Below are 57,671 nucleotides of genomic sequence, written 5' to 3' on the forward strand. Positions count from 1 at the left end.
TGTATTTTTTGTGGAATCTGTGTTAATTTGTGGGATTTTTCCTTGTGGTAATTTTGGTGGTAATTGCAATGCTTGTGTTGTTTGTGTATTCTGTGTGCTTAGATTAGGATTAATGGTAGTATCTTGTGATTGTTTTAAAAGGTTTGTAGTCTTTAAGCTTTCAAGTGTATTGTTAATGAGATTATTATCATTTTCTCTTTGTGTTGGTGTGAGTATGTATCCCATGCAATGCCTTTTTTAAGTATTTGCATGAGAATAGCAAAGCTTATAAATTAAGTATATGTCGGTTATATGTGTTCGTTTCATACCACTTACAACAAAGCCATAAGGCTTTGCCTTGCATTTGCAAGTATTCTAAGGTTATTTATTATAATCTTATTTCAGCAAAGCTAACATTAAGCTTAAAAAAGATATAATAAACCCAAGAATTGTAAGCAGCAATTCGAGCTTCATTAAAACTCCTTTTTACAAGGCTGTTTAAATTTACCCGAAAGGTTGCAGCCTTTTGGGTAGCAACCTCAATGTAATTATATCTACTATTTGCTTAACTTCTTTTGAATTCTTAATATCTATTCTAGCTTGTCGTGTTGAGCGATAGCGTTACATCTCTACTTACATAAAAGCTAGATTTTTCGACTTTTTCAAAGTCTCGTGCAATCCGCAAGGATTTTACCCATACTTGCAAAAATAACAAAGTAAGCAAACAAAACCAAATTCCAATATTTGCGTATTTGCTTTTAAATCTTTATGTGAAAAAATAGCTAGGAGTTACCTAGAGGTCAATGACTAGCTATTTTTTTATATAATCTTTGAAATGAAACGCCAAAGATGAATTTCACTATAAAGACACACTATTAAGGCATAGGGTCTCCAAGCCTTGTCCTTGTTATAACCCCTTGTGCTTCTTTAATCCATACTTCTAAATTATCTGCATATTGCACCACAACAAGAAAATGTGAGTCAAGAGATTTTTTAAAAATAATAATGTAAAAATATTCTACATTATTATTTTTTCATAATTAAAATATTAACTATAAAAAATGTTCTTATTATTATAGTAATTATGTGCAGGGAGTTATGAAAGCTGCAGGAATAACAAAATTTTACAGTTAAAATAACTAGACTATGACAAAAAAATATGTGTGATTTGTATTTTTTTAATGTATAATTTCTGCCATTTAAAAATAAGGAAAGCTTTATAAGCTGGTTATTAATGCGTATTTATAAGAGATTTATGTTTATATAAATATAACTTATTGTAATACTCATTAAAATATTACATTATGTTGCTAAAAGAAGCATGGTTTTGTGTTTCAAAGAAATATTTGTGGTATTTTCGTAACACTTAACTTTGAATATTTTTAGTAATATGTTTATTTAGTTTTCATATTTTTAATGTTTGATTTTTGCCTAATGTTAGGCTAACACAAAGTAGTTGATGGAAAAATTAAGGAGTGAGATTCTATGTCAAGGAAAATGTCATTAAGTATCGTTATTGTGCTTGTGTTGTGTTTTACCTTTTTTGGTGTAGTGGAGTATGTAAAGCAACGCAATATGTTTATTGGGAATAGTATTGCTGAAAATAATAATCGCGTAAAAGTCATGACAACTTATGTTGATATCCTTATGAAAAGACAATTTGATTTTGCAGAAAAAGTAGCAAAGGATCTCTCGCGTAATCACGAACAATTCTTCACAAGAAGTAGTTTGCCTGCATATTTACATAGCATAGCTATGGTGTCTGGTGTATTGCAGGTTTATGTGTCTTGGAGTAATGATGGATTCACATATACCGCGGCAAAGGCTGAAGAATACAAAGTAAGGACCATGAAATATAGCGATGGTAGGGTATATGATGCAAGGGAGCGTCCATGGTTTCAGCAAGCATTGCAAACACAATCGGTAGGCAATACAGAGCCATATAAAGATGTAGCAACGGGAAATGGCGTTATTACCATATTTGCACCCATTAAGATAGATAATAATGTCGTTGGGGCGGTTGGCGTTGATGTAGATTTAGTTGAGTTTGCTGCAGATATACGCGCAATAAAAACGGATAAAAGAGAAGTTTCTATCTTTAGAGATGTTTTCTATGTGCATCCAAATCAAAGCTTTGTTATGGCAGAGGGTAATCCAGATGCAAAGCATTCACTCTCTGTTGGAAAAGCTGCTGCTAAAAGTGGAGCGCCATTTGACTTTCACCGCATGGGAGAGAGTGATAAGAAGCATGGAATCTGTCAGCAGTCTTCACTGGATTGGTCTGTATGTATTGTGAGTAGTGAGAACGAATATAAACCGCATTTAATTGGATTATTTTTATCAAATGTTGTGTGGTTTGTGGGTATTATTATCGTTGCTGGGGCAGTTGTCGTCTTGGTTGTGCGTAGAAATTTGCAGCCATTAAATGTTATAGAATCTGATTTAAGTGCATTCTTTAAATTCCTAAGCTATCAAAGCAAAACACCACCAAAGACAACGCTTATAAAAAATAAAGATGAGTTTGGCAAAATGTCGCATAGAATCAATAAAGAAATTGAAGAAATTGTCGCATTAAGACATGATGAACAAAGTCTTTTACAAAGTATAAATGATCTTATTGCAGAAGCAAAAGATGGTAGGTTTGGATCTCAAATTGATATTGTAAGTAATAATCCAAACTTGCAAGGCGTTGTTGATGCACTTAATACAATGAGCGGTATTTTAAAGAAAAATATTTGTGCAGATATTGCGCGTATTAATATTGTGCTTGATGCAGTTTCTAAGGAAGACTATTCGCAACAGATTAATGAGCCAGTTGGTATTGAAACAGGTATTAATATCGCAATAGCACAATTTGCAAATATGCTAAAAATGAATGCGGGACTAATTGACAAACTTGCAAGTTATAGCAAAAGCTTAGATGATAATACGCGAAACCTACATAAAAGCAGTATGCAGCAAGCACAAGGTGTAGAGGATACAGCTGGTTCGATCGCACATATTACAGAATCTATTGGCAATATCAATGAGCAAAGTAAATCTATTATCAAGCAAAGTGAAGATATTAAAAGTGTAATTGGCATTATTAGAGATATTGCCGATCAAACCAACCTTTTAGCATTGAATGCAGCGATTGAAGCAGCAAGGGCAGGAGAGCATGGCAGAGGCTTTGCAGTTGTAGCTGATGAAGTGAGAAAACTCGCAGAGAGAACGCAAAAAAGTTTGGGTGAGATAGAAGCGAATACGACAATATTAACACAGGGTATTATGGATATTTCAAGCCTTATTTCCGAGCAAAACGATAAGATATTGCATATTAATGATAATATTTCTGCAATATCAGAGGCAACACAAGAAAACGCTGATATAGCTGATAGCACACATGAAGTCGGCGCTAAGATTTATGAGATTGTAGAGAGTGTAAGCACACAATTGGCAAGTAAGAAGTTTTAGTGATACGAATTTATGCTAGATTGATTAATCTAACATCTCTAATATATCTTAAGAACTCTTTAAGATATATCGCCTTAAAAGATAGCCAAAGCCATAAATAAATCATTGAAAAAATAAATTTTTTATTTCACTACATTATACTTATGCTACATATGGGTTATCTCACCCAAAACTAGCTACAATATCATTTTAGAAACATTAAAGAAGGATAAAATGGCAAGATTCACAGAGGCAAGTTTAGCCCATTTATATGAATCAATTGATATTGTAGATGTTATCACACAATACATTGATGTGCGAAAAGTTGGTGCAAACTTTATGGCATTATGCCCTTTCCATGATGATAAGACACCTAGCATGTCAATCAGTGCAATAAAGGGCTTATATCATTGCCATGCGTGTGGTGCAAGTGGAAATGCAATCCGCTTTGTCATGGAGTATGAGCGATTATCTTTCCATGATGCCGCACAAAAGATTGCCGCCCTTTTTAATGTGGTATTAGCATATGAGAAAGGTTATGTCGAAACAAAAAAAACTAATCTCTTACCATCTCTTGCCCTATTTTATCACAACAATCTTTTCAAGCATAATGATATGTTGCAGTATCTTTTTTCACGCGCTATTAATGAAGATTCTATAAATGAGTTTGAGATAGGGTATAGTGGCAATAGTTATGATACCTTGCGTTTTCTTGATGAGCAAAAGCTAAGTCGCAAGGAAGCGGTTGAATATGGTGTTTTAACACAGGGAAATGACAGAGATTATGCGCGTTTTGCAAATCGCATTATTTTCCCTATACATTCAAGCACAGGCGTTGTTGTGGGTTTTGGTGGCAGGACTTTGAGTGCTGATAAAAATGTGGCAAAATATCTTAATTCCCCACAAAGCAAGGTGTTTAATAAATCAAAGATTCTATATGGCTATCATTTAGCAAAGCAGATGATCTACAAACAAAAAAGCATTATTGTATGTGAGGGCTATCTTGATGTGATTATGCTGCATCAAGCAGGATTTAAGAATGCGGTAGCCACACTTGGGACAGCCTTAAACGAGGGACATTTATATCTATTAAATAAGGATAATCCGCGAATATATATGTGTTATGATGGTGATAATGCAGGGATTAATGCCGCATTTAAAGCAGCAAAATTTCTCTCACAAAATAGTAAAGATGGTGGTGTCGTCATACTAAAAGATGGGCTAGATCCAGCAGATATGATCGCACAAAATAAAATCGAGCTTTTTAAAGATGCTCTCAACAATGCAATGCCTTTTGTGGAATTTGTGCTTAGACATATCATTAAAGATTTTGATATAAATAATCCCATGCAAAAGCAAAATGCACTAAAAGCTTGCAAGGAATATTTGCATACCCTTACACCCTTTTTGCAAGATGAGTATAAGCAAAAATGTGCGTCATTATTACAGATTAGTCCCATTTATTTAGATACAAAAAATCAAAAGACAAATCATATAGAAATGCCAAAAGATAGCACAAATAATTTTGCTGAAGAAAGCATTTTATATAATATGCTAGAACATAAAGAGCATTTCTATCTTGCAATCAACTTTTTAACAAAAGAGCATTTCCAAACATATCGCCATGAATTTCAACTCATTTGCAATCAGGATTATGATAACGACAGAATCTATGCTTTGCGATTTAAAACTAAAGCAAAGATTCTAAATGATGAAGAGTTTAAAGAACAATTGCGTATATTCTTACTCCAATACGCACAAGATATGCTACCAAAAATTGCTATTTCACCCATTGAATCTAGTCTAAAATTCCAGCAAATAAAAGCCCTGCATGAAAATATCGCAAAGCTAAAAAGGGGAGAGCTTGTGTCGGTTGGTATGGTGTGATAGGAATATATGCGTTTTTATGCAATATAGTGTCACCTTTTATAAAATTACGCTTTTTGCATGTGAGAGCGCATCTAAAATCTTAGTCATTTATATTGTTGATAATATATGAGTTAATCTATATAGCCGCATAAAGAACACATGGCAACATACGACCTAGGTTTTGGACATTGATAGATTATTACAAGATTGCTGTCCTACACACCCCACATAAATTTTGGCATGGCAAACATTTGTGCTTTTGTCGCTATGCTATCTGTAAGTTTATCAAGCAATACTTCCATTTTATCTTTTTTTAGCCATACAATCTCTTCTACACCACTTAGATTCTGTAATATTTTCTCTACTTTACTCATGCTATTTACACCATCTATTAAGCCAAGTTTTAGGGCATTACTTGCACTAAAAATCTTGCCTTCAGCAAAATCTAGATGATTTTTAGTCTTTAGTCTTTCACCCCTTGCGGCGATCACATCAGTATAAAACATTTTGTATTGTTCTTGTGTGAGATTGTTTATAAACTCTTTTTCTGTGTTTTTCCATTTACGCGTGATTGAGCCTATCTCTTTATATTCACCAGCACTAACCCCTTGCATTTTTATGCCTATTTTATCCATTGCTTCTTCAAAGTTTGGCGCACTAAAGATTACACCGATAGACCCTATTAATGCACCACGATTTGCATAAATGCTATGTGCATACATTCCTGCATAATAGCTACCACTTGCCATAAGCGATTGTGTATAGGCTACAACGGGGATTTTTTCATTGAGTTCTTTTATCATATCTGCTATTTCAATACTCGCTCCCACAGCCCCGCCCGGTGAATCTATAAGCAGTAAAACCCCTTTAATATCATCATTTTTCTTAATAGCTTCTATTTGTGCGGCAAAGCTTTCACTCTCATAAATAGGGAAGTTTAGATAAAGTTTTGCTAGATTTGGTTTAGATTCTATCTCTTCATCACTTGCAAGAGTGGCTAAAAAAAGCACAATAAGAAGTAATACCACAACCTTAAAATAAGTATTAATAAAATCAAAAATACCCTTAATGCCCTTCCATAACACATGAAATATTTGCATAATAATCCTTTGCGTAAATATAGGGCTAGTATTATACTCTATTTTCAATAATGGCTTTGTTGGGTGCTGCTTGAAGTATTTGTGTATAATTGCAAAAAGTAGATATACAAGGAATAGTATGCAGGTTTATACAAATCTTAGTAAGATATATCGCGTATGGATAAGCCTTTTTATCGGCGTGATTGTAGGGAGTATTGGGAGTGTTGTAAGGATTGGCTGGGAGGTGCTATTCCCCCTGTCTTTACAAATGCCCTTAGATTCTAACGCAGAGTATATATTGCAGTTATTATGTATTGATTTGAATCTACTTAGTTTGAAATATGTGTTTAGTGATGGCTACGAGTGGAGTGTAGTCTATCTTGTATGGCAGTTTTTATTTTCGATTTTTTTTAGTTTGTTTTATATTTTATTTGCGGAATTTTGGCAAAAGCTAAAATTTGCACATGGAATCTTTTATGGCATTATGTTGTGGCTATGTGTGTATGTTTTATTTCTGCCTTTGTGCGGATTTGTAAGAGTAGATTCTATGTTTAGCTATTATGTATGCAGCTTTATAGAATCTTTACTTTGGATATGGATTATCGAGCTTACAAGAAGGGATTTGCGTAATAGAATCACACACGAAAGAGATCCATTCTAGTGGCTAAATGGGGGGGGGGGGTGTTTGCGTGGGAATAGCGATGGGATTTATCGTAGCGATTTCTGCACAAGCACTGCAGCGATAGGTGTAGAAAGGCGTTTGCGTATTGCATGAATTGCAACTATAAGTAAAGCTAATATCTGCCTTTATATGTGAGTATAATAATAAAAGCTGCAATACTTCAAGCGTAAAATCTTCACTCTTTTGATATCCACTCACAAAGCCCTTGGCATGATAAATTGCCATTAAATCACTTCTATTCGCAATAAAATCAAAAGGCACTTCATGTTTTTGAAAATGCCATAAAATATCAATATAGGGCATAATATCTTGCAGTAATAGAATCTTTTGCCAAAATAGCCCGACATTATAAAGCCGAAAATGCCGCAGGATAATATTTCTTAGCGTAGGGTCTTTTTCATAAAACATGAGTAGCTTTTCTTGCTGGTCTGCTAGAGAAATATGATGACTACTGCATAGCTGCATAACTTTTAGATAATTTTTAGTATGCCATATTTTTTTCATGGAGGATTTAGAATCAGCATTTGCACTCACAATCTCTTCTAAGCTATTTAATGCTTCTATGGCTTCATCATAATGTTTTAGATTCTCACAGGTTCGCATATAGTATTCAAGAATGCGGATATTATGCGGATAATAACGCAAAATTTCCAAAAAGATATTTTTACTTCTCTCTAAAAAACCAGCCCTATAATAACTATCACCGAGTAACTCTAGAATCTCTAGCTTTTCGTGCATCTCAAGTGGCTTTTCACTCAAGGTTTTATAAATGGCAATGGCTTGTTCATAATCCCCTGCTTTTGCATAGGTCTGTGCGATTAATATGAGTGTTTGCGTAGCATTTTTAGCGTGAGCGATAAACTCATCGATATTTTGCTGCAAACCAATACTATCAAACTGCTTACCTAAATTATCGATTAAATCTTGCTTTCGCTTATGTGCTCTAGTCCGCTTTAAAGAATCTAAAAAAAATACAAATGCTACCATAAATAGCAACGCAAGTATGCCAAATATCGGGTTTCTATACGCATTTAATATTTCAATCATGTTATGCCTTATTGGAATCTAATTTTTGTATTATAGCTTAGAATGTTTTTAAGATGGTGTTTGTGTGTTTAGAAACAAGTTTGTTAAATGGGACTAATGTATAGTGTAGAAACACACTTTATCAAACTTGAAAGCATACAAGTTTTTGCTTGCGTAAGAAAAAATCAAGGACATCGTGACACCATGTCAGATACTTTGCTATACTCAACACAACAGCTATTAGATTCTAGAATAAACACAATGAAATATTGGGTATAAATCCAAAGTTTTTTCATTTAATACTTAAAATGAAATTGTAGCCAAAATCCAAATTCTACATTTCTAGGGGAGGGGGATGCAAAATCGCACGATTACAGATGCCAAAAATTATGCCCCACCCGGATATTTGACACAGAAACCAGAAACTATTTCTGTGCATCTTCCACAATGTTAATAATCGTATTTGCTACGCGTCTAGCGGTTTTATCCAAAAACTCAACAGGGGAAGTAAAGCCCACACAAGAGCAGTTAATCTCGCCTAGCACATACTTATCCTTACCATTTTCATCAGTATCAAGGATAAAATCCGCCGTCCAAATCAAAGGCAAATCATAATTACCAAGCTTTGTTTTAATCTCTGGCAAGTTAGATAAGAAGTAGCTTACCAACTCATTCCATTGCTCTGGCTTATCATAGCGGTATTTTGCCCCGCTAAAGAGTGTTGCAGAAAACGCATCTGCACCTTCAGCTGGTTTTTTATGCACGACATAAATAGGGTCTTTATACAGCATTAAGATTCTAATCTCGCCCTCTTTAATACGCGGTAAGAAAGTCATATCCACAAGCATACCATTATCGCCTGTCAAATACTTTTCACAGAAATTCATAAAATCGCCTAGTTTATGCTCTTCCACGTGGTTATCCACCGCTTCTGTGCATCGCACGATAGTATCAAGTGGGATAGAATCAAACTTGCCATATTGACTTTGATCTTTTAGCTGCACACGCCAGATTCCTTCCCCTGTGCTGCCGCGATTTTGCTTTAGCACTCTTTCACCTTTTGCTAGAGTTTTTGGGAAGTTTGCTTTAAAGTCGTGCTCTTCTCCAGCTACCCAATTCACACCAATGCGTTTTGCTTCAGCGGGATCATAATAGGCTAGAGTATCTGTTGGCACAAGCTCTGTATTGCGAAGTTTTGTAAGCGCATCTTTTGCCTCATAGCCAATCATCGCATCAGGGTGAGGCATACCAATCACACCACTATCACAAAGCTTACGCAACACATCAAAGTAAAGCTTCTCTTCTTTCAAATTGCCCGGATTCACACGCGATACATACGCATCAGCCGCACCTTTGACATATTCAAAAATCTCATTTGTTTTCGCAGAATCTTTTAGAATCTCATCTGTGAAAAACACAACTTCCGCACTCCAACCAAGCTTTTTGAGATAGTCCATCATCGGCACGGTATCTTTTCTGTGTCCATCTCTGCCTTTATCACTGCCACCTACTGCTTCAAAAAAAACGATATGCTTTTTCATGAATCGCTCCTTAAAAATGAAATTCCGTAATTCTAGCATATTTTCAAGCAAAATGTGCTTTTTATGACTGCTTAGTAACACTTTAGAGAGGCACTTTTTGGAATAATCTATAATTTTTTAGGTTTTTTCCATACGCCACTGCGGAATACAAGGTAAAAAATAAGTGCTCGAATATAAGTCTCAATAAAAATGATAACAAAAAGCATATAGATTGAAAAGCCAAAATGTGTGCAAAGCCACATAGGCAAAAGGCGAAATATGGATATGCTAACAATATTAATGAATAAAGGTATCTGTGTGAATCCAGCCCCGCGTAATGCCCCATCATACACAAAAGATAAGATTAATGGAATCTGCGATAAACCAACGGCGATAAGATAATATACAGAGATTTCTATCCCAAGTATATCATCGCGTATGAAAATCGCTGACAAAGGCTTTGCAAAGATTACTAAAAGAAGTCCGCAAATTCCTAGCATAATGCTTGATAAAATCACACAAAGCTTTGTGTATTCACTAGCCCTTATATAGTTTTTTGCCCCAATGCTTTGTCCCATAAGACTCATAATCGCTACCATAAAGCCAAAGCCCGGCACAAATGAAAAGCCCTCAATGGTAGTCCCAGCTTGGAATCCAGACATAGCACTATCTTTATAAATTGCTGCATAAGAGCCAACAAAAATTAGCACAACATTGAGTGAAGCAATGGTAAATATACGCTCTAATCCTGTTGGAATGCCAACTTTAAAAGCATTGAGTAAAAAAGTCTTATTAAAATAGAGTGAGAAAGAAAGCTTTGTTTGGACAAATTTTGGCAATAATAATAAAATAAACATTTCAAGATATGAGATAAAAAGGCTCACATAAGCAGCACCAATAAGCCCTAAAGATGGGAAGCCAAATCGCCCTTCAATGAATAAGTAATAGCCAAGTATACTAAGAAGTGTTAAAAAAATCTTAATAAAAAATGGTCGCTTTGTATCACCGGTCGCTGCAAAACCAGAGATAAGCACATTTTTAATAATAATGGAAGGCAGGGCAAAAATAGTTAAAGAAACATAGCTATATGTAAGAGTGTATAACTCATTACTTAGATTAAAAAGATTTAAATAATAAGGGATTCCAAGATAGATTAAATAAAGCATGGGAAGAGATATAAAGCAAGCACTAAGTATGATTGTAGCATACACTCTATTCATCTCTACATAATTTTTTGCACCAAAACGCCTTGACATTAACACATTTGTGCCAATACCAAAAATCGCACTGATAGGATAAAAAACAATAATATATTTCGCTCCCGTGTTTAAAGCAGTAAAATGCAGTGAAGAGATACCGCCTAAATAAAAAAGGGCTAAAGATACGCTAAGCATATCAAGACCAGACTGCAAACCGCTAGGAATGGCGATATTTAGAATCCGCTTTATCTGAATCTTTTTTGTCCGCCCTAAGCTAAACATATAATGCCTTTATATGCTTTAAGCTTCATTCATGCCATTCAAAAATTCATCATTATTTTTTGTGCCAGCAAGCTTTGAGTAAAGGAAATTGAGTGCTTCAATATCATCCATTTGACTGATAACATTTCGTAGCATCCACACCTTACGCAGCTTTTCATCACCAAGCAATAAGTCATCTTTTCTTGTGCCAGATTTTAGAATGTCAAATGCGGGATAGATTCTACGATCGGCAATACTTCGTGCTAATACGATTTCAGCATTACCTGTGCCTTTAAACTCTTCAAAAATGACTTCATCCATTCTAGAGCCTGTCTCAATCAATGCGGTAGCGATAATGGTTAAACTGCCACCATGCTCAATATTTCTTGCCGCACCAAAGAATCTTTTAGGCTTATGCAAAGCATTTGCATCAACACCACCGCTTAAAACCTTGCCGCTTGAAGGCGTTGTAGCATTATAAGCGCGTGCTAAACGAGTGATAGAATCTAGTAAGATAACAACATCTTTGCCGACTTCAATGCGTCTTTTCGCTCTCTCTAGCACGAGTTCTGCTACGCGTATATGATTTGTCGATGGTAAGTCAAAGGTGCTTGAGAATACTTGTCCTTTTACACTTCGCTCCATATCTGTTACTTCTTCTGGTCGCTCATCAATGAGTAGCACCATGAGTTCTACTTCGGGGTGATTCTCACTTATACCATGTGCTAATTCTTTCATGAGTTCTGTTTTACCCGTTCTTGGTGGGGCTACGATTAATGCCCTTTGTCCTTTACCAATGGGGCTAAAAAGATCTAGCATTCTGCCTGTAATTTTTTGTCTATTATATTCTAGCTTTAGTTGCTCTGCGGGGAAAAGCGGGGTGAGATTCTCAAATAAAGGACGATTTTTAATCTCTTCTAATCCTAAGTAATTCACCGCTTCAATCTTTAAAAGCGCATAATATCTCTCTTGGTCTTTTGGCGGACGCACCTGCCCTGTAATAATATCCCCATTACGCAAAGCAAATCGCTGAATCTGACTTTGTGAAACATAGGTATCATGCTGTGTATCAGAAAACTTCTCATCAATCGAGCGTAAAAAGCCATAGCCCTCACTTGTAATCTCTAAAATACCAGAGATAAGTATGAAGCCACCTTGACTGACTTGATTTTTTAGAATCTCAAAAATCAAATCCTGCCTTAAAAGGTCTTGTGGATTTTGGACTCCAAGCGTTTTTGCAATCTCTAGTAATTTTTGCAAAGGTGTAATCCGCAAATCCTCCATCTTAAAGCCCTCAACTGGCGTGTGAGTCCTTTTTCCTATATCTTTGCCTTTATTTTTTTCATCATAATCATTTTTTTGCTCTCTATCATATCTATCTTGACGCGTGTTTTCATAACGCGTTGTCTTTGTGCCTTTATATGATGGCTTTTTTGTTTTTAATGCCTCATCTTTTTGATAATGTTCATTTGACATTACATGCCTCCAAAATATTGTTAAATAGAATGCTATTAAGCGTAAAATACAAAATCATAATGTTCCTTTAAATGTTTAAAAGTGATTCCATAGTTTATAGATTGTTCTTTTGTAATCAACATATTATAAAAAAGCAATCTATAAAATAAATGTAGTATAAAAATATTCGGGGATTTTTACCTATTTAGATTCTAAAACCTATAAGAAAGCTTAAGAGATTCTAAAACTCTAGAATCTAGTTTAGAATCTAACAAGTAAAAAGATGTATTTGCTCCAAAACTAAATCAAACTATTTTATTTTCTCAACAAGACTAGCAAATGCACTTGGATTGCTATATGCCATATCCGCAAGTATCTTTCTATCAAGCTCAATGTTTGCCTTTTTCAATGCAAACATAAACTTTGAATAACTCATGCCATGCAAACGACACGCCGCATTAATACGCACAATCCACAACTTTCTAAAGTCTCTTTTCTTCTGCTTTCTATCTCTAAAAGCATAGCACATACTTCTTTCAAGCTGCTCTTTTGCTTTTCTAAAATGCTTGCGTCTGCCGCTATAAAAGCCACGCGCAAGTTTTAGAATCTTTTTATGTCTTCGTCTTCTTACAATACCTGTTTTAACTCTCATGGTTTCTCCTGTAACTTTACCTTAAATTTTAAGGTGCAAACATATTGTTTAAACTTTCCCTTATCTCTCTTCAATCTTTAAGGACTAAATAGAATCTAAGGGGACAATCCTTTATCCATAAATGGATACACATAGCATACTTAAATAAGTAGCCAACCTAACTCATACACAATAAACTTTTGACAGAATCTAAGTTTGTGTCATGCACATAATGTGGCGAATTGAGTCTTGCTTTGCGTTTTGGCGACTTTTTTGTCAAAATATGGCTTTTAAAAGCACTGCCTCTTTTGACTGCATTTTTTTTCACCTTGAAACGCTTTGCAGCACCACGATTAGTCTTCATCTTTGGCATTATTTCTCCTTTCGTAAAATAAAGCTAGAATTGTAGCATAAAAATCTAGCTTTTTGGCTTATTGTTTGGCATCATCAGGATACTTGCGTATTTTCCCTCGATTTTTGCCTCTTTGTCAGCATGGGCTATATCATCTACCATAGCAATGACTCGCTTTAGCATTTCAAAGCCACCTGCTGGATTTTGCATCTCTCTGCCACGCAGATAAACGCGGAATTTTACATGCTTACCCTCTTCAAAAAACTCTCTAGCATGTTTCACTTTGTAATTTATATCATTTTGGGCAATTTGAGTTGATAGCTTGATTTCTTTAACTTCAACTTGCTTTTGCTTCTTTTTTGCTTCTTTTTGCTTCTTTTCTAATTGATAGCGATACTTGCCATATTCTACTATTTTGCAAACAGGTGGCTTTGCATTTGGCGATATACACACTAGGTCAAGCCCCTCATTATAAGCAAGATTCTGTGCTTCTTTTGCACTCATAATACCTAGCTGCTCACCATCTTCGCTAATGCACCTTACTTCATCAAAGCGAATTTTTCCATTTACTAATGTTTCTTCTTTACTCAAAAGCTAACCTCTCTATGTAGATTTGAAGTTTTTTCTAAGAATTCTTGCATACTCATTTCATACTGCATATTTTCTCCAGAATCCATCTTCATGCGTCTATCGCGTATAGATACACTATTGTTATTAAGCTCTTTATCACCAATAAGTGCAATCATAGGCACTTTTTGTTTCTCTGCTGTGCGTATTTTTTTATTGAGTGACTCATTTTTCAAGCTTAACTCTGCATAAATACCCCGCAATCGTAACTCATTCTGCAAATTCTGTGCCATACTCACATGAGACTCATTAATAGGGATAATAATCACCTGCGTTGGGGCAATGAAAAATGGAAATTCCCCGCCAAAATGCTCTGTTAAAATCGCTACAAACCGCTCAAAGCTACCTAAAATCGCCCTATGAATCATAACAGGCATAGCATGTTCGTTGTTCTCATCAATATAGCTTAGATTGAATCTCTCTGGTAAATTCATATCAATTTGGATTGTGCCACACTGCCATTTTCTACCTATTGCATCAGTGATTTTTATATCAATCTTTGGTCCATAAAATGCACCACCGCCTTCATCTACTTGATAGCTAATATTATTACCTGCAAGGGCATTTTGCAAGGCTAAAGTAGCACTCTCCCACACAGAATCTTCGCCGATTGACTGCTCTGGTCTAGTGGATAGCTCCATTTCATAGCTAAATCCAAAGGCATTCATAATCTTATGCGTAAAACGCAAGATATTATTCACCTCATTTTCTATTTGCTCTGGACGACAAAAGATATGTGCATCATCTTGTGTAAATTCTCTCACACGAAGCAATCCGTGCAAAACGCCACTCTTTTCATGCCTATGCACCACGCCATATTCATAGAATCTTAATGGCAATTCTCTATAACTTCTAATGCTATTTTGATACACCTTTATATGTCCTACGCAATTCATAGGTTTAATGCCATATTCCACTTCATCAATGGTAGTAAAATACATATTTTCTTTGTAATGCGTATAATGTCCGCTAATCTTCCATACATCACTTTTTAGAATCTCAGGACATCTTACAGGTTCATATTCATTGAGTATTAAAGCCCTTGTTAAAAGCTCTTCTATGCGTCTTCTAAGCCTTGCACCTTTTGGTAACCATATCGGCAGACCAGCCCCCACATCTTCTTCAAATGTGAAAAGCTCCATTTCTACACCAAGCTTTCTGTGATCTCTTTTCTTTGCTTCTTCTAACTGAAAAAGATATTGCTTTAGATTCTCTTTCTCCGCAAAAGCAATGCCATAAATCCTTGTTAAAACTTCAGAATCTTCATCGCCACCTAAATACGCCCCAGAAATCTTTGTAAGCTTAAAAGCCTGTAACAACTTTAAATGCGGTAAATGCGGACCACGACATAAATCCTCAAAATCCCCTTGCTGATATATGCTAAAATCATCGCCTTCTATCTTACTCATCACCGCTTGTTTTAATTCATCTCCACTGAAACGCTCTATTGCTTCCTTGCGACTTAAATGAATTTTTGTGAGTTTATGTCCCTTTTTTGCGATTTCTTTCATCTTGCTTTCTATTGTAGCTAAGTCATCAACCCCGATTTTAGAATCCACCTTAAAATCATAGTAAAACCCCTCATCTACAACAGGACCGACAAAAAACTTTGCCTCTGGATAAAGGGCTTTAATCGCTTCAGCAAGTAAATGCGCACAAGTATGACGGATAATTTCATGTGCGTTTGGTGTGTCAGTAAAATAGATAGGTTCAAGTGATTGCGTATTGAGATTGTTTTCTGCTGCTGTCTGTGTGTCGATAATGCTATTATTATGTATATAGCCAATAATTTGTTGCAATGTCTGTATTCCTTAATATCAGTTAATGTATTGTGCTTTACAATACACAAAAAATCTAGTAATTATACAAATGATAACTGAATCTATGCTTAAAATTTGATGAATAACTTCATGCAATACAAGCATTTATATGGTGTTTTAGCGACTAAAATTTAAACACTTTAACCCTAGTCATCTTTAAACACTGCTGAAAAACCGCCAATTTTGTAATTCCATTTAGATTCTATAAACCACTTTGTCATATTCGCAATATATCCGCTTACTTCTTTTGTGCCAATGACACCTATTGCATATCCAGCACCAATAGAGCAAATACTTCCACGCAGGATAAATTCAAATTGTGGAATAAGCTCTTTTTGTAACACTTCCCCTTTTTGTTCTGCATACAAAAGTGTTTCTAGTGTTTGTGCTAGATACTCGCCTTGCTGCTGTGCTAATTGTGCTGTTGGCGGATAGAATCTACCCGTCTTTTCATCTTTTAATGCCGCACAATCTCCAAGCACAAAAATATTATTCATTTCATTTTCTTGATTTATGGGCTGCAAGTGAGAATCTACCTCAACTTTGCTTCTCCCACTTTTAAAAAAGCTAGAGTTTGCTATAACTTCATTGCCCTTTACCCCTGCTGTCCAAATAATTGTATTTGCTAGAATCTCTTCATTCTTACCATCTCTCTCAATCACAACAGCCCCCATTTTGCATTCAAGAATCTTTGAGCTTGTAAGGACTATAATGCCTAATTCTTTAAGCTTTGTTAAGCCAAGCTGCATGAGATTTTCACTAAACATAGGCAGAATCTTTGGCATTGCTTCAATACAATAGATTTTAACAAGACTAAAATCAATGCCCCGCGTTTCGCATTGCTTTTTTATTTCTTGTGCGAGAGAGCCGGCAAACTCAATGCCAGTGAAGCCACCACCGCACACAACAAATGCTAGATTCTTAGAATCTTTATCATTTATGTAGGCTTGTAATTTCTCTTCAATATTTTTATAAATATTTTTTGCACTATCATAGCTGACTATGCTTTGTGTATATACGCCAACTCCGGGTATCCCAAAGCTATCAGAGCTAAATCCAAGCCCAACGACTAGATAATCATACTCATATGTAGCATTCACGCATTTTACACTTTTAGAATCTATTGATACAACGCTATCTTGTATAAGATTTACTCTCTCGTCAAGAATCTCTTGCAAAGGAAATAGCACGCTTTTATCATGCTTACCACTTGCGACATCATGCAGGGCGATTGTCTTATAATGATAAGAGGTGTTATTAATAAGGCTAAATTCCGCTTGAGAGAATACATCTCTGTTTATAGTTGTAAGTAAAGCAATGTTGCCATAACCAGCACCAAGCATTAAAACTTTTTTCATCTCTATGTCCTTTCAAGTAATAAAAAAATCATTGTAACGGACAGAGTTTAACAAGCATATAAAATTCTAGCATTTTACTCACTAAATTGCTTTAAGAATTTTTTTAGATTCTTTGCGGCTTGTCTGATACGCTTTTCATTCTCAATTAATGCGATACGCACATAACCTTCCCCCGCTTTGCCAAACCCAGCCCCCGGACTTACTGCAATCTTTGCTTCAACTAAAAGTCTTTTTGCAAACTCTAAACTGCCTAAATGACTGCATTGCTCTGGAATCTTCGCCCAGATAAACATACTAGCCTGTGGTTTTTGCAATTCCCACCCTGCTTTTTTAAAGCTTTCAATCATGACTTCCATTCGCTTTTCATAAGTTTTTCTAATCTTTATGACATCATCATCGCATTTATTTAAAGCAATTGTAGCAGCAACTTGAATGGGCGTATAGATTCCATAATCAATCCAGCCTTTAATCTTTTGCAACGCTTCAATAATCTTTTTATTCCCTGCTACAAAGCCTATACGCCAACCCGCCATATTATAGCTTTTACTTAGAGTGTAAGTCTCCACTGCAACATCTTTTGCACCTTTGACTTCAAAAATGCTAGGTGTTTTAAAGTCGCCAAAATAAAGCTCTGCATACGCAATATCACTAATAATATAGAATCTCTCTTTTTTTGCTAGTTTCACAAGCTTTTCATAGAATCCTTTTTTTACAATCGTTGTTGTGGGATTATGTGGAAAATTTACAACTACAAACTTTGGCTTTGGAAAACTCTCATAAAGTGCTTTTTGTAAAGATTCAAAAAATGCCCTTTCATCAAGCTCATAATAATCATTATAAGTGATTCCAAAAGTGCTGACATTTGCACCATTGATAATAAAGGCATGATAATGTATAGGATACGCAGGCTCTGGCACAATCGCACAATCGCCAACATTAGTAATCGCTTGGACTAAATGCACAAATCCTTCCTTACTTCCCATGCCAACGCATGCTTCAAGGTTTGGATCAAGATCTACATTAAACCGCCTTTTATACCATTCACAAAGTGCTAATCGTAATTTATAGATACCCTTGCTGACAGAATAGCCTTGATTCTTCGGCTTTTTCGCACTCTCACAAAGCTTATCTATAACTACTTTTGGTGGCATACCATCAGGATTCCCCATAGAAAAGTCAATGACATCTTCATTGTTATGCCGCATTTGCATTTTTATTTCATTTATCGCACTGAAAAGATATTTTGGCAAACGATTAATTTTCCCAAATTGTATTTCATCAAACATGGCTTACTCCTACAATAGAATGTAAATATTGTAGCGTTTTGTTAGCATTAGCGCAAGTTTTAGAATCTATTTTTCTAAAATTTCTATAAAGAAACTCTGCAAATTATCAAAGTTTTAGAATCTTTTATATATTATCCCAACTTTCATATATACGCGATTGTCGCACGGCTTCATATAGCACTGCCCCAGCACTTGTAGCAAGATTAATACTACGCACACCCTTTTGCATGGGAATCTTATAGATTTGATTTTTAAAAGATTCTAAAATGTGTAAGGGAAGTCCTGCATCTTCTCTACCAAAATATAAAAATGCTCCGTGTTTTAAATCCGCTTCAAAATATAGCTTTTTTGCCTTTGTGCTAAAGAAAAAATGTGTAGCATCTGGTGTATATGTTTGCCAAAAAGATTCTAAATTCGCCCATTCATACACTTTTAAGTGTTGCCAGTAATCAAGTCCAGCCCGTTTTAAGTCTTTTTCTTTTGTGCTAAATCCTAAAGGGTGGATTAAATGCAGCATTGCATTTGCTGCGACACAAAGTCTGCCTATATTGCCTGTATTTTGTGGAATCTGTGGTTCTACAAGCACGATGTGAAATAAAGATTGCATAACTATCCTAAAATATTGATTTTATGTAATGTTGAAATATGTGAAATGTATTTTACATTTTTTACAGATAAAAGGCAATTTAATTTTTAATTACTAAGCCTTAAATATTTTTAGATAGAGTGTAGCATTTTGATTAAGAGAGGATAAGACATGAAACGCGTATTGGTCCCATTAGCACAAGGTTTTGAAGAGGCTGAATTTATAGGCATTGTTGATGTATTGCGAAGGGCTGGAGTGGAAGTTTTAGTCGCTGGATTAGAATCTAGTGGTAATATTAAGGGTGCAAATGGCATTGAGATTAAAGCGGAGTTAGCACTATCTAGCATAGATATAAACTCACTTGATGGCATAGCTCTTGCAGGTGGTTTCGAAGGTATGCAGAATCTATCCAATAATGCTAAGATTCTAGAAATCATACAAAGGCTACATAAAGATAAAAAGATTGTAGCAGCCATCTGTGCTTCACCGATTGTGCTTAATAAAGCGGGTGTATTATCAAGTGAATTTACTTGTTACCCAGGTTGTGAAGAGGGCATAAATGCAAAAAGGCTGAATGAAGCAGTGGTAATAAGAGATAATGTCATCACTTCTGCTGGTCCTGCGACTGCTATCTTATTTGGTCTTGCTATTACAAAAGCCTTAATGGGTGAAGATGTGTATAAAGGCTTATATGAAGGATTGCAAGTGCCTTTAACAAGGGCTTAGAGTTACGGAATCTCAAACTAAGTAGATAATATGACAAGAGCAATGCTTGATAAGTTTTTGCTTAGTGGAGTGCCACGGGCAATTTTGCTATATGGCGATAGTGATTTTTTGATTTCATATTATTCTAATATGATTCTAAAAAAGCTAAATAGTGAATGTCGGCGTATGTATTTTGAGGAATACGATCATCAAGAAGTGTTAAATTGCTTAGGTGTAAATAGCCTTTTTGGCGGGGTAAATATTCTCGCCTTAAAGCTTTATGCAACCTTAAATAAAAAGCAAATACAAGATATACTCTATATGCTAGAGCATAATGCTAATAGCTTTTTAATTGTGGAATTTTTGAAATCACCAACAATCACAGACGCAGAATATGCAAAAAGATTCAAAGCTATGGCGGCACTTTTTAAGCCGACTGCAAAGCTAAAAGATATATTTGAAGTAAGGCTTTATCCGCCATTTCGCGATGATATGGTAAAGATTCTATACAATCGGGCGTGTGAGCTTGGATTAAAGGTAGATTCTTCCTTGCTTAATTTCTTGCTTGATGTGCAGCATGATGATTTAGCTATCGCGCATAATGAGCTTACTAAATTTATCTATTATGAGACAATCACACCGCAGTTAATAGAAGAGTTAAGTTATAGTCTCGGTGATGTAAAGTTAGAATCTTTACTGAACTGCTTATTTGATAAACAAGGGCATTTGGGCTTAATACTTCAAACATTGCATGATGAGGGTATGGATAATATGGAGCTTTTGCGTGAGATTACACGATATTTTTATATTCTCTTTAAGCTTTATGGACATTCAAAAACGCATGGCAATATGGATTCTAAAGAAGTGCTAGGCTATAAAGCCCCGCCACAGCTTTTTAATGTGTGGCAAAGGCGAAGTCTCAAAATCACAACAGAAAAATATCTCATGCTTTTTGACATTATAAATACATGGCGTGTGCAACAACTACAAGGAAAAGATGTAGTTATGCAACATTTAATAGCAATTCAGCAAATTTTATGATATAATCCCATTTCCAAAAAAACCTTGCTCCAAGCATATCGTGTTTGGGGCGGAAACCATAAGGAGAATGTATGCGTCATTATGAAACGGCGTTTGTTTTAAAACCGACACTTGTCGAAGAGGAAATTAAGGCAAAGATAGACTTTTTTAAAGAAGTTATCTTAAAAAATGGTGGTCATATTGAGACTTGTTTGGATATGGGTATGCGTAATCTAGCATATCAAATAAAGAAGAATAGCAGGGGTTACTACTTTTGCATTTACTTTAAAGCAGACCCAACTTTGATTGCAGAGCTTGAGCGGTTGTATGGCATTAATGAAGAGGTATTGCGATTTATTGTCATTAAATATGAGAGCAAGAAAGAGCAAGAAGCATGGAAAACACTTGTTGAGAGAGCAAAGAAGCCAGAAAAGCCTAGAACTCTCAAAAAAGATGAAGATAGGGCAGAGAGAACACCTAAAAAAGAGAATGTCCAAAACGAAGAGCAATCTTCTCAGGCAGGACTTTAAGGTATAGGTAAGGCTTGTTGTTATGTTTAATAAGGTGATTATGGTAGGCAATCTCACAAGAGATGTTGAGCTGCGTTATCTTAACACAGGATCTGCACTTGCAACATTTGGATTAGCTTCTAATCGCAGATACAAGAAAGCCGATGGTATGCAGGTTGATGATACTTGCTTTGTTGATGTAACACTTTTTGGACGCACGGCGGAAGTGGCTAATCAGTATCTAAGAAAAGGTTCTAAGGTGCTTATAGAAGGTCGCCTTAACTTTGAAACATGGACTGATCAGCAAGGTGGAAAAAGAAGCAAGCATACAATCATTGCGGAAAGTATGCAAATGCTTGACACAAAGCAACAAAGCGAGTATGGGCAGAATGCTTATGGGCAAACAAATGGCTATGCAAATGGTTATGGTAGCAACTATGATTCTAACTATAATCAACAGCAAAACTATCAGCCGCAGTCCTACGACAGAAATGTTGGCAATCCGTATTCACAAAACACACAGCAAAATAACAATATGGGAATGCAAGGTGGCAATGTAGAACCGCCAGTCATTAATGTTGATGATGAAGAGATTCCATTTTAAATGTTGAGAAATTTTATACGAAAGGAAACACATGGAAAGAAAAAAATATTCAAAAAGGTATTGTAAATATACAGAGGCAAAGATTGATTTTATTGATTATAAAGATGTTGAGCTTTTAAAGCATTCACTTTCAGAGCGTTATAAAATCATGCCTCGTCGTCTTACAGGAAACTCTAAGAAATGGCAAGAAAGAGTTGAGGTAGCTATCAAAAGAGCAAGACACATGGCACTTATACCTTATGTTGTAGATAGAAAAAAAGTTGTTGAGAATCCTTTTAAATTGTAATTTAGATTCAGCACATTTATTTAGAGCTTATCTATTAATTATAGTATATTCTAATATCGCTTCGCTAAAGTTAAACTCGCTACATGAGAAGTAGTAATTGCAGTTTATACTTTGTTAAAGGCGTTTTTATTCTCTATTGTCTTATCCTTTAGATTCTTGTCGTGTTAAGCCTTTGAAAAAAGGCGAAATATTTTAAGGATTAAGGGGATTTTTTTGCTACACTCAAAATGATAGTTTTTATCTCATACCTACTTGTTATTATTGCGTTTTTGTCGCGAGAAATATTTGGCGTTGATAAAAAGTGAGCCATAGAAGCTGTTGAAATAGTTTGTACATACTTTGAATAGCTAAATATGTAACTTTTCTAGTTTATTGTCTGCATTTTCATTCATAAGCTATTAAGGCAAACCTTTGCTAGTCAAGATACAAGAGAATATGCCATATAGATTCTATACTTTCTTCAAAAAGCAAGTTTTTAAGACCACAACACCACATTTATCCACTTTCGCTTCGATTTCATCATCTTTATCTGTTAAGCGTATATTTTTTATTGTCGTTCCTCGCTTGATTGTATTTTGTGCGCCTTTTACTTTTAAGTCTTTAATAACACTGACACTATCACCAGCATTTAGCATTGTTCCATTTGAATCTTTTGCCATGTTTTTCCTTTTTCAAATATTGTAAATCCCAAATACTCATTACTAGCAATCTTAATTACAATAAGATCTCTTGTCAATAATGAATTTATGTTGAGAAAACATTATAGCAAAACAATATCCGTTTTTAAATTTTATATTCTCAAAGGTAAGCAAACACACAAAAGCATTATGTAGCCCATCACATTTGTTGCAGTATCTGTAATGTGAGTTTTGCGGCGGCTTGTTGGGCTGCTTTCTTGCTTACACCATTTGCACTCGCATATATTTTATTTTGAATCTTTACTTGCATGGTAAAAATCTTTTTATGATCTGGTCCTTCTTGTGAGAGCATTTCATAGCTTGGGATACAGCCAAATCGCTCTTGTGTGTATTCCTGCAAGCTTGACTTATAATCACTTGTTAGTAACTCCTCATTAATGCGAAACTCATTGTGCAGAATAGGATAAAACACGCGTTTTACAGAATCCAGCCCAGATTCAAGATAGATTACCGCCATAATTGCCTCAAAAGCATTACTCAAAATACTTGCTTTTAATCGCCCTCCATTATTAATTTCTGAAGTAGATAGATTAAGATATTCACCTAAATTAATGGATTGAGCGAGCTTACAAAATGAAGCTTCATTCACCAAAGATGCACGCATTTTTGATAATGAACCTTCATTTTTTTGCGTAAATGTCTCAAAAAGATACTCCCCTACAACTAAATCAAGCACAGCATCACCTAAAAACTCCAAACGCTCGTTATTATAAGGCTTTTTGAAAGATTTATGCGCTAATGCCTCTGCTAATTTTTTTTTATTCTTAAATGTGTAGTTTAGCTTCTGCTCCAATATATGGATATGTGGTGAGAGTGTCGTTTCCAAAATAACCCCTTAAAATAAATATTAAGCTAGAATTCTAGCAAAAAATATCAACAAACTCATATTCATGCGTTATGTAGGTAAGGCAAATTTTCTAGAATACGACCTAATTTACTACATGTATGTCAAGCAAAATAAAACTTTTGTGAATCTTAAACTAGATTCTATATAGTCCAACATATAATATACTAGTCTCTAGAATCTCGCTAAGTATTTCTTACAAGATATATAGCAAATAAAAGCATATCGTATTATTGATTTTTCAGCAATTTTAAGTTATAGTTAAAGATTTAAAATAACTTAATAAATACAAGAATAAAGCTTATTAGATTATATTGAAAGTGCAGTTTCTCATGGAAAGATTAAAAAAGCAATTACAGACCTTAGGCGAACTGGTAATGTTTGAGCATACCATTTTTAGTGCAAGTTTTATTGTGATTGCTATGATTGTATCATCAAACGCATTTTATGATAGCGGATTTTTTGGGTTTAAAACGCTTTTTTTATGTGCTTTTGCCCTAATCACTGCGCGTAATTTTGCTATGGCTTTTAATCGACTTTGTGATAGAGATATAGATTCTACAAATGAGCGGACAAAAAATCGCCCAAGTGTTGATGGTCGCTTGAGTCTTCCTGCTTTACTTCTTTTTTGTGTGATAAATGCGGTGCTATTTGTCTTTGTAAGCTATCTTATTAATGATTTAGCTTTTAAGCTATCTTTTCCATTTTTATTTATACTTGGCGTTTATAGTGTGATGAAAAGATTCTCATGTCTTGCACATTTAGTGCTTGGCTTATCGCTTGGACTAGCCCCTATTGCTGGGGATATTGCGGTGAGTGGTGCGGTGCATGTATGGACTATTTTTCTTAGTCTTGGAGTGCTATTTTGGGTGGCTGGATTTGATATTTTGTATTCCTTGCAAGATATAGAGCATGATAAAAGGCACAATCTCTATTCCATACCCGCACGATTTGGTGCGGAGAATGCGTTGCAAATAGCACGGATTTTTCATATCTTTTCTGTGTTTTTCTGGGCTTTATTCTTGCGTTTTAGCACGACTTATCATCTTGCTATTGTGGGGCTTATTTTATCGGCTTGTATGCTTTTTTATGAGCATTTGATTGTGAGAAAGGATTTTTGTAATATTCCTCGTGCATTTTTTACAACGAATGGATATTTGGGCTTTGTCTTTTTATTTTTCATTATTTTAGATAGCATAGTGAGGTTTTAGTATGGATTTAGAAACACGCTTAGTTGATGCGAGTTTGCAGATAGAGTTACAAGTCCTTGATGATTCTATAGAGTTGGAGGCTATCAAGGAATATGAAGTCATTACGCAATTACATGCAAACTCTATTGATAAATGGCTATCTTCACTTAAAGCAAAAAGTGGTGATTGTAAATGCGGTGGTGGCACGGCTATACTTGGTGAAATGCTAGTGCATATTTATAAGAAGTTGGAGCATCTTGAGAATCTTATAACAGATTCTCACGAAAAATACATTCCATTAAAGCATAGCATTCATACCAAGCAGTTGGGACATGGGGCTATTATTCTAGATTCTACAATGCTAGATTCTGCATCACTTGAGATAGATAAGCAGTATTATGTGCGACTTTTTTTGCCTGTGTTTCCTGTGCGTTGTGTGCCTTTATTTGCTATCGCAAAAGATACGCAGATTTTACAGATAAAAAAGATGGCAGATAGAGACTTGAAAGATTATGATAGCTATATTGTAAGTATTGAACGAGAAATGCTTAAGGCACGAAAAACACAGAATCTATAATATATGAAAGGGGCTATATGAATATTACAAATGCAATGAATCTTAGCTATGAAATGATGAGTGTCATTATGGCGGGATTATTTATTCTTATGATTATTATTGTGCTACTTTATATCTCACTGAAAGAAAAAGAGAGTGCAAAAAAGTTTGTGCGACTAGAGGCTTCTATCGAAGATGTGTATAAAGAGATTTATAAGATTCAAAAATGGATTATGGAAAATGAAAAACGCACACTTGAGACAAAACCAAACACAGAAGCTTTTAAAGCAATGGCAGATTTAAAAGCAGATATTTTATCATTGCAGCATGGCTTACAAAGTGATAGGGAATATTTTGAAGATAAGATTCTAGTGCTAGAAGAGAGATTGCGAAGTTTAGGGCATTTTAACGCCCCATCACAACAAAGAAATGAAAAGCAGATTCTAGAGCTTTTTAAAAATGGCTATACAATCGATGCAATTTCTAAGGAATTGCGTATTACAAAAAGTGAAGTAGAATTTGTGCTAAAACTATCAGAGCTACATAAGGGAGAGATAGCATGAGTTATATGCCACCAAAAGAAAGAGCGATGAATAAAAACACATTTATAATCGCTATTAGTCTTTTTACATGCGTAATAGTTGCCTCTAACTATTTTGTAAGCTTTACAATCGGTAGCGTGCATATCCCTTTCATTGATATTACGCTTAATCTAAGTCATGTTACCTATGGGGCATTAACCTATCCGCTTTCATTTCTAATTATGGATATATTGAGTGAAAAGCATGGCAGAAAAGATGTATTAAAAGCGCTTCGCTATGGACTTTTAATCGCATTTTTACCATCTTGTGCGATTGCCTTTATTTCAAATGAGCCACACCTTGCATTACGCATTGCAATAGCGAGTGTGAGTGCTTTTTTTGTAGCACAATTTTTAGATGTTGTGATATTTTATAGATTAAAGCAGAGATTCCCTAGCCTTTGGTGGTTTCGCAATGGTGTGAGTGCGTGTATGGCACAATGTATTGATACCTTTGTGTTTTTTCATATCGCATTTTTGGGGATTCTGCCTTATTATGATGTGTTTATGCTATTTTTATTTGATTATGGGATTAAATCGCTTGTGAATCTACTTGATATTCCTATCTTTTATCTTATTGCGATTAAAACTTATAAAAAAGTGCGTTATATTGGGAAGTAGTAGTATATGGAATATTTTGATTTTTTTTCAGAGATTCATCCTTGCTCTTACTTTGAAAATAAAGAAAGTCAATTTCGATATTTAGGTATCAAGGATTGCACGCCATACTTTTATCAAGGCTTACTTGAGCGTGGGTATCGCCGCTTTGGTGAGTATTTCTTCGTGCCACAATGCCCTAATTGCAAGGAATGTATTACAATACGACAACTTGTAGATGAGTTTCAAATAAGCCCCAACATGAAGCGGATTCTAAAAAAAAATAGTGATACTATTATACAGATAAGACGACCTTTAACAAATGATGCAAGAGTGTGCTTATATGTGAAATATCACACAAAAATGATGCGTAAAAAAAACTGGAGTATGAATAATATCGATATGTCTCGCTATACAAACTCATTTGTCGCCGGGAGTGAATACTTTGGCTATGAAATGTGTCTGTATCGTGATGGTAGGCTTATTGGCGTGAGTTATTTTGACATTGTGCTGAGTTCTATGAGTGCAAATTACTTTTTTTACGATCATGATTATGAAAAGCTAAGTCTAGGCACACTAAATATTATATTGCTATTAAATCTTGCAAAAAAGTTAAATCTCAAATATTTCTATCCGGGGTATTGGATAAAAAATCATAAATCCATGGGCTATAAAGAGAGATATAAACCTTTTGAAGCCTTGCTAAATGAAGCCGACTTTTTTGATAGGACATATTGGAAGAGATATGATTGAGAGATTTTTATAAAAGTCTATTCCATGCTATTTATATCTAAAAACTTCTTTTGCTTTGGTATATCAAAAAATACGCCTTTTTGTAATAAATCAAAGAATAATTCATTGCTTTTTGTTCTTGTTTTATGGGGTTTGTGTTGATGTTTAAAGTCTTTTGCTTTTTGTATAGCAAGAAGAATTTCTTCTTTTATTGCATTTGCATGAGAATATGGGTATATCATATTCTCTCATATTACTATGTTTTTGTTTTTGGAATGATAAATTTAGGTGTTCTATATATCACATTAATTTTACAAATCTTACCACATGAAGTAAGGCTGATTAAACCTAATGGGAATCCCAATTTGTTTGCAATCTTATACTTCTTATGCGTATAATTTTATCACAAACACATTTTATAGTATCATATTATAAAAAATTTGTAAAAATTTACATATAGGCATTTTATGTTATCCTACATTTTTAAGAGAATCTTTTTAGTTATACCTACCTTGCTTGGTATTATCACACTTAATTTTTTCATCATTCAGTTAGCACCCGGTGGTCCTGTGGAACAAATGAGCGCAAAACTTACAAATACTCTGCAAGGTGAGAGTAATGCTGGGAGTATAAGGCTATCAAGCTATCAAGGTGCAAAAGGGCTTGATTCTACTCTCATTACGCAATTAAAGGAAATGTATGGCTTTGATAAGCCGATTTTAGAGAGATTTTTTATCATGCTACAAAATTATATGCGATTTGATTTTGGAGAGAGTTTTTATAGGGAAGCTCGTGTGCTTGATATTATTAAAGAAAAGCTGCCTGTATCAATCACACTTGGAATCTTTAGCACACTCATTATCTATCTTATAAGCATTCCGCTTGGCATTATTAAAGCGTTGTATAACAATAGCCCATTTGATACATTTACTAGCGTTTGCATTACGCTTTTGTATTCTATCCCGCCATTTTTATTTGCTATTTTGCTGATTGTCCTATTTGCTGGGGGGAGTTTTTGGGATATATTTCCACTGAAAGATTTAGTTAGTCAAAATTTTCATGAGATGGGTTTGTGGGATAAGATAAAAGATCTTTTATGGCATATTACTCTGCCGCTTATTTGCATTTGTGTTGGCGGGTTTGCAAGTCTTACTCTGCTTGTTAAAAACTCATTTCTTGATGAGATAAATAAGGGTTATGTGCTGCTTGCAAGAAGTAAGGGAGCAAGTAATATGCGTGTGCTGTATCTGCATATATTTCGCAATGCCATGCTACTACTTATTACGCTTTTCCCTGCTACTTTTATTGGTATGTTTTTTAGCTCTAATCTGTTGATAGAGATTATTTTTAATCTCGATGGGCTTGGGCTGCTTGGCTATGACAGCGTGATTACTAGAGATTATCCTGTTGTGTTTGGCACACTTTTTATTTTTACGCTTATTGGCTTATTTGCAAATATTATTGGCGACTTGCTTTATATGGTTGTTGATCCGCGTATAGATTTTGATAGGGCGTAGATTCTAAAAGGATAATAATGCAGTATTTTATCTATCAAGAAAACACAGCGCGATCTAAGGAAGAGATAATTTTTGAATGTAAAGGCTCAAAGTTTATAGCCTTGCTTTTCCCACTTGATATAGCTACAAATACAACTCTAGATTCTAATCAAACATTGCGAAATGAAATATTAGCAAAGCTTCAAGCCGCACATAAAAAAGCAGTGCATTTTGTATGGGCGTTTAGAATCTTAAATGAATATCAGCAAATAATAGAGGGCAGTAGCGATGATGGCGAACCTAAAGGGAGTGCTGGAGTGCCTATGCTTGAAGTCTTGCGTGGTAAAGGCTTAATCAATATCTTTTGTGTTTGCATACGCTATTTTGGTGGCACAAAGCTTGGCGTGGGGGGACTAGTAAGGGCATATACACAGGCGACATTGCAAACTATCACTTTGGCTGAAAATTTAGGACAAATCCTGCCCTATCAAGCTAAAGATATTATAAGCATACATGTAAAAAGCAGTGCGTATAATAAAATCCTGCATTTAGCTACACAGCATAAACTTGAAGTGATTGATAGAGAGTTTCTACAAACTAGCATTACACTGCAACTACAAGGGAGTGCTACAAATTTAGAAAATTTTTCAAAAGAGTATAAGAATCTTTATTATGATAGTAATATGTCATAAAATGCAACATATTGGCAAATGCATTAACGCATTATAATATATAGAATCTTCTTAGTCCCCTATTCATAACTCTTCGATATTTCTGCAAAAATAGATTCTACATTCTTAATATAATCACTACTCATAGGGTTAATAAGAATGACTTTAGCCCCCATAGTCTTTGCAAGTGTTGCTATATCTTTATTATTACTTTCAGCAAAGACTTTTTTAATCCCTGCTTTTTTACCAAAGTCAGCAAGACTTAGAATCTCTTTCATGCCATAGGTTTTTCCATGTTGCTCTAGGGCATGCTCTATTAATCCATATTCAGTGGCTGCCTTGTCAAATAGGGGGTGAAAGACTATGAAGTCTTTATGTGGCATTTTCTCTAAATGCGATTTTATTTTCCGCTCTAAAATCTCTATTGCATGGTATATTTCCTTTGCATTTTCAGTGTAGAAACTTGCATTTTGCGGATCTTTTGAAGCTAATGCAATGGTAATAATGTTTGTAATCTCTCTAGCATTCTCGATACTAAGCCATAGGTGCATTTGATCCTTTTTGTCTAGGTCTTCATGCAGCATTACAATCTCTAGTGTATTTTGCTGTTTATTTGCCTTTAGAATCTTTGGTAGCCATATATTTTCAAAAGGCATGCCAATACCGATAAATATATCGCTATTTGCTAGAGTTTGCATGTCTTTAAAGCTTGGCTCATAAGTCTCTGCATTTTTATTTTGTGGCACGATGATGTGAATATCTGCCCTAGATTTTGCAATCCCTTGCACGAAAAAAGAGAGTGGTGGGATACTCACACTTACTTGTAATTTCTTTGCGTATAAAAGATGACACACGCTACACATTGTGATAATAACAATTAAAAATTTTTTCATACATAACCCCTAGACTTTCTACATGAATGGAATCTGCTATAATACTACAAAAATTAAAGATTCACACATAAAAACGGAGATTTACATGAATATAGCAATCACTGGAGGTGGCACAGGCGGACATTTAGCAATCGCAAGGGCATTGGGCGAAGAGTGCAAGAAACAAGGTATCACTACACTCTATATAGGTGGGACAAGGGGGCAAGACAAGCAATGGTTTGATAATGAAAGCACACCTTTTACACATACTGCATTTTTAGATTCTATGCCCGTGGTTAATCAAAGCTTTTTTGGTAAATGGAGTGCGTTAGCAAAAAATATTACAGAATCTTTGAGCGCAAAAAAGCTTTTAAAAGAACATAATATTAATGCGTGTATTAGTGTCGGTGGATTTAGTGCAGCGACAGGGAGTTTTGGGGCGATTTTTAGCAGGATTCCATTTTTTATACATGAGCAAAATGCCTGTATGGGATCGCTAAATAAGCTTTTAAAGCCATTTGCAAAAAGCTTTTTCTCAAGCTTTGAGTATCCTAATGTTACCTTTACGCCTTATCCTATTAATAGTGATTTTTTCATTAAGCAAAGAGAGAGAGATACGCTTAAAACTATCGCCTTTTTTGGTGGCTCTCAAGGTGCAAAGGCGATTAATGAACTAGCATTAAATCTTGCCCCCTTACTTAAAGAGAAAAATATAAAAATCCTGCATCAAGCAGGAAAAATAGATTATGAAAACACTTATAAAGCCTATGTTGAAAAAGGCTTCAATTTAGCAGATTCCATGCAGGATTTTAAAAGTGGTGAGAAAGATATATTTGTATTTGATTTTAGGAGGGATATGGCAGAACTTATGAATATGGCTGATTTTTGCATTAGTCGTGCTGGGGCTTCAAGCCTTTGGGAACTTGTAAGTAATGGCTTGCCTACACTTTTTATACCCTATCCATACGCAGCTAAAAACCATCAATATTTTAATGCAAAAAGCCTTATTGATAAAGATTTAGCACTGCTTTACACACAAGATGAAATTTCACGCATTGATATAAATGATTTAGCGCAAAAAATCACACAAATAAATCTCTCTACTATCTCAAAGTCGCTTATCACAATGGCACAGCAAAATGGTGCTGAATGTATCATTAATCACATAAGGCAATATCTTAAGAATTAGAATCTTATAACAAATAAAAGCTTTGTAATTTTAAGTTATAATCTCACATATTAAAAAAATATTAATATTTTGGAGTTTATAACTATGACAAAAAAGCAAATAAGTGCGGTAGCATTATTTAGTGGTGGATTAGATTCTATGATTTCTATGCAGTTGTTGCACGAGCAAGGCATTAAGGTATATGCGCTAAATTTTAACATAGGCTTTGGTAGCAATAAGGATAAAAGTGAGTATTTTTACAACGCAGCTAAGCAAGTTGGGGCAGAACTCATACAGATAAATATCGCAAAGCAGTTTTTTGATAATATTCTATTTAAACCGCAATATGGCTATGGGAAGTATTTTAATCCATGTATTGATTGCCATGCAAATATGTTTTCACACGCATTTGCGAAAATGGTAGAGCTTAAAGCAGATTTTGCCATCAGTGGTGAAGTATTAGGACAGAGACCAAAAAGTCAAAGAAAAGAGGCAATGGATCAAGTAAAAAAGCTTGTAAGAAAAATCGGGGAAAATCCCTTGTATGATTCTATTTTGAGTAGAGATGGAAGTAATCCTAGTAAGCCAAAAACACTTGATGAGCTAATACTTCGCCCTATGAGTGCCAAACTCATGCCAGAAACCTTTCCTGAAAAAATGGGCTGGGTAGATAGAGAGAGATTGCTTGATGTAAGTGGGAGAGGCAGACAAAGACAGCTTGACTTACTCAAAAAATATGGTTGGAAATACCATGAAAAGCCCGGCGGTGGCTGTCTCTTAACAGATACTTCAGTCGCCCTAAAGATTAAGGATATGCAAGCACATAGAAAAGTGGTATTTGAAGATGTTGCATTATTTAAAATCGGTCGCTACATGGTGTTAGAAAATGGCACAAGGTGTGTTATCTCACGCAATGAAGAAGAGGGCAGAAAGCTTGATATAGAGCATGAATTTATGGATAAAATAGAATTACAAGATATACAAGGACCTATGGCTTTAGTGGAGAAAAACGCACATAAAGATGATAGAATCTTAGCCGCAAGAATTGTGCTTGGCTATGCGAAAACAGAGCTTGATAAGTCGTATAATGTGCGTATTGGCGATGAGGTTTTAACGCTTATGCCCTATGCAAAAGAAGATGCAAGTAAGTTTTTACTTTTACAATCCTAACTTAAGGGGGCAACATGGTCTCGTATGTGTTTTATGATGATACAGATTGTGGCGGCATTGTGTATCATGCAAACTACCTTGTCTTTTGTGAGAGAGCGCGCTCTTTACTCTTTTTTGAAAAAGGCATGCTTCCGCATAATACAAAACATGGCTTTGTAGTCAAAGAGATAGAATCTAGCTTTATAAAAACGCTGTATTTAGGCGATAAATATAAAGTGCAAACTACACCTTTAGAGATAAAAAGTGCTTCACTGATTTTAAAACAAGAAATATTTAGAATTGCTACATGTAATACTGCACTAGATACACCAGAGCTTGTTTTTAGCCTAAAAGTAAAACTCGCACACATTGACATTCACACAAAAAAGCCATGCAAAATTACAGATTCACTGCAAGATGTTGCCGGGTTTTTTACTTGTAAATGATTGTATTTAGGGAATCTGCAACACAGAATCTATAAATAGATTTATATCTATGATTTATTTATAGTGGTTTATGCATGACAATGTGTCAATAATTGATTTTTTATGTTTTGTATCTTAAATATTTTTTGTGTGTATTTGCTTAGCAATACTACAACTTTAAACATATTTAATTTCTTATTATAAAGATTCTGTTGTTAATCCTAAAAAGTCTTTTTATAATCTTTTATTTTTCGAATCTATCATAGAAATCATTCTTTAGCCTTTTTTGTGCTTTGTTTTTAGTGATAGGTTTTTATGAATTGACTTTAGAGAATGTAGCTAATATTGTGCTTATGTTTTACATTAAACATATTGCTGCAATATAGCATTGTTTGCTATATAGATTTGCATATAGGCTTTATATTTTTTCTATATGAAGCCTATATTGTTATTATAAGATGATTGTGCTATCTTTAAGCTTTTGCAAGGGCTTTAGAAAGCAGTGAGTTTTTGCCTATTGGTATCAAGCAAATTTGAAAAGGTATTTGCGATATTTTGCATTATCTCTTTTTCATAAGGTTCCATTACAGAATCTACAAGCATACATTCTGCAATATCATTTGTCAATTCATTGATAAAAGCTCGTGCATCTTTACTATCAAGCACACTTACAACTTCTTGCAAATATCGAATGTAGTTTGTCTCATCAAGCTTTACAAGGCGATGTTCTGCTAATATATTTTCAAAAAGCTCTGTTGCCCCAAGTTTTTCAGCTCTTTCATACATTTTTTCTTTTTGCAACTCAATCTGTTTTGAAGTATTTTGCGAATGGTTTAATAGCATTTTATATACGCTAAAAACTGCACGAAATTCTTGATACGCTATATGACCACTATGAATATATACTTCACCTTTTTGCACTGCTTCAATAAACTCTTTATTGTCTGTTTGGGCTACACGCGGTGTAATATACTCATTATTAATCTCTAAAAATGCTACATAACTATTAATGAGTTCTTTGCTTTCAAATTCATATCGGCGTTTCATTTTTTCACAATATTTGTGTAGATAATCACATAATTCATTACGCATATCTTCTGCCATAAATAAAAATATATCCAAACCATTCTCATCTTTAACATAGCCCTGTTTATACCATTTATCCTCTCTTCCCATTAGTAGCTGGTCAGCGTTTAATATCTTCTCGCCATCAAAGACTTGTAGGAATTTTTCCATATCCTGCTCGTTTGTTGAAGGAAGTGTAGTTAAGATTTGATATATCTCATTTATATAGTTATATTCTGTTTGAAGAAACACAAAAGGGTTAAATTTCCTTGCAGAATTACCAATATGATATCTGCCCTCTTGTTTTACTTTTTGAAACTGCTCGTCTTTGCCCCTATCTTTTGCAGAACCACTTGCAAGTTTATAGGCACCATAGCCAATTGCAGCTGCACCTGCTGCTGCCCCAGCTACGAGTGCCAAAGGTGCGGCAGCTACGGCTGTAGTCGTAACACCAAGAAAGCCTAATATACCACCCGCTGATGTCGTTACCGTAGTAGCTCCGAGTGCCGCAGCTGTTGCTCCACCAGCAACCCCAGCAGTAACTGCTGAAGCGGCGGTGCCTACATGCTCTAAAACGCCAGTGGGTGCCTTACCAGAAAAGAGTATATCAAATCCTGTATCCATATAATAGTCCATCTCTTCACTAGAAGCGTTTTGCATAATATTCATAATCACATGTGGATCCGTCGTTTTTATAAGTGTCGCGTAGTTTTGATCCCATTGCTGTTGTGAATCTAGAGATTCTAAACCTAAATCACCTGCTTTTATATCTGCCATAGTATTCCTTTCAATATCAAATATGTGGATTAAAAATCATTTTTTAATGCGATAAAAATCTCTTTCAAAAGCTTAAAAAACTCTTTTGTCGTATGGGCTGCTCCTGCGATAACTTTCTCAAGTGTAGTATCTGCTTCTCTGCCGCCTTTGTTAAGAAGGTCAAGATACCCACCGATAGCTGCACCAAGAAATGTAGCTACAATCGATAATATACCACCAATAAGTGGCACCATACCAAGAAATGATCCAAGCACCGCGCCAATGATAGTGCCTAATGCCATGTTTGGATTTTCTGTTATGAACTGATATAGCTTTGCAAATATGATTCTACCGATATTAATCAGTTTACCTGCTATTATCTTTGTTTGTTGAAAAAGTGTTGCCATTTTACGATCAAATTCTACTTTTACAGGTTCTGGTAGTTTTAAACCGCTTGACACCTTACTAATCAAATTGCGTGCATTTGCTTCATTAAAACGCGAATTATCAAATCTTTGTAATTCCTCAATTGCTACTGCTTTTGTCATAGCTTTGCTCCTTAGTGTAATATATCAAAATGACATTGCTACTTTACAAAAAAAAAAAAACAAATCAAGGGTAAATGTATAATAAATATGAAAAATTATATAAATAGTATTCTAGATTCAATATTTAGTGTTTGAGAGTGATTTTAAGGGGTAATCTTTGGGGATTAAGGCAAGTAGCTTTTGTTGGTTATGAAATCTATATCATAGGATTTATTGCAATAATATCTCTCACTTAAACTATAGAATCAAAGCATAAATTTTAGATTACATATTGTATTTGTTACTTTTTGTATCTATTTCTAAGTGCCTTGTCATGCGTTATTGAATGATTTTTTATATAAAAAATACAATTTTTATGCAAAAAATTTAAATTACATATTGTGTTTTTAAATTTTTATGCCATAATTGCACCATAACATTACAAAAAGGAAACACAATGGGCAATATTTTAGGATTTCCACGAGTTGGACAAAATAGAGAGTTAAAAAAGGCGTTGGAGAGCTTTTGGAGTGGCAAAAGCACACAAAGTGATTTAGAATCTGTGGCAAAGGCATTGCGAGAAAAGCACTGGGCGGAGCAAAAGGATTTGGATTTTGTATGTGTGAATGACTTTAGCTTGTATGATAATGTGCTAGATTTAGCATACTCGTTAAACGCAAAACCTAAACGATTTAAGGATTTAAGCGGGTTAGAGGGCTATTTTGCAATGGCAAGAGGGCATAAGAATGGCGTGGCTTGTGAGATGACAAAGTGGTTTAATACAAACTATCACTATGTCGTGCCAGAGCTAAGTGAAGATGATAACTACAAGGCAGATATAAGCAATATTAAAGCCTATTATAATGAAGCAAAAGCACTAGGTTTCAATCCTAAAATCTCACTCATTGGGCTTTTTACATTTTTTGGGCTAAGTAAGATTGCAAATGGGAATCCTACTGCGATTTTTAATAAGCTAAAAGCGGCGTATTTGGAGTTAATAAAAGAAATTGCAAAGCTAGATTCTAAAGTCGTTATTGAGTTTAGTGAGCCGCTTTTTGTGCGTGGGCTAAACAAAGAGATTTTTAGTGGCATTGATATAGAATCTGAAGTATTAAATGTTTATAACGCCATTGCAGATAGCGGCATACAGGCGATTGTAAGCACATTTTTTGAGCATAGCAATGAGCTTACAAAAATCCTTGTAAAGTCAAAAGTTGCAGGGCTTGGGCTTGACTTTATCTATGGGGAGAAAAATAAAGAGAGTTTAGATTTAATCGCACAGAGTGATAAGATTCTCTACGCGGGGGTTGTTGATGGGCGAAATATTTGGGTAGCAGATATTGAATCTAAGCTTAAACTTTTAGAATCTATTAGTGCGATTGTGCCAAAAGATAGGGTTGTAGTGAGTGCTTCTTGCTCACTTTTGCACCTGCCTTTTAGTAAAGAGGGAGAAAATAAGATTGAAAAAGAGATTTTATCGTGGCTAAGCTTTGCTAGAGAGAAGATTACTGAGCTTTGTGCGATAGAAAAGGCGTATAGAGGGAGCTTAGATTCTGCTACACAAAGCTTTTTAGAGCAGAATAAAGCGATAAATCAATCTCGCAAAAACTCTAGTAAAACGCATAATACAACTATACGCCAAAGAGTAGAATCTTATAGTATAAAAGAGCGAAGTCTGCCTTTTAAAGAACGCATTAAGATTCAAAAAGAAGCTTTTCACTTCCCACTTTTGCCAACCACAACGATTGGCTCATTCCCGCAAACTAGCGAAATAAGGGCATTGCGTCTAGGCTATAAAAAGGGCGAGATAAACAAGGCAGAGTATGAAAAAGGCATAAAGGCGTATATCAAGGATTGCGTGGAATTTCAAGATTCTATTGGGCTTGATGTGTTGGTGCACGGGGAGCCGGAGCGAAATGATATGGTGGAGTATTTTGGAGAGCAGTTAAGCGGCTTTGTGTTTAGCGCAAATGCGTGGGTGCAAAGCTATGGTAGCCGCTGTGTGAAGCCCCCTATCATTTATGGCGATGTGGAGCGTCCTAAGGCGATGACGATTGAGTGGATAACTTACGCGCAAAGTCTTACGCAAAAAGTGATGAAAGGAATGCTAACCGGTCCTGTAACGATTTTAAACTGGAGCTTTGTGCGTGATGACTTGAGTAGAAAGGAAGTCTGCGAGCAGTTGGCTTTGTGTATTGCCGATGAGATTGATGACTTGCAAAAGGCGGGGATTAAAGTTATACAAGTTGATGAAGCGGCATTCAAAGAGGGCTATCCTTTGAGAGCTGAAAATATCAAGGATTATGAATCTTGGGCGTTGTCGTGCTTTAAAACTTCTGTGGCGATTGCTACGCCAAAGACGCAGATTCACACGCATATGTGTTATAGCGAGTTTAATGACATTATTAAAACCATTGAAGCCCTTGATGCCGATGTGATTAGCATTGAGACTGCACGAAGTGGCAATGAGCTACTAAAAGTCTTTAAGCAAGTAGGCTATACAAATGAAGTGGGACCGGGCGTATATGACATACATAGCCCTAGAATCCCAAGTGTTGAAGAGCTAGTAACACAGATTAACGCTCTACTTGAAGTGTTGCCAAAAGAGCAGCTATGGATAAATCCAGATTGTGGGCTAAAAACTAGGAAGTGGGAAGAGGTGAAGCCAAGTCTGCAAAATATAGTAGAGGCAGTGAAAAAAGTGCGTGGCTAGGGCATTCAGTATTGAGCGATAAATCGGCGATTCTGCGTTCGCCAACTGCGGCACTTACGCTGAAGTAAGCTTCTTGTTGGCTCACTTGAAACGCCGATTTACTAAAGAAACCTGCTGTGGCTTCGCCTTGCACCGCTTCGCTGGTTTTCTCATCTCAATCCTTAGAATGCCAAGATTCAAACAATGTGGATTCTAGCATTGCAGAATCTTACGCAAATTCTATGTTTTTTGTCATTTTGAGCCTTTGAAAAAGACGAAAAATCTAAAAGGCTTAGAATCTCAATCAGATTCCACAATCGCCAAAGTGGCAAAGCACGACTTTGCCACCATAAAAATCAATGTTACACGCAAAGCGTGTAAGTCCCACTCTCGCCCCTCTCGTGGTGTGTAGCTTTGGGAATAAGGTGGCAGCAGTGCCACCGCCAAAGCGAAGTGTGATAGGGAATAGCGAGGCTCTCCCCTTGATTGCCGATGTAGCTTTGCAAATCCCGTAAGGGTAAAAAGTGGCGACTTTTTCGGGGCTAAGGGGAGCGGGGAGGGGATAAACCCCTTTTTGCGAAAAAAAGAAAGCATAGAAAAATAAAGAGAAATTAGAAAATTTAGCAAGTGGCAGGAGATTCGTAAAAAACTAAAATAAAAAGGATAGAAAATGTTAGAGCAACTCATCACTAAACTCCAAAGTAACGAGCCATTTTTAAGCGTAGAAGTCTCGCCAAGCCTTAGCTCTACAATCGGGCAAAGCGTAATAGATGAGTTAGAATCTTTAAGCCAAGCAGATTGTTTTGTTTGCACAGATTCCCCACTTGCACGGCTCAAACCCTCTTCAATCCTAAGCTCTATCAAGCTACAAAATGCCCTAAAAAAGCCCTTAATCTGCACGCTTTCAATGCGAGATAGAAACTCCATTGCCTTGTGTGGCGATATTTTGGGGGCAAATGAGTTTGGACTTCGCTCCTTTTTAAGTCTTAGTGGCGATGGGGTGAAAAATGGCGATTGTGCGGGGGCTAAGGGCGTATTTGAAGAAAGTTCTCTAAAACTAGGCAGGATTATAGATGGGCTAAATCAAGGCATAGCAGCAAATGGCAAGGTGCTAAAGAATAGCGTGGAGACAATCTATAATTTTTCAGTCATTAATTCCTATGCCAACAACACAGAATCTTTAAAAAAGAAAATGCTAAAAAAGCTTAGTAATTCAGCGGTGCAAGGGCTTTTTACTCAACCTGTATTCTCACTTGAAGGCGCAAGGTTTTTGCTTGAGAGTTTGGAATCTATAAATAAAGAGTTAGGGCAAAACTGCGTGATGATTCTAGGATTTTTCCCTGTATTAAGCTATAAAGTAGCCTTATTCTTGCGGGATAAACTGCCCGGCGTGTATATCCCAGATGAATGGGTGCAAAAGCTAGAAAAGGCGAGTATTAAAGGCAAAGAAGTTGAGCGAAAAGTGGGCTTAGAGCTTTCAAGGGAGCTTTTTAAGGATTTACAAACATTGCATAATAAATTCCACTTTATGAGTGCGAATAAACCGAGTTTGCTAAGGGAGTTTGTGTAAAGATTTGCCTTTTACCTAACTTGTCTTTCAAAATTAGGGTCATATCAGCACTACCGCCAAACTAATTGCTAGAAATCGCATAAGCTTTGCCATCTTACTCTTGCTGCTTTCTGTATCTATCAACAAGTTTGTGAAGCAATAAGTCTTTCTTTATGTATTTGCCTTTGTTGCTAGAAAAAATGTTAAGCTTTCTGCTACATATCTGGATTGCCATGCTTACTATCGCTTGTATCTGCACAGATTATTATTGCCATTTCATACAAGGATTTATTGCTTGTATATATTTGTTTGTGCATTATTTTTTCATATCGTATAATGTCGCATTGGAATATAATATTGTAAGGCAAGAGTTCACATAAAAAATGATTTTCTACGCGTTATTGGTATATAAAGGGACATGCATAGTTTACGCTTATAAAATAAAGCTTTTAAAAATAATCATGTAGCCAAAAAGGCAAAGGAAGAAATGCTATCAATTAAAGCAAAGTATGCTAAAATTAGCCACGCGATAATTAGCTTACAAGATAAAACACAAACAAAAGGATTAAATATGAAAACTTATGATTTTAAAGCAATTTTTATGCAGACTTTGCATGACGAAGGTAATGCACTTTTAGCGTATAGTGGGGATTTGGGCGATTTAGATTCTATTATTAGGCTTATAATAAATATGAAAGGTAAGCTCGTGCTTATAGGAGTAGGCAAAAGCGGGCTAGTCGCACAAAAAATTTCAGCAACACTCTCAAGCACAGGCACACCAAGCATTTTTTTGCATCCCACAGAAGCTATGCATGGTGATTTAGGCGTATTGCAAAAAGATGATTGCGTGTTAGCGATTAGTTATAGTGGTGAGAGCGAGGAGATTGTAGCAATTTTACCACATATTAGACGCATGGGACTGCCTATCATTACTATGTCAAAGTCAAAAAAGTCGCGTATGTCTATGCTTGGCGATTATTTTCTGCCCTTAATTATAGAAAGGGAGGCATGCCCTTTGCAAACTGCCCCCACGACTTCCACCACGCTTACACTTGCCTTGGGCGACTCTCTTGCTGTGTGTCTTATGAGGGCTAGGGGCTTTAGTAAGAGTGATTTTGCAAGTTTTCATCCCGGTGGAAGTTTGGGTCGTATGCTTTTTATCAAAGTGAGCGATATTATGCAGACGCAGAATCTCCCCTTACTTGATACTGCGATGAGTTTGCGTGATGCGATTAGTGTTATGACAAACGGGCGTTTAGGAAATGCGTTTTTTGTAGATTCTAATCATAAATTGCTTGGTGTGCTGAGTGATGGCGATTTAAGACGAGCTATGTTTGACAAGGATTTTAGCTTAGAATCTAGTGCTTTTTCTTATGCTACAAAAAATCCAAAAGCACTTTATGATAGCGGTATGCTTGCATTTGATGCTTTAAAAATTATTGAAGATTCTAAGATTCAGATATTACCTATTTTAACACAAGAGGGTGTGCTGGAGGGTGTTATTCATATGCATGATTTAATCCAAGCTGGGTTTTGTAAATAGTATTGTATTTTGATAAAAATGTCATATAATACTATATGAATACTCAAACATAATCAATCCTTTTCAATATCTGTTAATTATTTTTCAAATATTACACTTAGCCATTTTTCGATCTTTTGTTTGATTGTATATATTATTTATGTGTGAATCGGCATATATACATAAACATTGTCAATGTGTATTGGATATGTTACATATAAGGAATTGTATATATAGGCACATATTAAGCGACTTTTTTTGAGTTTAAAAAAGACTAGCTTATTGGTGTTTGCAGTTATATAGGAGCGACAAGAAGCAAACTGCACCTTACAACAGTTATCTTGAATCCTAATAAGCCTAAAAAATAATTGTTTATCATACTTTTCCATATTTTTCTAAGCATTAGCCCAAATATACCTGTGAGCTATGTTTACCATACAAGAATACTTTTTTAATACAAATAAAAACCTAAAATATAATATTATCCGCTTCTTTTAGACGCTCTTGTTGTTCTATTTGCTCATAATTAATGCGTGAAGTATCTGTATAGTAGATGATTTCATCGCCAATTCTTTGTTGATACACGCCACTTGGTGTTCTAAAATTTCTTTGCATACCCGGATTAATCTCTAAGGCTTTTTGCATAAAGTCAGCAAAAACTGGTGCAGAAATATTTCCTCCATACGCACCACCGCCAATTGGCATATTATCATCTCTACCATACCACACTATTGCTTGCAAATCGGGCGTATAGCCGCAAAACCATACATCTCTAGATTGATTTGAAGTTCCAGTTTTTCCTGCAATTTGTAAGCCATTCACTTTAGCACGATAACCCGTGCCTTTTTGCACGGTGTTTCGCAAAATCGATGTAATTAAAAATGCTTGCTGTGGTGTAGTAACACTCTGCTGCGTGGTTTGAAACAAAATCTCTTTTCCTTGCGGATCTATAATCTTTGCGACTACATAAGGCTTTACAATCGTGCCTCCATTTGAAAAAAGACTATATTGCATAGCAGCTTTCATGGGCGATAACGAAAGGCTTCCAAGCACAACGGTTAAATCCTTTGGAAAGTTTTCAAAACCAAAAGATTCTAATCCTGCATATAACGCATTTTCGGTAATCTTTAACGCGGTATCAATGGCAGGGATATTTAATGACTTTTCAAGTGCAGTCTGCATGGTAACAGGTCCTAAAAATTTACGCGTGTCATTATTTGGTTGCCATAGCTTAGAGCCGCCGCCAAACCTTTTTGGAGAATCGATGACAATCTCAGCAGGTGAATAACCTTTATCAAACGCAAGTTGATATACAAAAGGCTTCATGGTGCTACCAAACTGCCTATTTGTTTGGGTGGCACGATTGAATGAACTTTTATTATGATTTATGCCACCAACCATCGCTAAAACTTCACCTGTGTGTGGGTTTGTAACAACAATTGCTCCATTTAGCGTTGTGGCACTTTGTTCCCTTAGCTCATCTATGTCAGAATCTGTTAGTTTTGGTTTTTTTTGCCAGCTTCTTACATTCTGCTCTCGCTCTATGATTCTGTATTGAATATTTTCATATCCTTTGAGCAGGGCTTCTCGTGCAGCCTCTTGATAGTCAAGATCGATGGTTAGATAGATCTTGTATCCACCCGATTTTAAATCCTTAATATCAGCCAACTCACGCAACGCTTCATCAACTACATAGGGGGCTTTATTCTGCGTTAGTGTTTGATTATATACTTTTGGGACTTCTTTTACTGCTTGATGAAATTCAGCTTGTGAGATCCAACCAAGCTCATACATACGCTTGAGTATGGCATTTGCACGATTAAGTGAGTTTTTTAAATGCTTTGTCGGATCATATTTTACTGGAGATTTTGGTAAGCCAACAAGCATCGCAATCTCTTTTAGCGTTAGCTCATTAAGACTCTTTTTAAAATAGCCAAGTGCCGCAGTCTTTATACCATAGTATCCATGCCCTAAAAAGATATAATTAAGATATCTTTCTAGTATCTCTTCCTTAGTTAATACCTGCTCGGCACGAATAGATAGCAAAAACTCTTTTAGCTTTCTATCTAGCGTTCTATCGCTTGTTAAAAGCATATTTTTAACAAGCTGCTGAGTGAGTGTGCTGCCCCCCTCCATGTAGCGCATATTTACCACATTTTTAAAAACAGCACGCATAATCGCATCAAAATTCACACCATCATGCTCAAAAAACATAGTATCTTCAACCGCTAGTAATGCTTCTATAATGCGACCGGGTATCTCATCATATTTCACATAGAATCTATACTCTTCATCAAAGAGATTAGCGACTAAACGACCTTTAGAATCAAATACTTGCGTAACTTCATTTGGATGATAGTCAATCATCGCATGTACTTGTGGCGATAACTCTTTGTAAAGCTGGTATCCATAATAGCCCACTACACACATTATAACCGCAGATAATGCGAGAAAAACATAAAAAAATATGCTAAAAACTCTAAAAACACCCTTAGTTTTTTTCGGCGTTTCATATATGTCATCAAGCTGTGCTGCTGCCATTATCCCTAATCCCAAATATTTTTAGATTCTAAAATACCATTCCGACGGCAAAAAACATAATGAAAATATTTTTACATTACTTGCTATCATGTAAAAAATCCTAGCATATTCTTACATTCTAAGCATGCTATTTAGAATCATCGCCATAGCTAAAAAGGTCCAATATATACTAAAGACAATATGTTGTCTATCTTTATCTTAGAATCTAAATAAACTTTCTCTACAAACTCCATTTATTGCCAAACAGAAGTCAAAGTAAAAGCTAACTGCCTAGAATCTAAAGTAATATAAAGAGATTCTTAAACATACTCATAAACTCTTGTTGCATGTCTAAAAATTGCTTACAATGTAAAAACCTAACAATAGAAATTATTTACTCTTTTTCTTTAAAGTTCGCAATGTTGAAGCTGCAACTTTAATGCGGATAGAAGTGCCATCTTCAAGCTTCAAACGCATACTTCTAAGGTTTGGGAGACTTCTTTTTTTAGTCTTATTATTCGCATGGCTCACATTGCAACCAACCATAACGCCTTTTCCAGTAATATCACATCTTCGTGCCATAAAATATCCTTGTTATTAAAAATAAAGCTTTGATTGTATCTTATAAAGACTTATATACGGCTTAAATTATGCGCTTTTCTTACTCTTTTTTAACTCTTTTTCAAATTTCTTTCGTTTTAGTAAAGGTAGTTTATCTACAAATAAGATTCCATTTAAATGATCCATTTCATGCTGCAAGGCAACTGCCATAAAGTCATTAAATATATTTTCATGCGTAACACCAAATCTATCTTGATATTTGACTTTTATTTGACTAAAACGACTGACTTCTTCATAGAATCCGGGCACAGATAAACAGCCCTCATTCCATAGAATTTCACCTTCAGCATGTAAAATAACAGGATTAATAATCTCAAGCAAATCCTCTTTATACTGCGTATTATCCTCTTCTCTTGGTATATTAATAATTAGCACCCGCAGGGGCTTTGCTACTTGTATCGCGGCTAATCCCACGCCATTATGCTCCATCATAGTCTCATACATAGAATCTAAAAATTCATGCAATGCGTTATCAAAAACTTGAACTTCTTTTGAAATCGTGCGTAATATTTTATTTGGATAATGAATGACTTCTAAAACCATAAAAATACTCCAAATGCAAACTAAAAACAACATTTTATCCAAAAATAGCTTACAAGTAAATGTAAAAATAGATTCAATATGTAACTTTTGGTAGCTATAATATCGCTTTATTTTTACAACCGGAGTAATTATGATTGATACGCATATCCATCTTGATTCTAAAGATTTTAGCAATGATTTAGCCCAAGTGCTAGAGAGAGCAAAAATAAATAATATAGAATCTTTTATAATACCCGCTGCCTCCTTTCATACGCTAAAGGACGCACAAAGCATTGCAAATACGCATGAAAATATCTATTATGCAGTGGGAATCCACCCCTGCCACGCTGATGAAATGTATCTAGACACCACAAGTAAAACCTTAAATAATCATGTGCTAGAATCCTTGCAAGATTCCATAAATTCGCCAAAATGCAAAGCCATTGGGGAATGCGGACTTGACTTTTATCACATTGAAAAAGATGATACAAACGCAATCGATATGCAAATACAAGTTTTTCATACACAAATAGAATGGGCGATAAAATATAATTTGCCCTTAATCTTGCATGTAAGAGATTCTAAAGATAGTTATGAAGCAAGCAAGGAGGTCGCTAAGATTCTAACGCATTATATACAAAGGGGCGATAAGATTCGCGGTGTGTTTCATTGTTACAACGCATGTGAAGAGTTGCTTAATTTTAGAGAATCTTTTTACTATGGGATAGGGGGCATTATCACTTTTAAAAATGCACATGACCTGCTTTCTGTAACGCCAAAGATTCCACTATCAAAAATAGTGTTAGAAACTGATGCCCCATATCTTGCCCCCACGCCACACAGAGGAAAAAGAAATGAGTCAAGCTTTCTCATACATATCGCAGAAAAGCTTAGTGAAGTCCTAAATACCACCACCAATGAGATTATAAGACAAACTACAAGTAATGCGAAAATGCTGTTTGGAATCTAGTTTTCATTAAATCACAACAAATGGTGCAACGCCTTAACACTTCTGCAATCACAACCCCAAATTCTCTGCAATCAACTCTAATGGGTGTTTAAAACTCACATCAACATTATTTCTAGCCATAGAATCATCTATTTGCATACGACACGCACTGCATTCCGCACTTACGATTTCTGCTCCACTTTGCTTAATATTTAACGCCTTTTTATCGCCTACTGATTTTGCAAGATCATATCTCTCACTCTGGATTGTAACCCCGCCAAAGCCACAGCATACATTGCAGTCTTTCATCTCTTTTAGCTTAAAATTTTGCAAAAGTTTTCGTGGCTCTTGATAGATTTTTAGCACCTTTCTAGCATGGCATGGGTCATGATAGGTTATGTTTCTCTCTTCTTTTTTAGAATCTTTTAGTAGCTCATTTAGTTGCGTTCTATCATGCAGCCATTTGCTTGCCATATAGGTCTTTTTCTCTAGAATCTTTAGCTTTTCGATGTACTCACTATTATCGATACCATGTGCTTCACTCTCAATCTCTAAGGCATTGCCCCAATCATGCAAAAGCATAGCCGCACAAGTCGCCTCTGGCACTAGCAGGGCTTCTAAGTCATCAAGCAAGGGCAGAAGATAGTTTAGATTTTTTTTAATAAGCTTTGTGGTATTGCAAATATCACCACTAAAAAATGCAGGCGCACCACAGCATTCCTGCCCCTTTGGCACAAGGGTATCAATGCCTAGTCTATCTAGAATCTTTAGCAGACTTACACCAACATTTTTATAGTTATAATTACTCAAGCAACCGATATAAATGCCCACCTTGCGTTTTTTATCGCTTGAATTTTGCTTTGATTCTATAAGTCCATGATGTGTTTGCAAAAAGCTTTTTGCATGAAATGGCATGATAGTCCTATCGCCTATTTTTGGGAGTTTGAAACGCATTTTTTTAAAGCCATTTTGCGTTTTAAAAAGGCATGGATTAAAATAATATCCCATTGAAAAGACTATATTTAGCACACTTCTTTTGCCAAGCAGATAAAACATGATTTTTTTATACAGCGGGATTCCATACTTTTTAGCAATATCTACGCGAGTTCTTTGTATCACCACATCAACAGGCAGGTGCATAGGACATTGCTCCACACAGCTTGTGCAAAGAAAGCATGATTCTATAGAATCTTTTAGCTGCTTATCAAGTAGTAATCGCCCTTTTGCATAGGCATTTGCTAAGTCAAGATAACCACGCGGAGAAGTTATCTCATCTCTATTTACACCATAAATCGTGCATGTTGGGACACATTTAGCACATTTGACGCAACTCAAGGCACTTTTTTCTAAAATGCTTGGGTGTTGTGTTTGTGTAGTGGTTTGATTTAGTTTTGTTATCTCATTTTGACTTGACACATGCTTCCTTTATATTTAATGCGTGGATTCTAAAATATTTTAGTTAATGTGTTATTTGGGTGGGGAAATATTAGTTGGAATTTATGGTTATTTGAATGTTTGTTGTTTGGTAATCTCTTGCAATATTTCCCAAAGCTAGCATTAAAGCGTAATTGCTATTTGGTATAATCACCATTATAAACTTAAGGGAACAAAAATGAGCTACAAAAATCGTATAGAATCCATTATAAAAGAGTTAAATCAAGGTGTGTATGAAAAAGACCAAGCTATAAAGCTTGTATTGCTTTCATTTCTAAGTGGTAAATCAGCCTTTTTGTATGGACCGCCCGGCACAGCAAAGAGTCTTATTGCAAGGCGAGTGGCATTAGCATTTGATATGGGCGAAAAAGCAGATTCTAAAAAGGATTCAGCTTTGGGTAGTCATTCCGCAGATTTAGCACATTTTGGGGCAGAGCTAGACTTGGAGTCTGCGGTTGCCTCAAAATGTGCTAAAAACTACGAAAGCACCACTACACTCGTGCGTAGCACTAGTCCATACTTGCAAAATCCTAGAATCCGTGATGAAGAAAAACAAACGCAAAAAGCAGATTCTAACACATTCTTTGCTTATTTAATGAATTGCTTCAGCACACCAGAAGAAATCTTTGGTCCAATCGACATAGCAGAGTTAAAGAAAAATCGCCTTACACGAAGCACACAAGGCTATCTATCCACAGCACATTTTGCATTTTTAGATGAGATATGGAAAAGTTCTCCAGCCATTCTAAACACGCTTTTAACAATCATTAATGAAAAGATCTATCGCGATGGCAATATGGATATAAAAGTCCCATTAAAAGGGCTAGTATGTGCGAGTAATGAATTCCCTATGCAAAATCAAGGGCTAGAAGCCTTATATGATAGGCTTGTTATCCGCTTAAGCGTATTGCCTATAGAGCAAAAGTCTAGCTTTGAAGCCCTGCTAGATGAAGATATTGTAGAAATAGAAGTTACAAATCCCATCACCACACAAGAATTACAAGACATCACACAAAAAGCAAAAAAGATAAAATTCTCACAAGAAGCAAAAGAAGCCATGCACTTCCTTAAAGCAAGTATAGAATCTTATAATAAATCATTACACTTAAGAAATCTAGCACAAGACAATACAGAATCTAGCAAAGAATCTAAAATGCCTTTCACCCATAATTCTAAAAACAATTTTGCTATACTACCTGTTTTGTTTTGTAATATTTCTTATCTTTATATTTAATTTCACAAATAAAGGGATTACTTTTGGATATAGCATTTTTTGATTTTGATGGGACTATAACGCGTGGGGATTCTTTTCAGCTATTTTTGCGTTTTGTATTAGGAAAAAGATTCTATATAAAAATGTTAGAAAATTTGCCTACTTTGATAGGCTACAAGCTTGGCTTGATAGATAATAGCAAGGCAAAAGAGAGAGTGCTTAAATCTTGTTTTAAGGGCATGGAAAAAGATAAATTAGATAAATATTGCAGTGATTTTATGAGCGATTTAGAATCTTTTTGTAAAGATTCTGCCCTGCAAAAAATGCAATGGCATAAGGGAAATAATCATGTTGTAGTGCTTGTATCTGCTAGCTTTGAAGAGTATCTTAGTCCTTTATGTAAAGCTTTTGATATTCATCTGCTTGCCACTACAATGGAGGTAAAAGATGGTAAGATTACAGGCAATTTTGCCCAGCCAAACTGCTATGGACCAGAGAAAGAGAGACGCATTAAAGAAAACTATGATCTTACACAATATGAAAGAATCTATGTCTATGGCGATACTAGGGGAGATAGGGAAATGTTAGCCCTAGCAAGTCCAAATCTCGCATTTTTTCGTGTGTTTCATTAAGGGCTTATGATGACTTCTAATAAGTTAGCATTTAGTGAGATTATGCAAGAGTGGCTCTATAATCCAAATACAGGCTATTACACGCAAAATCATGTGGGAAAAGCGGGGGATTTTTACACTTCTGTGAGTGTGTCAAAGTTTTTTGGTGGGGCGATTAGCCGCTATATTTTGAGAATGCTTGATGAAAAAAGGCTTACTCTACCACTTCACATTGTGGAAATAGGGAGTAATAATGGCGATTTAATCGCTGATATTGCAGAGTTTTTAAAGGCATTTAGTAATATAGTTTTCATACAAACTAGCTTTTGCGTGATAGAGCCACTAGTTTGCTTACATACACAACAGAAGGCGACTTTTCAAGCAAGGATTACTGCAAGATTTGCTAAGCAACTACATATTTATAGTAACTTGCAAATGCTAAAAGATACGCAACCAAATAATGTATTTTTCATATCTAATGAATTGTTTGATAGCATGCCTTGCGATATTTTTCATAATAATAACATGCTATATTTTCATAATAATAATTTTACATGGGATAAACCAAGCAGTGAGATAAGTGAATTTATAGAAAAGTATGATATAAAAAGTGCTGAAATCCCGCTCATTTGGGAATCTTTTATACAAAATCTCTGCAATTTGCCATGTAAATGGATATTTCTCACATTTGATTATGGCGATTTTTTAGCACGAGAAATGAATATACGAATGTATATGCAGCACAAGGTTTATAATCTCTATGAAGAATTGCAAAATGATAGATTAGCCCAGTTTATAGGCAAAAGTGATATTACTTATGACATAGATTTTAGCCTGTTAAAAAAGATATTGGAAAATAATAACGCTAAAGTTTTATGTAATGTTACGCAGTCAAAATTTTTGATTGAATCTTGTGAGATATTAGATATTTTTGAAAGTTTTTCTGCACATTTTAGCACAATCCAGCTAAGCAAACAAAAAGCAAGTTTGCAAGGCTTAATCGCTCCAAATGCCATGGGCGAACGCTTTAAAGCTTTGGTATGTGGGGTGTAGATTCTAAAAAGTTATATGTTATTGCATTACAAACATTTCTTTATCCAAAGAGATTGTCTCATCAATTAAGAATAAGTGTTGTTAAGATAGGTGTAGATGTAATCAGATTTAGAAAATGGTGGTTGCGACTGGACTCGAACCAGCGACCCCTACCATGTCAAGGTAGTGCTCTACCAACTGAGCTACGCTACCACCCAATAAATTTAAGGCGATATGTGTAAGCGTTAATTTCATCATAAACATTAAGTTCCCACTCTACTAGATCACAACAAGATTCTGAAATCGTAGTCAAAAAAAACATTGTATTAAATAGTCATTTCTAACCACATTAATACAATATCAGGGGATTTAATATCATGTCGCCATATCTTTAATGATGTATAATACTACAAACAGAAAACATAAAGCATCTTGATAAAATTTTAACTTAAAGGAGTGGCGTGCTCGGAGGGATTCAAACCCCCGACCTACAGGACCGCAACCTGTTGCTCTATTCAGCTGAGCTACGAGCACAATTAGCTTGTGATTATATAGAAAAAAATATAAAAAATAGCTTAATAGTTTAAAATTTTAAAGAATATTTATAAAGAATTAAGTTTAGGTCAATATTTTATTATGTCAAGATATATTATTTCATAACTTGTTTTGGGTTAGATTCTAGTTATAATGACAATATTTTACACATCGAATAATAAATCCGCTAACGAATAAATAATACTAATATTAATAAAATAATACTATAATAATACCTTTTTAATTTTATTAATAAAGGTAAGGTTCTATGTTTTCTTACACCTATGTATATAAAAAAGATAACAAAGAAAATGCTTTTTTTACGCAGTTTAACCCTAAAGCTATCGCAGCAAAAAATATTGATGACACACCATTTTCTTCATATTTTTCAAGGCTAGATTTTACTCAAACAGGTTCTATTAAAGAATATTTCATTAAAAACAGATTCAGTAAAAAGTCTCTTTATATAAGTATATTTTGTGCCTATACCCTACTTTTTATGGAATCTTTATTTGCAGATAGTCTAGATATTACGGATAATACGACTTCAAAAGATTCTAACACAAAGCATTATCAAGCAAAAGCAGCAACCGTTACTGCAACAAGAATCCCAACGACAATCACTGAAGCCCCCGGCAATGTCAGCATAATAGATAAGGAATCTATAAAAGTGCGACCAAATAATAAGATTAGCGACACTTTGCGTGGTATAGAGGGCTTGCGTCAAAGCAAAAGTCGCGGCATGGATACATTTGATGGGGTTACTATTCGGGGCGTTAGTAGTGGGGCTATGATTATGCTTGATGGTGTGATTCTAAATGATATGGATAATAATACAAAAATGATAACCGCGATGAATGCCGATGATTTAGAGCAAGTGGAAGTGATACGCGGTCCATTCTCAAATCTCTATGGTAGCGGGGCGTTGAGTGGGGCTATAAACTTTGTTACCGCTATGCCTAATAAGTTTGAATTGAGGGCAAACATAGGCTATGGGAATCCTTTCGTGCCAAATACCGCACAAGAAAATCTCGTGCGTGGGTATCTCTCAATCGGTGATACCTTTTTTGATAATAAGCTAAAGCTTAAAGCAAGCTATGGCTTCACCACCACAGATGGCTACGCAGCAGATAGTGCGTGGGTGTATAAAGGCGATACCATTCTTAATAATGGCGTAACAGGTGGCATACCAAGTAAGAATCCACAAGGCACAGACATTGTAATAATAGGGGATATGGGAAAACAAAAGTATCAAACACATGACTTGAAATTTAAAGCACAATATGATTTGACAGAATCTATTACGCTAGATTCTGGACTTATGTTTAACTACTATGGCTATACACATGAAGACCATACGACTTTCTTGCGTAAGAATGGAGAAGAATATTGGGGAGATAATAGCAATACTTGTAATAATTGCGGTGGAAATCGTCCCATGCCTATGTATGCTGGACGCGGCATAGGGCAAGAGAGATTTGCTCAAAATATCTTTTATGTAGGATATAAGCAATACTTTGATGATATATTGCTTAGTGCTAGATACTCACGCATTGATGGCTGGAGAGATTTTAATAATCCAGATGGTGGGGCAAGTGGTGAAACAAATGCAAATACTACACTTACAGGCGGACCCGGTTCACAAACTAAAGATAGATTCCAAACGAATAATTTAGATATTTTTACAAATATCCCTATCTTTGATGTAGGACAGAATTTGCTGATAGGATTCCAAGCAAGGCAGCTAAGTATGGACGAGTCTGTCTTTAACCTTAATGATTGGACAAATTATTCTAGCAATGGCAGCAACTATGTCAATACCAAAGAGAACAAAGGTGGCAAAAGCCTTATGAGTGGTGTTTTTATAGAACTTAGAAGCGAGTGGAATAAATATTTAAGCACGACTTTGGGCTTACGATATGACTACTGGCTAGGGTATGACTACTATACAAAAACTAACTCGCAAGTAACAAACAACTCAAAGCATAAGATTTCTCCAAAAGCAACACTTAATTACTACATAAATGATACAAGCACACTAAAAGCATCAATTGGACAGGGATTTCGCGCACCAACGCTTAGTCAAATGTTTAGCACATACAAAACAAATAATGGTATCACAACCATTGGGAATCCAAACCTAAAACCAGAGAGTGCCACAAGCTTTGATATAGGCTTTGAACAAAAGCTTAGTTTTTCTCAATATCAGGGCTTAGTAAAAGCATATTATTTTAATACTTTTATGAGTGATGTTATCTATAATCATTTAGAAGGTAATACTAATTACTTAAAAAATGGTGGATTAGCCCTTATCAATGGCTTAGAGCTATCCTACAAACAGAATCTCCCTTATAATCTCTCACTACTTTTCACCTACACCTTTACAAATTCAGACATGCTAAGAAATCCAGCGGATAAAAGCATAGAAGGTAAAAAACTCACAGGCATACCAGAGCATTTGGGTTACGCACAGATTGCCTATGATGATTCTGTATTTTTTGGAAGTTTTGGTATTGAAATGATGAGTAAGCCTTTTAGCAGAGCGGATAATAAGGATACAATCGGTGGTGTATATAGTGCGACTGATGGCTATGTGCTGGGTGATGTGAGAGTTGGCTATAGATTCTTAAAGCATTATGAAGTAGCCTTTAATGCGACAAATATTTTTAATCAAAAATATTTTAGCTATTATAGAGCCCCCGGTGCTGCATTCTTTATACAGGCTGGTGCTACTTTTTAATAACATTTTGGCGTATTTGTAACGATATTTAGAATCTAGAAATGAAGTAATATTGTTTCTTTATCTTATTTACTTTATAGGAATATAATCAGCCTAAGTCTCAAAGACTGAATAAGATTAAAAGGATTATGTATGAGAAAAATTGTGCTTAGTGCTATTGTGGCAAGTTCATTGGCTATTGTTGGTATGCAGGCTGCACCATATAAGATTGATGTAAGTCATTCAGCGATTAACTTTAAGATTGGACACATGGTTGTGGCAAATGTGAATGGGAATTTTGCGAAATTTAGCGGCAATGTGGATATTGATCCAAAAGCAAAAACGCTAACAAAACTTGATGGTGAAATCGACATTACTTCTATCAACACAAGAGATGAAGAAAGAGATGGGCATTTGCTAGGTGATGCTTACTTTGATGCAGGGACATATCCAAAAGGCATGCTTAAAGCGACAAAAATCACAAAGGCTAAAAATGGCATTCGCGTTGAGGCAGATTTGACACTTCGGGGTGTAACAAAAAAGGTAATTTTCACAGGTGAGCTAAAAGGACCAGCACAGCATCCTATGCTTAAAAAAGAGATTTTTGGGCTTACCCTGCAGGCTACAATTAATCGCAAGGATTTTAATATCGGCAAAGATACTTCAGGTGCTACAATGGGTGAGAGTGTAGATATTTCTATCAACTTAGAGCTTCATCCGCAATAAATTCACATAGAATCTTAACATGCAATAAAGCACAAAGGATTATAACCACTTCCTTTGTGGCTATCTAGCATGAGTTTTCATATAACATTTTGCCCGAGATTATTTGCTTAAAATTATATGAAAACTCATAAAAGGGGATAGTATGGACAATAAAACTACGCATTTAAGCGATGAGATAAAAAGAGAGATTCTGCAAAATGCTAAAACCATAATGATAGTAGGCTTAAGCCCAGATACAAGTAAGCCAAGCTATCATGTCGCCTCATTTCTCTTAGAAAAGGGCTATGATATAATTCCAATTTACCCAAAAGGTGGCGAGATTTTAGGCAAAAAGGCTTTCACTTCGCTTAAAGAAGCATTCATAGATATATCTAAAAAAGGTGTGAAATGCGATATTATCGACATTTTTAGAAAAAGCGAGGCATTACCTTTGGTTGTAAGTGAGATTTGTGAAATATGGGGATTAGAATCTAGTATAAAAGATTCTTGTGCTAGAGAAAGTGAAATAGCTAGAGATTTAGATTCTAATTATAACGATCAGCATTCAGTCGTTAAACTAGGGAAACTAGATTCTATAAATTTTGCACCCCAAAGCCCTGCACCCACCCAAATGGTAGAGAATCTAGACTCTAATAGTCATCATATTAAGCATAGTGAAATATCTAATACAGAATCTAAAAAAGATTTTTCACCTATGGCTCAAAATGACAAGATTCTAGAATCCTTTAATACAAATAACCCTTGTATATGGGTGCAACTTGGATTACAAAATGCAGAAGCAGCTAAAATTGCAAAGCAACATGGAATGCTTTATGAAGAAGATAGCTGCATTAAACTAGAATATATGAGAATCTTTAGTAAATAAATTAAATACTTGTAGATTCTAGAACATTCTTTATTGGCAATATTATTTTCTTGTGTATATGTGAGTTTATCTACCTAATATAACGATTATTTATAAATGCAAAATTCACATTATTGATTTTGAGTAGTATATGCAATTACTGCGTATAGAATCCATTGATTTTCCATCTTATTTCACACCAAAAGCACATGCGAAATCTTTGCTTTCAAAATAATGCAAAATTATACAATATGCTTTATACCCTATTTTTTCAACATGCAAGAGTGGTATTTCTGCCACAAGTTACTAAGGCTAACTAACGAAATCCTAACCCCACAAATTCTCTTGCTAAGATTCTATTAAAAGATAGAAACTAACGCGGTATTTGATTTTGTGAAAGCATACCTAAAAGGCTTTGTATTCCGCCTTTTTGGCTAAGTTTCTTTGCAAATTTACTTGCTTGGTCAAATTGCTTTAATACACGATTAATATCGCTTACTTGTAATCCACTGCCAAGTGCTATACGCTTTCGTCTTGAGCCATTTAAAAGGTCTGGATTTTCTCTTTCTTTTTGCGTCATGGAATTTACCATTGCGCGGATTATCTTAATCTCTTCAGAGTTATCTAAATCCACATCTTTGAGTGATTTTGCCATATTACCCATGCCCGGAATCATCGACATGAGAGAGCTTACTGAACCCATCTTTTTGACATTTTCAATTTGATTGAGAAAATCTGTAAATGTAAAAGTCCCTTTTTTAATCTTTTTATGAATATCTTTTGCTTCTTTTGGATTGATAACACTTGCTGTTTTTTCCGCAAGACTCGTTAAATCCCCTGCACCCATAAGCCTTGATACAATCCTATCTGGCATAAATAAATCAAGATCGGCAATCTTTTCTCCCATACCCATAAAACGCAAGGGAATGCCGATTTGATACGCAATAGAGAGAGCTATACCACCTTTTGAATCACTATCAAACTTACTTAAAATCACACCGCTAATACCTATCTTTTCATGGAAAGTTTGTGCTGTTCTCACACCATCTTGCCCACTTAGAGAATCTGCAACATAGAAAGTATCATGCGGATTTATCGCTTTTTTAATCTCGGCTAATTCACTCATTAAAGACTCATCAATTGCTAATCGCCCCGCCGTATCATAAATCACAACATCAAATAGCCCATCTTGTGCGTATTTCATCGCCTCTTTTGCCACACTAACAGGACTATTAGATTCTGAGTGAAACACCTCTGTCTCAATCTGTTCTCCCAATGTCTTTAACTGCGTAACGGCGGCTAATCTCTGCAAATCACAAGGCACAAGCAAAACCTTCTTATTTCGTGCTTTTAGATAGTTTGCAAGTTTTGCACAAGTCGTTGTCTTACCACTACCTTGCAAACCACTCATAAGGATATTTGTCGGCGGCTTTTGTGCGTAAGTAAAGCCATAAACTCCACTCACTTCCAAAATCTCTAAAAGAGACTGACTAAGTGCGTTTAAAAAGCTATCCCTACCTATGCCATTTGCCTTTGTTTTATCCTTTGTTTTTTGCAGAATCTCTTTAGTTGTTTTATGATATACATCATTTTTTAATAGAGCTTTTTTTAATTCATCTAGGGCTTTATCGAGTGCTTTTTCATCATCACTGAATCTAATCTTATTAATCGCCCCACGAAAGCCATTGCTCAAAGTCTCAAACATATTTATCCTTTTTATAGCACATAATTTATATACAAAGCTAGAATTATAACAAAATTTTACATAAAACCAAATTATAGCTATCCAATAAACTTCATATAAAAACATGCTAGAATTACAAAAAGATTCTAAAAAGGCAAAAGTGATTATGAATAATAAACAAGAACTCAATATAAAACAGGATTCAAAGCAAGATGAAATAATAAACATGTTTAATGACATTGCAAAAACCTATGATACAACAAATCGCGTTATGAGTATGGGGATTGATATAAGTTGGCGTAAAGAGGCGTGTAAAGAAGCTTTTCAAATCCTTAATAAACAAAAGCTAGACATTGCAGATATAGCTTGTGGCACGGGCGATATGATGCTGCATTGGGAGCAATCTAGCAAGGATTTAGGCATAGAGATAGCAAGTATTGAGGGCATTGATCCATCAAGTGGTATGCTAGACCAAGCTAGAGAAAAGATCCCGCATGGAGTGTTTAAAGTCGCACAAGCAAATAATCTGCCCTTAGAATCTTGTAGCAAAGATATTATATCCATTGCCTATGGTTTGCGTAATGTCGTGGAGAGAGAAGCAGCATTAAAGGAATTTTACAGAGTGTTGCGTCCAAATGGTGTGCTTGTGATTTTAGAATTTACCACGCCAAATAAACATAATATATTCTCAAAACTCATGCAATTTTATACAAAAAATATTTTGCCAATTGTAGGTGGGCTTATCTCTCGTAATTTTAAGGCGTATCGTTATTTGCCAGATTCTATTGATAGCTTTGTTACTCGTGAGGGCTTAGAATCTGAGCTTTTAGCATGCGGTATGCAAATACTTTTTTCAAAAAGCTATAGTGCTAATGTCTCATCTCTAC

At 35.4% G+C, this 57,671-nt stretch carries 55 protein-coding genes, 2 tRNA genes and 1 pseudogene (1 of these 58 running past the window's edge); 31 read left to right on the forward strand and 27 right to left on the reverse strand.

What is annotated here, in order from left to right:
* Nucleotides 1–225: hypothetical protein (locus C6H17_RS01115; RefSeq protein WP_158654999.1), on the reverse strand; the 225-nt coding region annotated here is incomplete at its 3' end.
* A gap of 349 nt (nt 226–574) precedes the next feature.
* Nucleotides 575–703 (reverse strand): hypothetical protein, encoded by a 129-nt coding sequence (locus C6H17_RS13205; RefSeq protein WP_263363174.1) that lies wholly within the window; start codon nt 701–703, stop codon nt 575–577.
* Between the two features lie 761 nt (nt 704–1,464).
* On the opposite strand from C6H17_RS13205, the gene C6H17_RS01120 reads away from it, so the two are divergent.
* Both C6H17_RS01120 and dnaG read left to right on the forward strand, forming a co-directional pair.
* Nucleotides 1,465–3,432 (forward strand): methyl-accepting chemotaxis protein, encoded by a 1,968-nt coding sequence (locus C6H17_RS01120; RefSeq protein WP_005217733.1) that lies wholly within the window; start codon nt 1,465–1,467, stop codon nt 3,430–3,432.
* Between the two features lie 213 nt (nt 3,433–3,645).
* Nucleotides 3,646–5,298 (forward strand): DNA primase, encoded by a 1,653-nt coding sequence (gene dnaG, locus C6H17_RS01125; RefSeq protein WP_005217735.1) that lies wholly within the window; start codon nt 3,646–3,648, stop codon nt 5,296–5,298.
* Nucleotides 5,299–5,495: 197 nt separating this feature from the next.
* Here dnaG and sppA read toward each other — a convergent pair whose 3' ends face one another.
* Nucleotides 5,496–6,380: a signal peptide peptidase SppA gene (gene sppA, locus C6H17_RS01130; protein ID WP_005217737.1), complete on the reverse strand. Its 885-nt coding sequence runs from the start codon at nt 6,378–6,380 to the stop codon at nt 5,496–5,498.
* Between the two features lie 118 nt (nt 6,381–6,498).
* On the opposite strand from sppA, the gene C6H17_RS01135 reads away from it, so the two are divergent.
* Nucleotides 6,499–7,020, forward strand: a complete 522-nt coding sequence (locus C6H17_RS01135) for a DUF1440 domain-containing protein (RefSeq protein WP_005217741.1) — start codon at nt 6,499–6,501, stop codon at nt 7,018–7,020.
* 3 nt (nt 7,021–7,023) lie between these two features.
* Here the strand turns inward: C6H17_RS01135 and C6H17_RS01140 are convergent, their stop codons facing one another.
* The 11 genes from C6H17_RS01140 to C6H17_RS01190 form a co-directional block, all read right to left on the reverse strand.
* Nucleotides 7,024–8,088 (reverse strand): tetratricopeptide repeat protein, encoded by a 1,065-nt coding sequence (locus C6H17_RS01140; protein ID WP_005217742.1) that lies wholly within the window; start codon nt 8,086–8,088, stop codon nt 7,024–7,026.
* 404 nt (nt 8,089–8,492) lie between these two features.
* Nucleotides 8,493–9,608 (reverse strand): Cj0069 family protein, encoded by a 1,116-nt coding sequence (locus C6H17_RS01145; protein WP_104731312.1) that lies wholly within the window; start codon nt 9,606–9,608, stop codon nt 8,493–8,495.
* 107 nt (nt 9,609–9,715) lie between these two features.
* A complete protein-coding gene (locus tag C6H17_RS01150; RefSeq protein ID WP_020995833.1) occupies nt 9,716–11,068 on the reverse strand; it encodes an MATE family efflux transporter in 1,353 nt (450 codons plus the stop codon).
* Between the two features lie 18 nt (nt 11,069–11,086).
* Nucleotides 11,087–12,331 (reverse strand): transcription termination factor Rho, encoded by a 1,245-nt coding sequence (rho, locus tag C6H17_RS01155; RefSeq protein ID WP_174566025.1) that lies wholly within the window; start codon nt 12,329–12,331, stop codon nt 11,087–11,089.
* Nucleotides 12,332–12,812: 481 nt separating this feature from the next.
* Nucleotides 12,813–13,154 carry a 50S ribosomal protein L20 gene (rplT, locus tag C6H17_RS01160; RefSeq protein ID WP_004087738.1) on the reverse strand — a complete coding sequence of 114 codons (342 nt, stop codon included), beginning with the start codon at nt 13,152–13,154 and terminating at the stop codon, nt 12,813–12,815.
* A gap of 157 nt (nt 13,155–13,311) precedes the next feature.
* On the reverse strand, nt 13,312–13,506 hold the full coding sequence (gene rpmI, locus C6H17_RS01165) for a 50S ribosomal protein L35 (protein ID WP_004087740.1): 195 nt from the start codon (nt 13,504–13,506) through the stop codon (nt 13,312–13,314).
* A gap of 45 nt (nt 13,507–13,551) precedes the next feature.
* Nucleotides 13,552–14,076, reverse strand: coding sequence for a translation initiation factor IF-3 (gene infC / locus C6H17_RS01170; protein WP_004087741.1), 525 nt, complete (start codon nt 14,074–14,076; stop codon nt 13,552–13,554).
* Nucleotides 14,073–15,911 (reverse strand): threonine--tRNA ligase, encoded by a 1,839-nt coding sequence (gene thrS / locus C6H17_RS01175; RefSeq protein WP_005217752.1) that lies wholly within the window; start codon nt 15,909–15,911, stop codon nt 14,073–14,075. Before thrS ends, infC begins: the two co-directional genes overlap by 4 nt.
* Nucleotides 15,912–16,078: 167 nt before the next feature.
* Nucleotides 16,079–17,290 (reverse strand): NAD(P)/FAD-dependent oxidoreductase, encoded by a 1,212-nt coding sequence (locus C6H17_RS01180; RefSeq protein WP_005217753.1) that lies wholly within the window; start codon nt 17,288–17,290, stop codon nt 16,079–16,081.
* A gap of 74 nt (nt 17,291–17,364) precedes the next feature.
* Nucleotides 17,365–18,576: an LL-diaminopimelate aminotransferase gene (locus tag C6H17_RS01185; protein ID WP_005217754.1), complete on the reverse strand. Its 1,212-nt coding sequence runs from the start codon at nt 18,574–18,576 to the stop codon at nt 17,365–17,367.
* Nucleotides 18,577–18,700: 124 nt separating this feature from the next.
* Nucleotides 18,701–19,183: a tRNA (cytidine(34)-2'-O)-methyltransferase gene (locus tag C6H17_RS01190; RefSeq protein ID WP_005217755.1), complete on the reverse strand. Its 483-nt coding sequence runs from the start codon at nt 19,181–19,183 to the stop codon at nt 18,701–18,703.
* 150 nt (nt 19,184–19,333) lie between these two features.
* Here C6H17_RS01190 and C6H17_RS01195 point away from each other — a divergent pair, with 150 nt between their 5' ends.
* The 5 genes from C6H17_RS01195 to rpsR all read left to right on the forward strand — a co-directional run bounded on the left by C6H17_RS01195 (nt 19,334) and on the right by rpsR (nt 22,286).
* Entirely contained in the window at nt 19,334–19,888 is a 555-nt protein-coding gene (locus C6H17_RS01195) for a DJ-1 family glyoxalase III (protein WP_005217756.1), read from the forward strand.
* 30 nt (nt 19,889–19,918) lie between these two features.
* Entirely contained in the window at nt 19,919–20,908 is a 990-nt protein-coding gene (locus C6H17_RS01200; RefSeq protein WP_005217757.1) for a hypothetical protein, read from the forward strand.
* Between the two features lie 71 nt (nt 20,909–20,979).
* Nucleotides 20,980–21,417, forward strand: coding sequence for a 30S ribosomal protein S6 (gene rpsF, locus C6H17_RS01205; RefSeq protein ID WP_005217759.1), 438 nt, complete (start codon nt 20,980–20,982; stop codon nt 21,415–21,417).
* Between the two features lie 22 nt (nt 21,418–21,439).
* A complete protein-coding gene (locus C6H17_RS01210) occupies nt 21,440–22,000 on the forward strand; it encodes a single-stranded DNA-binding protein (protein ID WP_005217761.1) in 561 nt (186 codons plus the stop codon).
* Nucleotides 22,001–22,031: 31 nt separating this feature from the next.
* Nucleotides 22,032–22,286 (forward strand): 30S ribosomal protein S18, encoded by a 255-nt coding sequence (gene rpsR, locus C6H17_RS01215; protein WP_004087751.1) that lies wholly within the window; start codon nt 22,032–22,034, stop codon nt 22,284–22,286.
* Nucleotides 22,287–22,735: 449 nt separating this feature from the next.
* On the opposite strand, the gene C6H17_RS01220 is transcribed toward rpsR, so the two are convergent.
* Both C6H17_RS01220 and rnc read right to left on the reverse strand, forming a co-directional pair.
* The gene (locus C6H17_RS01220; RefSeq protein ID WP_005217766.1) at nt 22,736–22,945 is read right to left on the reverse strand and encodes an alkylphosphonate utilization protein; all 210 of its coding nucleotides are present in this window, start codon (nt 22,943–22,945) and stop codon (nt 22,736–22,738) included.
* A gap of 178 nt (nt 22,946–23,123) precedes the next feature.
* Nucleotides 23,124–23,810: a ribonuclease III gene (gene rnc, locus C6H17_RS01225; protein WP_005217768.1), complete on the reverse strand. Its 687-nt coding sequence runs from the start codon at nt 23,808–23,810 to the stop codon at nt 23,124–23,126.
* Nucleotides 23,811–24,160: 350 nt separating this feature from the next.
* On the opposite strand from rnc, the gene mqnP reads away from it, so the two are divergent.
* From mqnP to C6H17_RS01250, 5 genes are read left to right on the forward strand one after another with little or no spacing between them, the layout of a single operon-like run.
* A complete protein-coding gene (mqnP, locus tag C6H17_RS01230) occupies nt 24,161–25,039 on the forward strand; it encodes a menaquinone biosynthesis prenyltransferase MqnP (protein WP_005217769.1) in 879 nt (292 codons plus the stop codon).
* A 1-nt stretch (nt 25,040) separates the two neighbouring features.
* On the forward strand, nt 25,041–25,595 hold the full coding sequence (locus C6H17_RS01235) for a hypothetical protein (protein WP_005217771.1): 555 nt from the start codon (nt 25,041–25,043) through the stop codon (nt 25,593–25,595).
* A gap of 17 nt (nt 25,596–25,612) precedes the next feature.
* Nucleotides 25,613–26,137 (forward strand): hypothetical protein, encoded by a 525-nt coding sequence (locus C6H17_RS01240; protein WP_020995835.1) that lies wholly within the window; start codon nt 25,613–25,615, stop codon nt 26,135–26,137.
* Entirely contained in the window at nt 26,134–26,775 is a 642-nt protein-coding gene (locus tag C6H17_RS01245) for a queuosine precursor transporter (protein WP_104731313.1), read from the forward strand. Before C6H17_RS01240 ends, C6H17_RS01245 begins: the two co-directional genes overlap by 4 nt.
* A 6-nt stretch (nt 26,776–26,781) precedes the next feature.
* On the forward strand, nt 26,782–27,504 hold the full coding sequence (locus C6H17_RS01250; RefSeq protein ID WP_005217783.1) for an arginyltransferase: 723 nt from the start codon (nt 26,782–26,784) through the stop codon (nt 27,502–27,504).
* A gap of 17 nt (nt 27,505–27,521) precedes the next feature.
* On the opposite strand, the gene C6H17_RS01255 is transcribed toward C6H17_RS01250, so the two are convergent.
* The gene (locus tag C6H17_RS01255) at nt 27,522–27,725 is read right to left on the reverse strand and encodes a hypothetical protein (protein ID WP_005217797.1); all 204 of its coding nucleotides are present in this window, start codon (nt 27,723–27,725) and stop codon (nt 27,522–27,524) included.
* 225 nt (nt 27,726–27,950) lie between these two features.
* Between C6H17_RS01255 and yejB the strand changes: the two genes are divergently transcribed.
* Together yejB and C6H17_RS01265 are read left to right on the forward strand one after the other, a co-directional pair.
* Complete coding sequence (gene yejB / locus C6H17_RS01260) at nt 27,951–29,000, forward strand: microcin C ABC transporter permease YejB (protein ID WP_005217799.1); 1,050 nt, start codon at nt 27,951–27,953, stop codon at nt 28,998–29,000.
* Between the two features lie 17 nt (nt 29,001–29,017).
* On the forward strand, nt 29,018–29,671 hold the full coding sequence (locus tag C6H17_RS01265; protein ID WP_005217801.1) for an IMPACT family protein: 654 nt from the start codon (nt 29,018–29,020) through the stop codon (nt 29,669–29,671).
* A 59-nt stretch (nt 29,672–29,730) separates the two neighbouring features.
* On the opposite strand, the gene C6H17_RS01270 is transcribed toward C6H17_RS01265, so the two are convergent.
* Nucleotides 29,731–30,543 carry a metal ABC transporter solute-binding protein, Zn/Mn family gene (locus C6H17_RS01270; protein WP_005217803.1) on the reverse strand — a complete coding sequence of 271 codons (813 nt, stop codon included), beginning with the start codon at nt 30,541–30,543 and terminating at the stop codon, nt 29,731–29,733.
* An 85-nt stretch (nt 30,544–30,628) separates the two neighbouring features.
* Here C6H17_RS01270 and C6H17_RS01275 point away from each other — a divergent pair, with 85 nt between their 5' ends.
* The 3 genes from C6H17_RS01275 (at nt 30,629) to C6H17_RS01285 (ending at nt 33,285) form a co-directional block, all read left to right on the forward strand.
* Nucleotides 30,629–31,711: a UDP-N-acetylglucosamine--N-acetylmuramyl-(pentapeptide) pyrophosphoryl-undecaprenol N-acetylglucosamine transferase gene (locus tag C6H17_RS01275; protein ID WP_005217806.1), complete on the forward strand. Its 1,083-nt coding sequence runs from the start codon at nt 30,629–30,631 to the stop codon at nt 31,709–31,711.
* A gap of 84 nt (nt 31,712–31,795) precedes the next feature.
* Nucleotides 31,796–32,860 carry a 7-cyano-7-deazaguanine synthase gene (locus tag C6H17_RS01280; RefSeq protein WP_005217808.1) on the forward strand — a complete coding sequence of 355 codons (1,065 nt, stop codon included), beginning with the start codon at nt 31,796–31,798 and terminating at the stop codon, nt 32,858–32,860.
* A gap of 14 nt (nt 32,861–32,874) precedes the next feature.
* Nucleotides 32,875–33,285: an acyl-CoA thioesterase gene (locus C6H17_RS01285; protein WP_005217810.1), complete on the forward strand. Its 411-nt coding sequence runs from the start codon at nt 32,875–32,877 to the stop codon at nt 33,283–33,285.
* Nucleotides 33,286–33,756: 471 nt separating this feature from the next.
* Here C6H17_RS01285 and C6H17_RS01290 read toward each other — a convergent pair whose 3' ends face one another.
* Both C6H17_RS01290 and C6H17_RS01295 read right to left on the reverse strand, forming a co-directional pair.
* Nucleotides 33,757–35,106: a hypothetical protein gene (locus tag C6H17_RS01290; protein ID WP_005217812.1), complete on the reverse strand. Its 1,350-nt coding sequence runs from the start codon at nt 35,104–35,106 to the stop codon at nt 33,757–33,759.
* Between the two features lie 29 nt (nt 35,107–35,135).
* Nucleotides 35,136–35,633 (reverse strand): hypothetical protein, encoded by a 498-nt coding sequence (locus C6H17_RS01295; RefSeq protein ID WP_005217826.1) that lies wholly within the window; start codon nt 35,631–35,633, stop codon nt 35,136–35,138.
* 436 nt (nt 35,634–36,069) lie between these two features.
* Here C6H17_RS01295 and metE point away from each other — a divergent pair, with 436 nt between their 5' ends.
* From metE to C6H17_RS01320, 5 genes and pseudogenes are all read left to right on the forward strand, one after another.
* On the forward strand, nt 36,070–38,325 hold the full coding sequence (gene metE / locus C6H17_RS01300) for a 5-methyltetrahydropteroyltriglutamate--homocysteine S-methyltransferase (RefSeq protein ID WP_005218815.1): 2,256 nt from the start codon (nt 36,070–36,072) through the stop codon (nt 38,323–38,325).
* Nucleotides 38,325–38,534 (forward strand): annotated as a pseudogene (locus C6H17_RS13495) (phosphonopyruvate decarboxylase); the annotation flags it as partial. The gene metE and the pseudogene C6H17_RS13495, both read left to right, overlap by 1 nt.
* Before the next feature lie 35 nt (nt 38,535–38,569).
* The gene (locus C6H17_RS12045; RefSeq protein WP_155243509.1) at nt 38,570–38,716 is read left to right on the forward strand and encodes a hypothetical protein; all 147 of its coding nucleotides are present in this window, start codon (nt 38,570–38,572) and stop codon (nt 38,714–38,716) included.
* Nucleotides 38,717–38,974: 258 nt separating this feature from the next.
* The gene (locus C6H17_RS01315) at nt 38,975–39,874 is read left to right on the forward strand and encodes a methylenetetrahydrofolate reductase (protein WP_005218813.1); all 900 of its coding nucleotides are present in this window, start codon (nt 38,975–38,977) and stop codon (nt 39,872–39,874) included.
* A gap of 550 nt (nt 39,875–40,424) precedes the next feature.
* Nucleotides 40,425–41,396 carry a KpsF/GutQ family sugar-phosphate isomerase gene (locus C6H17_RS01320; RefSeq protein ID WP_005218807.1) on the forward strand — a complete coding sequence of 324 codons (972 nt, stop codon included), beginning with the start codon at nt 40,425–40,427 and terminating at the stop codon, nt 41,394–41,396.
* 447 nt (nt 41,397–41,843) lie between these two features.
* Here C6H17_RS01320 and C6H17_RS01325 read toward each other — a convergent pair whose 3' ends face one another.
* From C6H17_RS01325 to def, 3 genes are all read right to left on the reverse strand, one after another.
* Entirely contained in the window at nt 41,844–43,805 is a 1,962-nt protein-coding gene (locus C6H17_RS01325) for a penicillin-binding protein 1A (RefSeq protein WP_396279399.1), read from the reverse strand.
* Nucleotides 43,806–44,285: 480 nt separating this feature from the next.
* The gene (gene rpmB / locus C6H17_RS01330; RefSeq protein ID WP_004087777.1) at nt 44,286–44,477 is read right to left on the reverse strand and encodes a 50S ribosomal protein L28; all 192 of its coding nucleotides are present in this window, start codon (nt 44,475–44,477) and stop codon (nt 44,286–44,288) included.
* Nucleotides 44,478–44,543: 66 nt separating this feature from the next.
* Nucleotides 44,544–45,059, reverse strand: coding sequence for a peptide deformylase (def, locus tag C6H17_RS01335; RefSeq protein ID WP_005218796.1), 516 nt, complete (start codon nt 45,057–45,059; stop codon nt 44,544–44,546).
* 130 nt (nt 45,060–45,189) lie between these two features.
* On the opposite strand from def, the gene C6H17_RS01340 reads away from it, so the two are divergent.
* On the forward strand, nt 45,190–46,008 hold the full coding sequence (locus tag C6H17_RS01340) for a TatD family hydrolase (RefSeq protein WP_005218795.1): 819 nt from the start codon (nt 45,190–45,192) through the stop codon (nt 46,006–46,008).
* Nucleotides 46,009–46,056: 48 nt separating this feature from the next.
* Here C6H17_RS01340 and C6H17_RS01345 read toward each other — a convergent pair whose 3' ends face one another.
* Nucleotides 46,057–47,403, reverse strand: coding sequence for a (Fe-S)-binding protein (locus tag C6H17_RS01345; RefSeq protein WP_005218794.1), 1,347 nt, complete (start codon nt 47,401–47,403; stop codon nt 46,057–46,059).
* A gap of 196 nt (nt 47,404–47,599) precedes the next feature.
* Here C6H17_RS01345 and C6H17_RS01355 point away from each other — a divergent pair, with 196 nt between their 5' ends.
* The 3 genes from C6H17_RS01355 to C6H17_RS01365 are packed head-to-tail and all read left to right on the forward strand — an operon-like array spanning nt 47,600 to nt 50,298.
* Nucleotides 47,600–48,655: an AAA family ATPase gene (locus C6H17_RS01355; protein WP_020995838.1), complete on the forward strand. Its 1,056-nt coding sequence runs from the start codon at nt 47,600–47,602 to the stop codon at nt 48,653–48,655.
* A 23-nt stretch (nt 48,656–48,678) separates the two neighbouring features.
* On the forward strand, nt 48,679–49,266 hold the full coding sequence (locus tag C6H17_RS01360; RefSeq protein ID WP_005218792.1) for an HAD family hydrolase: 588 nt from the start codon (nt 48,679–48,681) through the stop codon (nt 49,264–49,266).
* A gap of 9 nt (nt 49,267–49,275) precedes the next feature.
* On the forward strand, nt 49,276–50,298 hold the full coding sequence (locus C6H17_RS01365; protein WP_005218791.1) for an SAM-dependent methyltransferase: 1,023 nt from the start codon (nt 49,276–49,278) through the stop codon (nt 50,296–50,298).
* A 116-nt stretch (nt 50,299–50,414) separates the two neighbouring features.
* On the opposite strand, the gene C6H17_RS01370 is transcribed toward C6H17_RS01365, so the two are convergent.
* Together C6H17_RS01370 and C6H17_RS01375 are read right to left on the reverse strand one after the other, a co-directional pair.
* Nucleotides 50,415–50,490 (reverse strand) — tRNA-Val (locus tag C6H17_RS01370).
* A 244-nt stretch (nt 50,491–50,734) separates the two neighbouring features.
* Nucleotides 50,735–50,811, reverse strand: a tRNA-Arg gene (locus C6H17_RS01375).
* A gap of 268 nt (nt 50,812–51,079) precedes the next feature.
* On the opposite strand from C6H17_RS01375, the gene C6H17_RS01380 reads away from it, so the two are divergent.
* The 3 genes from C6H17_RS01380 (at nt 51,080) to C6H17_RS01390 (ending at nt 55,121) form a co-directional block, all read left to right on the forward strand.
* Nucleotides 51,080–53,551, forward strand: coding sequence for a TonB-dependent receptor (locus C6H17_RS01380; RefSeq protein ID WP_020995839.1), 2,472 nt, complete (start codon nt 51,080–51,082; stop codon nt 53,549–53,551).
* 132 nt (nt 53,552–53,683) lie between these two features.
* Nucleotides 53,684–54,256, forward strand: coding sequence for a YceI family protein (locus tag C6H17_RS01385; RefSeq protein WP_005218789.1), 573 nt, complete (start codon nt 53,684–53,686; stop codon nt 54,254–54,256).
* 142 nt (nt 54,257–54,398) lie between these two features.
* Nucleotides 54,399–55,121, forward strand: a complete 723-nt coding sequence (locus tag C6H17_RS01390; protein ID WP_005218788.1) for a CoA-binding protein — start codon at nt 54,399–54,401, stop codon at nt 55,119–55,121.
* Nucleotides 55,122–55,473: 352 nt separating this feature from the next.
* Here C6H17_RS01390 and ffh read toward each other — a convergent pair whose 3' ends face one another.
* Entirely contained in the window at nt 55,474–56,805 is a 1,332-nt protein-coding gene (gene ffh / locus C6H17_RS01395; protein WP_005218787.1) for a signal recognition particle protein, read from the reverse strand.
* A 103-nt stretch (nt 56,806–56,908) separates the two neighbouring features.
* Here ffh and ubiE point away from each other — a divergent pair, with 103 nt between their 5' ends.
* Nucleotides 56,909–57,671 carry the 5' portion of a bifunctional demethylmenaquinone methyltransferase/2-methoxy-6-polyprenyl-1,4-benzoquinol methylase UbiE gene (ubiE, locus tag C6H17_RS01400; RefSeq protein ID WP_020995840.1) on the forward strand. 23 nt of this gene lie beyond the right edge of the window, so the window shows 763 of its 786 coding nt (coding positions 1–763); its start codon is at nt 56,909–56,911; its stop codon lies off the right edge, out of view.

Source organism: Helicobacter rappini (assembly GCF_900198625.1).
In the GTDB taxonomy this organism is placed as follows: domain Bacteria; phylum Campylobacterota; class Campylobacteria; order Campylobacterales; family Helicobacteraceae; genus Helicobacter_A; species Helicobacter_A rappini.

What these genes read in the sequence shown, in the direction of transcription:
- C6H17_RS01120 (WP_005217733.1), top strand. Translation starts at nt 1,465, where the DNA reads ATGTCAAGGAAAATGTCATTAAGTATCGTTATTGTGCTTGTGTTGTGT.
- dnaG (WP_005217735.1), top strand. Translation starts at nt 3,646, where the DNA reads ATGGCAAGATTCACAGAGGCAAGTTTAGCCCATTTATATGAATCAATT.
- sppA (WP_005217737.1), bottom strand. Translation starts at nt 6,380, where the DNA reads ATGCAAATATTTCATGTGTTATGGAAGGGCATTAAGGGTATTTTTGAT.
- C6H17_RS01135 (WP_005217741.1), top strand. Translation starts at nt 6,499, where the DNA reads ATGCAGGTTTATACAAATCTTAGTAAGATATATCGCGTATGGATAAGC.
- C6H17_RS01140 (WP_005217742.1), bottom strand. Translation starts at nt 8,088, where the DNA reads ATGATTGAAATATTAAATGCGTATAGAAACCCGATATTTGGCATACTT.
- C6H17_RS01145 (WP_104731312.1), bottom strand. Translation starts at nt 9,608, where the DNA reads ATGAAAAAGCATATCGTTTTTTTTGAAGCAGTAGGTGGCAGTGATAAA.
- C6H17_RS01150 (WP_020995833.1), bottom strand. Translation starts at nt 11,068, where the DNA reads ATGTTTAGCTTAGGGCGGACAAAAAAGATTCAGATAAAGCGGATTCTA.
- rho (WP_174566025.1), bottom strand. Translation starts at nt 12,331, where the DNA reads ATGGAGGATTTGCGGATTACACCTTTGCAAAAATTACTAGAGATTGCA.
- rplT (WP_004087738.1), bottom strand. Translation starts at nt 13,154, where the DNA reads ATGAGAGTTAAAACAGGTATTGTAAGAAGACGAAGACATAAAAAGATT.
- rpmI (WP_004087740.1), bottom strand. Translation starts at nt 13,506, where the DNA reads ATGCCAAAGATGAAGACTAATCGTGGTGCTGCAAAGCGTTTCAAGGTG.
- C6H17_RS01180 (WP_005217753.1), bottom strand. Translation starts at nt 17,290, where the DNA reads ATGAAAAAAGTTTTAATGCTTGGTGCTGGTTATGGCAACATTGCTTTA.
- C6H17_RS01185 (WP_005217754.1), bottom strand. Translation starts at nt 18,576, where the DNA reads ATGTTTGATGAAATACAATTTGGGAAAATTAATCGTTTGCCAAAATAT.
- C6H17_RS01190 (WP_005217755.1), bottom strand. Translation starts at nt 19,183, where the DNA reads ATGCAATCTTTATTTCACATCGTGCTTGTAGAACCACAGATTCCACAA.
- C6H17_RS01195 (WP_005217756.1), top strand. Translation starts at nt 19,334, where the DNA reads ATGAAACGCGTATTGGTCCCATTAGCACAAGGTTTTGAAGAGGCTGAA.
- C6H17_RS01200 (WP_005217757.1), top strand. Translation starts at nt 19,919, where the DNA reads ATGACAAGAGCAATGCTTGATAAGTTTTTGCTTAGTGGAGTGCCACGG.
- rpsF (WP_005217759.1), top strand. Translation starts at nt 20,980, where the DNA reads ATGCGTCATTATGAAACGGCGTTTGTTTTAAAACCGACACTTGTCGAA.
- C6H17_RS01210 (WP_005217761.1), top strand. Translation starts at nt 21,440, where the DNA reads ATGTTTAATAAGGTGATTATGGTAGGCAATCTCACAAGAGATGTTGAG.
- rpsR (WP_004087751.1), top strand. Translation starts at nt 22,032, where the DNA reads ATGGAAAGAAAAAAATATTCAAAAAGGTATTGTAAATATACAGAGGCA.
- C6H17_RS01220 (WP_005217766.1), bottom strand. Translation starts at nt 22,945, where the DNA reads ATGGCAAAAGATTCAAATGGAACAATGCTAAATGCTGGTGATAGTGTC.
- mqnP (WP_005217769.1), top strand. Translation starts at nt 24,161, where the DNA reads ATGGAAAGATTAAAAAAGCAATTACAGACCTTAGGCGAACTGGTAATG.
- C6H17_RS01235 (WP_005217771.1), top strand. Translation starts at nt 25,041, where the DNA reads ATGGATTTAGAAACACGCTTAGTTGATGCGAGTTTGCAGATAGAGTTA.
- C6H17_RS01240 (WP_020995835.1), top strand. Translation starts at nt 25,613, where the DNA reads ATGAATATTACAAATGCAATGAATCTTAGCTATGAAATGATGAGTGTC.
- C6H17_RS01245 (WP_104731313.1), top strand. Translation starts at nt 26,134, where the DNA reads ATGAGTTATATGCCACCAAAAGAAAGAGCGATGAATAAAAACACATTT.
- C6H17_RS01250 (WP_005217783.1), top strand. Translation starts at nt 26,782, where the DNA reads ATGGAATATTTTGATTTTTTTTCAGAGATTCATCCTTGCTCTTACTTT.
- C6H17_RS01255 (WP_005217797.1), bottom strand. Translation starts at nt 27,725, where the DNA reads ATGATATACCCATATTCTCATGCAAATGCAATAAAAGAAGAAATTCTT.
- yejB (WP_005217799.1), top strand. Translation starts at nt 27,951, where the DNA reads ATGTTATCCTACATTTTTAAGAGAATCTTTTTAGTTATACCTACCTTG.
- C6H17_RS01265 (WP_005217801.1), top strand. Translation starts at nt 29,018, where the DNA reads ATGCAGTATTTTATCTATCAAGAAAACACAGCGCGATCTAAGGAAGAG.
- C6H17_RS01270 (WP_005217803.1), bottom strand. Translation starts at nt 30,543, where the DNA reads ATGAAAAAATTTTTAATTGTTATTATCACAATGTGTAGCGTGTGTCAT.
- C6H17_RS01275 (WP_005217806.1), top strand. Translation starts at nt 30,629, where the DNA reads ATGAATATAGCAATCACTGGAGGTGGCACAGGCGGACATTTAGCAATC.
- C6H17_RS01280 (WP_005217808.1), top strand. Translation starts at nt 31,796, where the DNA reads ATGACAAAAAAGCAAATAAGTGCGGTAGCATTATTTAGTGGTGGATTA.
- C6H17_RS01285 (WP_005217810.1), top strand. Translation starts at nt 32,875, where the DNA reads ATGGTCTCGTATGTGTTTTATGATGATACAGATTGTGGCGGCATTGTG.
- C6H17_RS01290 (WP_005217812.1), bottom strand. Translation starts at nt 35,106, where the DNA reads ATGGCAGATATAAAAGCAGGTGATTTAGGTTTAGAATCTCTAGATTCA.
- C6H17_RS01295 (WP_005217826.1), bottom strand. Translation starts at nt 35,633, where the DNA reads ATGACAAAAGCAGTAGCAATTGAGGAATTACAAAGATTTGATAATTCG.
- metE (WP_005218815.1), top strand. Translation starts at nt 36,070, where the DNA reads ATGGGCAATATTTTAGGATTTCCACGAGTTGGACAAAATAGAGAGTTA.
- C6H17_RS01315 (WP_005218813.1), top strand. Translation starts at nt 38,975, where the DNA reads ATGTTAGAGCAACTCATCACTAAACTCCAAAGTAACGAGCCATTTTTA.
- C6H17_RS01320 (WP_005218807.1), top strand. Translation starts at nt 40,425, where the DNA reads ATGAAAACTTATGATTTTAAAGCAATTTTTATGCAGACTTTGCATGAC.
- C6H17_RS01325 (WP_396279399.1), bottom strand. Translation starts at nt 43,805, where the DNA reads ATGTGTGTAGTGGGCTATTATGGATACCAGCTTTACAAAGAGTTATCG.
- rpmB (WP_004087777.1), bottom strand. Translation starts at nt 44,477, where the DNA reads ATGGCACGAAGATGTGATATTACTGGAAAAGGCGTTATGGTTGGTTGC.
- def (WP_005218796.1), bottom strand. Translation starts at nt 45,059, where the DNA reads ATGGTTTTAGAAGTCATTCATTATCCAAATAAAATATTACGCACGATT.
- C6H17_RS01340 (WP_005218795.1), top strand. Translation starts at nt 45,190, where the DNA reads ATGATTGATACGCATATCCATCTTGATTCTAAAGATTTTAGCAATGAT.
- C6H17_RS01355 (WP_020995838.1), top strand. Translation starts at nt 47,600, where the DNA reads ATGAGCTACAAAAATCGTATAGAATCCATTATAAAAGAGTTAAATCAA.
- C6H17_RS01365 (WP_005218791.1), top strand. Translation starts at nt 49,276, where the DNA reads ATGACTTCTAATAAGTTAGCATTTAGTGAGATTATGCAAGAGTGGCTC.
- C6H17_RS01380 (WP_020995839.1), top strand. Translation starts at nt 51,080, where the DNA reads ATGTTTTCTTACACCTATGTATATAAAAAAGATAACAAAGAAAATGCT.
- C6H17_RS01385 (WP_005218789.1), top strand. Translation starts at nt 53,684, where the DNA reads ATGAGAAAAATTGTGCTTAGTGCTATTGTGGCAAGTTCATTGGCTATT.
- C6H17_RS01390 (WP_005218788.1), top strand. Translation starts at nt 54,399, where the DNA reads ATGGACAATAAAACTACGCATTTAAGCGATGAGATAAAAAGAGAGATT.
- ffh (WP_005218787.1), bottom strand. Translation starts at nt 56,805, where the DNA reads ATGTTTGAGACTTTGAGCAATGGCTTTCGTGGGGCGATTAATAAGATT.